At 75.1% G+C, this 49,164-nt stretch carries 37 protein-coding genes and 1 pseudogene (1 of these 38 only partly in view); 19 read left to right on the plus strand and 19 right to left on the minus strand.

The annotated features are described in order from the left end of the window. On the plus strand, positions 1 to 750 hold the 3' portion of the coding sequence (locus tag ACFTWP_RS29995; protein ID WP_380268065.1) for an acyl-CoA dehydrogenase family protein. 462 nt of this gene lie to the left of the window's left edge; the window shows 750 of its 1,212 coding nt (coding positions 463–1,212); its start codon lies beyond the left edge, outside the window; it ends in the stop codon at positions 748 to 750. Between the two features lie 76 nt (positions 751 to 826). On the opposite strand, the gene ACFTWP_RS30000 is transcribed toward ACFTWP_RS29995, so the two are convergent. Next, positions 827 to 2,032 carry a phosphotransferase gene (locus ACFTWP_RS30000; RefSeq protein WP_380268066.1) on the minus strand — a complete coding sequence of 402 codons (1,206 nt, stop codon included), beginning with the start codon at positions 2,030 to 2,032 and terminating at the stop codon, positions 827 to 829. 471 nt (positions 2,033 to 2,503) lie between these two features. On the opposite strand from ACFTWP_RS30000, the gene ACFTWP_RS30005 reads away from it, so the two are divergent. Further along, positions 2,504 to 3,985 (plus strand): hypothetical protein, encoded by a 1,482-nt coding sequence (locus ACFTWP_RS30005; RefSeq protein ID WP_380268067.1) that lies wholly within the window; start codon positions 2,504 to 2,506, stop codon positions 3,983 to 3,985. 688 nt (positions 3,986 to 4,673) lie between these two features. After that, a complete protein-coding gene (locus ACFTWP_RS30010; RefSeq protein WP_380268068.1) occupies positions 4,674 to 6,155 on the plus strand; it encodes a HEAT repeat domain-containing protein in 1,482 nt (493 codons plus the stop codon). Between the two features lie 175 nt (positions 6,156 to 6,330). On the opposite strand, the gene ACFTWP_RS30015 is transcribed toward ACFTWP_RS30010, so the two are convergent. Continuing rightward, positions 6,331 to 7,176, minus strand: coding sequence for an undecaprenyl-diphosphate phosphatase (locus ACFTWP_RS30015; RefSeq protein WP_380268099.1), 846 nt, complete (start codon positions 7,174 to 7,176; stop codon positions 6,331 to 6,333). Between the two features lie 622 nt (positions 7,177 to 7,798). On the opposite strand from ACFTWP_RS30015, the gene ACFTWP_RS30020 reads away from it, so the two are divergent. Next, on the plus strand, positions 7,799 to 8,266 hold the full coding sequence (locus tag ACFTWP_RS30020; protein ID WP_380268100.1) for a DUF4396 domain-containing protein: 468 nt from the start codon (positions 7,799 to 7,801) through the stop codon (positions 8,264 to 8,266). Positions 8,267 to 8,314: 48 nt separating this feature from the next. Here the strand turns inward: ACFTWP_RS30020 and ACFTWP_RS30025 are convergent, their stop codons facing one another. Further along, positions 8,315 to 8,851 (minus strand): PadR family transcriptional regulator, encoded by a 537-nt coding sequence (locus ACFTWP_RS30025; protein WP_380268069.1) that lies wholly within the window; start codon positions 8,849 to 8,851, stop codon positions 8,315 to 8,317. Between the two features lie 117 nt (positions 8,852 to 8,968). On the opposite strand from ACFTWP_RS30025, the gene ACFTWP_RS30030 reads away from it, so the two are divergent. Then, positions 8,969 to 9,733 carry an alpha/beta fold hydrolase gene (locus tag ACFTWP_RS30030; protein ID WP_380268070.1) on the plus strand — a complete coding sequence of 255 codons (765 nt, stop codon included), beginning with the start codon at positions 8,969 to 8,971 and terminating at the stop codon, positions 9,731 to 9,733. A gap of 107 nt (positions 9,734 to 9,840) precedes the next feature. Here ACFTWP_RS30030 and ACFTWP_RS30035 read toward each other — a convergent pair whose 3' ends face one another. From ACFTWP_RS30035 to ACFTWP_RS30055, 5 genes and pseudogenes are all read right to left on the minus strand, one after another. Next, entirely contained in the window at positions 9,841 to 10,701 is an 861-nt protein-coding gene (locus ACFTWP_RS30035) for a biotin-dependent carboxyltransferase family protein (protein ID WP_380268071.1), read from the minus strand. Continuing rightward, the gene (gene pxpB / locus ACFTWP_RS30040; RefSeq protein ID WP_380268102.1) at positions 10,698 to 11,354 is read right to left on the minus strand and encodes a 5-oxoprolinase subunit PxpB; all 657 of its coding nucleotides are present in this window, start codon (positions 11,352 to 11,354) and stop codon (positions 10,698 to 10,700) included. The genes ACFTWP_RS30035 and pxpB overlap by 4 nt, the downstream gene beginning before the upstream one ends. Next, on the minus strand, positions 11,351 to 12,115 hold the full coding sequence (locus ACFTWP_RS30045) for a LamB/YcsF family protein (RefSeq protein WP_380268073.1): 765 nt from the start codon (positions 12,113 to 12,115) through the stop codon (positions 11,351 to 11,353). Before ACFTWP_RS30045 ends, pxpB begins: the two co-directional genes overlap by 4 nt. A gap of 330 nt (positions 12,116 to 12,445) precedes the next feature. Continuing rightward, positions 12,446 to 12,949, minus strand: a pseudogene (locus ACFTWP_RS30050) (hypothetical protein); the annotation flags it as partial. Positions 12,950 to 13,120: 171 nt separating this feature from the next. Beyond that, entirely contained in the window at positions 13,121 to 14,152 is a 1,032-nt protein-coding gene (locus ACFTWP_RS30055) for an IPT/TIG domain-containing protein (RefSeq protein WP_380268074.1), read from the minus strand. Between the two features lie 125 nt (positions 14,153 to 14,277). Between ACFTWP_RS30055 and ACFTWP_RS30060 the strand changes: the two genes are divergently transcribed. Continuing rightward, a complete protein-coding gene (locus ACFTWP_RS30060) occupies positions 14,278 to 14,631 on the plus strand; it encodes a hypothetical protein (RefSeq protein ID WP_380268075.1) in 354 nt (117 codons plus the stop codon). Here the strand turns inward: ACFTWP_RS30060 and ACFTWP_RS30065 are convergent. Further along, on the minus strand, positions 14,606 to 16,147 hold the full coding sequence (locus ACFTWP_RS30065) for a pyridoxal-phosphate dependent enzyme (protein WP_380268076.1): 1,542 nt from the start codon (positions 16,145 to 16,147) through the stop codon (positions 14,606 to 14,608). The genes ACFTWP_RS30060 and ACFTWP_RS30065 overlap by 26 nt on opposite strands. Before the next feature lie 319 nt (positions 16,148 to 16,466). On the opposite strand from ACFTWP_RS30065, the gene ACFTWP_RS30070 reads away from it, so the two are divergent. The 4 genes from ACFTWP_RS30070 to ACFTWP_RS30085 all read left to right on the plus strand — a co-directional run bounded on the left by ACFTWP_RS30070 (position 16,467) and on the right by ACFTWP_RS30085 (position 24,503). Continuing rightward, positions 16,467 to 18,014, plus strand: coding sequence for a hypothetical protein (locus ACFTWP_RS30070; RefSeq protein ID WP_380268077.1), 1,548 nt, complete (start codon positions 16,467 to 16,469; stop codon positions 18,012 to 18,014). A gap of 43 nt (positions 18,015 to 18,057) precedes the next feature. Continuing rightward, positions 18,058 to 18,930, plus strand: coding sequence for a hypothetical protein (locus tag ACFTWP_RS30075; protein WP_380268078.1), 873 nt, complete (start codon positions 18,058 to 18,060; stop codon positions 18,928 to 18,930). 110 nt (positions 18,931 to 19,040) lie between these two features. After that, a complete protein-coding gene (locus ACFTWP_RS30080; RefSeq protein WP_380268079.1) occupies positions 19,041 to 23,624 on the plus strand; it encodes a hypothetical protein in 4,584 nt (1,527 codons plus the stop codon). Between the two features lie 84 nt (positions 23,625 to 23,708). After that, positions 23,709 to 24,503: a phosphodiesterase gene (locus ACFTWP_RS30085; RefSeq protein WP_380268080.1), complete on the plus strand. Its 795-nt coding sequence runs from the start codon at positions 23,709 to 23,711 to the stop codon at positions 24,501 to 24,503. Positions 24,504 to 24,527: 24 nt separating this feature from the next. Here ACFTWP_RS30085 and ACFTWP_RS30090 read toward each other — a convergent pair whose 3' ends face one another. After that, positions 24,528 to 24,965, minus strand: a complete 438-nt coding sequence (locus ACFTWP_RS30090) for an ArsR/SmtB family transcription factor (RefSeq protein WP_380268081.1) — start codon at positions 24,963 to 24,965, stop codon at positions 24,528 to 24,530. A 110-nt stretch (positions 24,966 to 25,075) separates the two neighbouring features. On the opposite strand from ACFTWP_RS30090, the gene ACFTWP_RS30095 reads away from it, so the two are divergent. Beyond that, positions 25,076 to 26,167 carry an NADH:flavin oxidoreductase/NADH oxidase gene (locus ACFTWP_RS30095; protein WP_380268082.1) on the plus strand — a complete coding sequence of 364 codons (1,092 nt, stop codon included), beginning with the start codon at positions 25,076 to 25,078 and terminating at the stop codon, positions 26,165 to 26,167. Here the strand turns inward: ACFTWP_RS30095 and ACFTWP_RS30100 are convergent. Together ACFTWP_RS30100 and ACFTWP_RS30105 are read right to left on the minus strand one after the other, a co-directional pair. Continuing rightward, entirely contained in the window at positions 26,143 to 26,547 is a 405-nt protein-coding gene (locus tag ACFTWP_RS30100; RefSeq protein ID WP_380268083.1) for a hypothetical protein, read from the minus strand. The two genes, ACFTWP_RS30095 and ACFTWP_RS30100, sit on opposite strands and share 25 nt — an antisense overlap. Positions 26,548 to 26,722: 175 nt before the next feature. Further along, positions 26,723 to 27,418 (minus strand): FadR/GntR family transcriptional regulator, encoded by a 696-nt coding sequence (locus ACFTWP_RS30105; RefSeq protein ID WP_380268084.1) that lies wholly within the window; start codon positions 27,416 to 27,418, stop codon positions 26,723 to 26,725. 326 nt (positions 27,419 to 27,744) lie between these two features. Here ACFTWP_RS30105 and ACFTWP_RS30110 point away from each other — a divergent pair, with 326 nt between their 5' ends. The 3 genes from ACFTWP_RS30110 (at position 27,745) to ACFTWP_RS30120 (ending at position 31,263) form a co-directional block, all read left to right on the plus strand. Continuing rightward, the gene (locus ACFTWP_RS30110) at positions 27,745 to 28,284 is read left to right on the plus strand and encodes a gluconokinase (protein WP_380268085.1); all 540 of its coding nucleotides are present in this window, start codon (positions 27,745 to 27,747) and stop codon (positions 28,282 to 28,284) included. Beyond that, positions 28,281 to 29,678 carry a GntP family permease gene (locus ACFTWP_RS30115; protein ID WP_380268086.1) on the plus strand — a complete coding sequence of 466 codons (1,398 nt, stop codon included), beginning with the start codon at positions 28,281 to 28,283 and terminating at the stop codon, positions 29,676 to 29,678. The genes ACFTWP_RS30110 and ACFTWP_RS30115 overlap by 4 nt, the downstream gene beginning before the upstream one ends. A 268-nt stretch (positions 29,679 to 29,946) precedes the next feature. Further along, positions 29,947 to 31,263, plus strand: coding sequence for an MFS transporter (locus ACFTWP_RS30120; protein ID WP_380268087.1), 1,317 nt, complete (start codon positions 29,947 to 29,949; stop codon positions 31,261 to 31,263). A gap of 197 nt (positions 31,264 to 31,460) precedes the next feature. On the opposite strand, the gene ACFTWP_RS30125 is transcribed toward ACFTWP_RS30120, so the two are convergent. From ACFTWP_RS30125 to mmuM, 5 genes are all read right to left on the minus strand, one after another. Then, on the minus strand, positions 31,461 to 33,056 hold the full coding sequence (locus ACFTWP_RS30125) for an FAD-dependent oxidoreductase (protein WP_380268088.1): 1,596 nt from the start codon (positions 33,054 to 33,056) through the stop codon (positions 31,461 to 31,463). 204 nt (positions 33,057 to 33,260) lie between these two features. Beyond that, positions 33,261 to 34,796, minus strand: coding sequence for a glycerol kinase GlpK (glpK, locus tag ACFTWP_RS30130; protein WP_380268089.1), 1,536 nt, complete (start codon positions 34,794 to 34,796; stop codon positions 33,261 to 33,263). Between the two features lie 107 nt (positions 34,797 to 34,903). Next, complete coding sequence (locus tag ACFTWP_RS30135; protein WP_380268090.1) at positions 34,904 to 35,623, minus strand: MIP/aquaporin family protein; 720 nt, start codon at positions 35,621 to 35,623, stop codon at positions 34,904 to 34,906. A 617-nt stretch (positions 35,624 to 36,240) separates the two neighbouring features. Further along, positions 36,241 to 37,005 carry an IclR family transcriptional regulator gene (locus ACFTWP_RS30140; RefSeq protein ID WP_380268091.1) on the minus strand — a complete coding sequence of 255 codons (765 nt, stop codon included), beginning with the start codon at positions 37,003 to 37,005 and terminating at the stop codon, positions 36,241 to 36,243. Between the two features lie 282 nt (positions 37,006 to 37,287). Next, a complete protein-coding gene (mmuM, locus tag ACFTWP_RS30145) occupies positions 37,288 to 38,427 on the minus strand; it encodes a homocysteine S-methyltransferase (protein WP_380268092.1) in 1,140 nt (379 codons plus the stop codon). A 344-nt stretch (positions 38,428 to 38,771) separates the two neighbouring features. On the opposite strand from mmuM, the gene ACFTWP_RS30150 reads away from it, so the two are divergent. The 5 genes from ACFTWP_RS30150 to ACFTWP_RS30170 all read left to right on the plus strand — a co-directional run bounded on the left by ACFTWP_RS30150 (position 38,772) and on the right by ACFTWP_RS30170 (position 46,195). Continuing rightward, positions 38,772 to 39,749, plus strand: a complete 978-nt coding sequence (locus tag ACFTWP_RS30150; RefSeq protein ID WP_380268093.1) for an NUDIX domain-containing protein — start codon at positions 38,772 to 38,774, stop codon at positions 39,747 to 39,749. After that, positions 39,746 to 40,837: a molecular chaperone DnaJ gene (locus ACFTWP_RS30155; protein WP_380268094.1), complete on the plus strand. Its 1,092-nt coding sequence runs from the start codon at positions 39,746 to 39,748 to the stop codon at positions 40,835 to 40,837. The genes ACFTWP_RS30150 and ACFTWP_RS30155 overlap by 4 nt, the downstream gene beginning before the upstream one ends. Positions 40,838 to 41,009: 172 nt before the next feature. Next, on the plus strand, positions 41,010 to 42,002 hold the full coding sequence (locus ACFTWP_RS30160; protein ID WP_380268095.1) for a hypothetical protein: 993 nt from the start codon (positions 41,010 to 41,012) through the stop codon (positions 42,000 to 42,002). A gap of 201 nt (positions 42,003 to 42,203) precedes the next feature. Beyond that, the gene (locus tag ACFTWP_RS30165; RefSeq protein WP_380268103.1) at positions 42,204 to 44,054 is read left to right on the plus strand and encodes an adenylosuccinate synthetase; all 1,851 of its coding nucleotides are present in this window, start codon (positions 42,204 to 42,206) and stop codon (positions 44,052 to 44,054) included. A gap of 122 nt (positions 44,055 to 44,176) precedes the next feature. Then, positions 44,177 to 46,195 (plus strand): acetoacetate--CoA ligase, encoded by a 2,019-nt coding sequence (locus tag ACFTWP_RS30170; protein ID WP_380268096.1) that lies wholly within the window; start codon positions 44,177 to 44,179, stop codon positions 46,193 to 46,195. A 97-nt stretch (positions 46,196 to 46,292) separates the two neighbouring features. On the opposite strand, the gene ptsP is transcribed toward ACFTWP_RS30170, so the two are convergent. Both ptsP and ACFTWP_RS30180 read right to left on the minus strand, forming a co-directional pair. Further along, on the minus strand, positions 46,293 to 47,963 hold the full coding sequence (gene ptsP / locus ACFTWP_RS30175; protein ID WP_380268097.1) for a phosphoenolpyruvate--protein phosphotransferase: 1,671 nt from the start codon (positions 47,961 to 47,963) through the stop codon (positions 46,293 to 46,295). Positions 47,964 to 48,144: 181 nt separating this feature from the next. After that, complete coding sequence (locus ACFTWP_RS30180) at positions 48,145 to 48,594, minus strand: PTS glucose transporter subunit IIA (RefSeq protein ID WP_380268098.1); 450 nt, start codon at positions 48,592 to 48,594, stop codon at positions 48,145 to 48,147. Positions 48,595 to 49,164: the final 570 nt, after the last annotated feature.

Raw genomic sequence — 49,164 nt, forward strand, 5'->3', positions numbered from 1 at the left:
CGCCGGGACGGCGACGGCTGGCTGCTCACCGGCCGCAAGACGTACTGCACCGGCGCCGAGGCGCTCGCCTGGATGGCCGTGACCGCCCGCACCGACGAACCGGCGCCGCGGGTCGGCACCTTCCTCGTCCGCGGCGACAGCGCCGGCATCGAGGTGGACCCGACCTGGGACCAGCTGGGGCTGCGCGCGAGCGCGGGCCACGACGTCGTCCTGGACGCCGTCCGGGTGCCCTCCGAGCTCGCCCTCGGCCTCGGCAACCGGGAGAATCCGGGCGCCAGGGAGGCCGCCGTGCTCACCCGGGCCTGGCACGACCTGGCGCTCGCCGCCGTGTACCTGGGGGTGGCGAGATCCGCGCAGGAGTGGCTGGTGCGCTTCCTCAACCAGCGCACCCCCGCCAACCTCACCGAGCCGCTGGGCATCCTGCCGCGCTACCGCACCGCGCTCGGCGAGATCGAGGCACTGCTGATCGGCGCGGAGGAGCTGGTGCACGGCCTCGCCCCGCGCGTGGACCGCGCCGAGCCGGACGCCGTGGCCCGCACCGGCCCGGCCCAGCTGCTCGCCTCCCGGGCGGCCGTCTCGGCCGTGCAGCAGGCCGTCGCGCTCACCGGGAACCCGGGACTGAGCCGGCGTCACCCGCTGGAGCGCTACCTGCGCGACGTGCTCAGCGGACGGGTGCACTTCGCGGCGGACGACGCCGTGCTCGAAGCGACCGGGCGCGCCGCCCTGGAGCGCATACCGGGCCGCGGCTGAGAGGTCCGGGCCCGGGCGGCCCCTGAACGGGACCGCCCGACGGAGCCGGCTGCCGGCTCGCCCCCCGGGCCTGCGGTCAGCGGGTGCCGACCGCGGCGCGGACGGCCCGGCGGGCCAGCGCGGCGTCGTCGTACAGCCGGCGGATCATGATCCGCTGCTCCTCGCCCGCACCGGGAACGTCGTACAGCCGGATCTCCCGCATCAGGACCAGGACCAGGTTGACCAGGAAGGCGTCCCTGGCCATGGTGCCGCCCGACTGCGCGAGCTGGCTGATCTGGCGGCGGGCCGCGGTGTCCCCGGACAGCACGCTCCAGAGCACCGCCAGGTCGTACCCGGGCAGGTACCAGCCGGCCTGCTCCCAGTCGACCAGCACCGGACCGGACGGCGCCAGCAGCATGTTGCTGAGCAGCGCGTCGCCGTGGCAGAGCTGCAGCGGGGTGTGGCTCAGGCCGTGCAGCAGCCCGCGCAGGTCGCCGGCGTCCCGGTCGGTGAGCTGGCCCACCGAGTGGAACCGGGCGATCTCCATCTGGTAGTCCAGCGGCGTGTGGAACACGTCGGTGGGCGGGCGCCACAGGTTGAGGGTGCGGATCGCGCCGAGGATCGCCCGCACCTCGCCCGGGGTCGGCGCGTTGACGGGGTGGCGCTCGCGGGCGGCGGGCCGCCCGGGCACCCGCTCGACCACCAGGACGCAGCGGTCGTGGTCGGCCGCCACCAGTCGGGGCAGCCGGACCGGCGGGCGGTGGCGCACGAACGCCCGGTAGACCGCGACCTCGTGGTGGAAGTCCGCCACCAGCTGGTCGAACTGGTCACCCCGGACGGCCTGCGGCGCCAGGCACTTGGCGACCACCGGAGCACGCCCGATGGTGCCCGCCACCAGGATGTGGCGGCTGCCCTCGCGCAGGACCTGGCGCGGGGTGAACGCGGGACATATCCGCGAGATGCCGGCCAGCGCGGCCCGTACCGCCGGGGTCTGCAGGGCCGCCGGGTCGATCCGCTCGGCGACCACGGGCTGACCCGGCCGGCCGCGCAGCATCCGCTCACCCGGCCGCACCGGGGCCTGCCGCGGGGCGCCGCCGTTCAGGGCGGCGTCGGGTGCGCGCAGTCCCAGCGCGGTGCGGCCGGCCTGGCCCCGGGCGTCCGTGGAGCGGGCGTCGGTGCCGCGGGGGGCCGCCGGGCGGCTCTGCGGCACCGGCTTGGGGCCGGGTCGGGTGCCGGCCGCGGTGGGGGGACGCAGCGCGGGGCGGGTGGCGGTCGGGGCGGGCGTGGTCGCTGAGGAGTACATGAGGGGTGGGTGATCCCTTCCTTGCCGTCGGCGGGCTGGCCCCCACTCTCGCGGGGGAGGGCGGGCGGACGCCTTCCTGGTGCGTCGCCTGCCCCGCTCGGTGCGGTCGACTGGAGTGCGGGCGCCGGGCGCGGAACGAGGGCCGGAGCCCTCCCGACGGCTGCCGGTGGCCCGTTCGCGTCCTGGGGAAACGCGTCGGTCCGACTGCCGCTGCCGTGCCCGGCGCCCCCGCGCCACCCGGCCGCGCCACCCCCTCGGACGAGCATCCGGGGGCGCCGCCGGCGTACCGGGGGAGTGCCCCGGCCCTGTCGGTGGCGCCCCCGACCCCGAGGGCGGGGTGGCGCACCTCTACATCACACCCGGAGACCACTGGCACACCATGTGGCGGACCCTGGCGAAGCCTGGCGAATGCTCGCTTGGCACATGACACCGCACTAGGGTCGAACCAGCCGAGGAACCTGGGGGCTTCACGTGAGCAGGGAACCCAACACCCGACTGGCCGACCTCTTCGCCCTGACCGGATGGTCCAAGGGCGAGCTGGCCCGGCTGGTCAACCGGCGCGGTGCGGCGATGGGGCAGCAGCAGTTGTCCACCGACACCTCGCGGGTGCGCCGCTGGATCGAGCAGGGGGAGATCCCCCGCGATCCGGTGCCGCGGGTGCTGGCGGCCGTGTTCACCGAGCGGCTCGGCCGTGTCGTCACCACTGAGGACCTCGGTCTGGAACGACACCGGCCCTCCAGGTCCACGACAGCGCAGTCGGCAGAACCCTGGGAGCCGGATCGGACGGCCGCGGTCCTCACCGAGTTCACGGGAATGGACCTCATGCTCAACCGACGCGGATTGGTGGGTGCGGGCGCCGCACTCACGGCGGGAGCGGTCGTCGCCGACTCCCTCCAGGGCTGGCTCACGGGCGATGCGGTCGCGTACGCGGCGGGCCGGCCGGGGCCCAGGCAGGTGATCACGCAGGCGGGCGCCAGGCCCGTCGTGGACGTCTACGAGTCCGGTCAGGTCGGCTTCGACGAGGTGGAGGCGCTGGAGCGCTCGGTGGAGGTGTTCCGGGCCTGGGACGCCTCGCGGGGCGGCGGCCTCCAGCGCAAGGCCGTGGTCGGCCAGCTCAACGAGGTCGGCGGACTGCTGACGCACCGCCACGCCCCCGCGCTGGACCGCCGGTTGTGGATCGTCGCGGCCAACCTCGCGGTGCTCGCCGGCTGGATGTCCCACGACGTCGGCCTGGAGCCGACCGCGCAGAAGTACTTCGTCATCGCCGCCCAGGCCGCCAAGGAGGCGGAGGACCGCCCGCGCGCGGGCGAGGCGATCTCCCGGGCCGCCCGGCAGATGCTGCACCTGGGCCGGGCCGACGACGCGCTCGACCTGATGAAGGCCGCCAACGCCAGCGGCGGCACCGACGCGCTGCCCCGGACGAGGGCGATGCTGCACACCGTGGAGGCCTGGGCGCAGGCCGCACTGGGCCGCTCGCAGGCGACCCGGCGGGTGCTGGGAGAGGCCGAGGAACTGTTCGTCCGGGACAACGGCGAGGCGATGCCGACCTGGATGCAGCTGTTCAACGAGGCGGAACTGCACGGCATGCAGGCCCTCGTCTACCGCACCCTGGCGGAGCACGACCCGAGCGCCGCCCCGCTGGCCGTCCGGCACGCCAAGCTGGCCATCGACCTGCGCTCGCCGGGCGGCCGGGAGCGTTCGGCCCTGCTGGACCGGATCACCCTGGCCTCCGTCCACTGGCTCTCCGGCGAGCCGGACGAGGCACACGTTCAGGCCAAGATGGCGATGGCCTCGATCGGCCAGACCTCCTCGCACCGCACCTGGGACCGGCTCCGCGAGATGTACCGGCTGACCGGTCGCTACCAGGGGCTGCCGGTGGTGGACGAGCTGCGCGAGGAGCTGCGGCAGGAGCTGCGGGTGGCGGACGCGAAGCAGCGGCCCAGGCTCGCCTGAGCGCAGGGGGCGGGGCGCACGAGGGGGGTGCCGCACGGGTCGCGGGTCGCGCCCGTCCGCGCTGCCGGCGCCGGCGAACACCTGAGTGAGGGGGCGTACGCCGCTGCGCGTGCTCCGGCGGTCCGTGCTGTCCGGGCGCCGTTCGTCCGCCCGCTCGATCACGGCCGTGGCCGGGTTCGGACGGGCGCGGTCGGCGTGTCCACCCGGGTGACGCCGGGCTCCCGACGAGCCCGAGTGACGGGTCTGTGAGACGACTGTCGCACAGCGGTATCGGGACTGTGAGGGATTCGGGCGAATCTCCGGGCATGCTCAGGGCATATGCCGAGCGGGATGCGACGGTGGGCCCGGCCTGGTCCCGGCCCGCCGGGGCGGGCCGGGACCACCGCGTGCCTCCCCCCTTTCTCCCCCTCCTCCGGTGTGCAGGGCGGCCCGAGGCGGCGCGGGCGCCCGCCCGGGCCGTCCGGGCCGCGGGGGCCGTCGCCGGGCGCCGTCCGGCCGGTTCCCGCCGGTGCGACGGCCGCCCCGCGCCGCCGGTGCCGCCGGCTCCCAGGTCCTATGTGCGCGGGGCCCGTACAAGGGGTAACCTTCGGTGATTCCGGCGCCCGGGCGCCCAGCGCAAAACCGACAAATGACCCCCGGCGACGGAAATCCCGTTGCCACTACGACCGCCGCAACGGATGCTGACCTCATGTTCGAGCCAGTGATAGCGCCCAGTGCCAGCCTCCTCGGCCTCCTCCAGCGAGGCCGCGGTGACGGGCAGCTCCATGCGCTGGCGGCCGACCGTACCGAGGCGATCGCCGCCCTGGAGGAGTGCGTCACCAGCGACCCCCGCGCCGACTGGCAGGTCGAGAACCGCTCCCTCTACTACGCACGCCTCTACATGGAGCTCGAAGCGCCGCTCGACGGCATCGAGGACCACCTGCACTCCCCGGACGACCTGCTCGACCACGAGGACAACCGCACCGGCCTCGCCCTCTCCGTGCTCGGCCACCTCGCCGCCTACGGTCGCCGCGACGCGCTGCTGATGCTGCGCGAGTACGCCGCCACCGGTACCAACTGGGCCTGGGCGCTGGACGAGCTGGCGATGCGCGACGACGACCTCGGCCTGCTGGTCATCGGTCCGGCGATCCTCGACCGCTTCCCCGAGGGCCCCGAGGGCGACGCCGACCTGCGGGCCGCCGTCCGGGGCGCGTACGAGCCCCGGCCCTGGCGGCTGTGGGCCGCGCACCACCCGAGAATCGCCGCCGCGAGCGAGCAGTCCCCCTTCGACCTGTGGCAGCGCCAGCTCAACCGGGGCGGGGTCACACCCGGCTGGAGCGTCGCCGACGTGCTCGCCTGGGCCGACATGGGCGATCCCTTCGACGGCGCGGCCGCCTTCCACCGCCACGACCCGTCCGAGCCCACCGAGCCGGACGCCGGCGCCCGCCGCGCCGCCGCGGCCGCCCGCTGCCTCAGCGCCGTCGTCCGCCCGGAGGATCGCGACACGTTGCTGGAGGCGGCCCGGGGCGGACTTCCCGGCGCCCGCCGGGCCGCCCTGCGGTACCTGGTGGACGTGCAGGACCCGGCGGTCCCCGCGCTGATCGAGGCCGCTGCCGCGGACGTCGACGAGCGCGTGGTGCGCTCCGCCTTGGAGGTCCTCGGCAGAATGCGCGGCCCGGAGGCGCTGGCGCACGCCCGCCGCTGGGCCGACCCCGCCACGGGCGGCGCCGACAGCGCCCTCGGAGAGGCCGCCGTCCAGCTGCTCGCGGACGCCGGCGAGCCCGTCGACGGCCCGATCGTGGTCGACGCGCTGCGCCGCTGGATCTCGGTCCGCGGTGTGCGCGGGCCCGGCCTCGGCACCCTGGTCGACGGCGCGGGGCGGCTGGCCGCCGCCGCAGCCGTCCCCGCCCTGCGCCACGTCTACGGCGAGGCCGCCTCCTCCGAACTGCGCGGCCGCGCCGCCCGCGCCCTGGCCGCCACCGACCGGCACTTCCCCGAGGGCCCGGCCGTCGAGTGCCTCTGGGACTGCGAGGAGGCCACCCGGGAGCTCGCCGCCAGGCACGTCGCCACCACCGGCGACGCCCGCGTGCTGGAGCGCCTGCGCCGCCTCGCCGCCGACCCGGCCGAGGAGGCCGAGGTCCACGCCGCCGTACGCGGTCGCCTCACCGCCCGCGAGCGCGGCCGGTCCTAGCCGGTGCCGGGCGGCCGGCCGAACCCGCCCCGCTGCGCGCCGGCCGCGCGGTTGCGGGCGTCCCTCACATCCGTCCGTCCCCGCGAGTGGCCGCGCCGGGGGAACACACACGCCGACGGCCCGGCCCCTCGTACGGACGAGGGGCCGGGCCGTCGGCGTCGGCGGTGCAGGGCGGCTACTTGGCGACCGCGCCCGCGTTGGGTTCGAGGACACCGAAGGTGACCAGGCCGATGATCAGGATGCCGAGCAGGATCCGGTACACCACGAACGGCGTGAAGCTGTGCGAGGAGATGTACTTCAGGAACCAGGCGACGGCCGCGTAACCGACCGCGAAGGCGATTACGGTGGCCAGGATGGTCGGGCCCCAGGCGGGCGCCGGGCCCTCGCCGATCTTGAAGACCTCCAGCAGGCCGGAGGCCAGCACGGCGGGGATGGCGAGCAGGAACGAGTACCTGGCCGCCGCCTCCCGGCTGTAGCCGAGCAGCAGGCCCGCGCTGATCGTGCCGCCGGAGCGCGAGACGCCGGGGATGAGGGCGAGGGACTGCGCGAAGCCGTACGTGATCGCGTGCGGCAGGGTCAGGTCCGAGATCGGCCGGGCGTGCCGGACGGCCCGGGTGCGGTCGGCGACGGCCAGGATCACGCCGAACAGGATCAGGGTGGTGCCGATCACCCGCAGGTCGCGCAGCGAACTCTCGATCTGGTCCTGGAAGGTGGCGCCGAGGATGCCGATCGGCAGGGTGCCGATGATCACGAACCAGCCCATCCGCGCGTCCTGGTGCGACCGCAGCGCGGGGCGGAAGAGCGAGAGCGTCCAGGTCTTCACGATCGAGACGATGTCCCGGCGGAAGTAGATCAGTACGGCGGACTCGGTGCCGAGCTGGGTCACCGCGGTGAACGCCGCCCCGGGGTCGTCCCAGCCCAGCAGGGCGGAGAAGACGCGGAGGTGGGCGCTGGAGGAGACCGGGAGGAACTCCGTCAGCCCCTGGATCAGGCCGAGTACGGCCCCGTGGAACCAGTTGATCACCGGTTACCCGCCCAGGGTATCTGTCGGTCGATGCGCATCAGCGGTCCGTTTCGTGTGCGGGAGGCGTGCGGTGGGCGCCGGCGTGCGGCGGCGCGTACGTCGACGTACGCCCGGTCGTGCCGGGGCCGGACCGGCCGCCCGGCGCACGGGCCGCGCGCAGCCCGGCGCGGCATGATGCTACGCGGTGAAGAAGTCGGGACGGCGCCCGCCCCCGGGGCGCTCTGCCGCCGCGCCCGTCCCCGTCCCGGCCGCCGACCGTCTTCGGCCCGGTCCGTCCCGGCGGCTCGGTACGGCGCGGCCGCCCGGGCCCGGACGCCGTTGCCCGTGGGCCCGGGCCGGGGCGGGGGTGGCCCGCGGTGGCGGGTGGATGCCGTCGTGGGAATACCCCTGGGGGGTATGGTGTTGATGTCGACGAACCGCGGAAACCGGCGGAGCATGAGACGAGCACCAGGCGGAGGACGACATGACAGATCCCGCGCACCACGTGCACAGCACCACTCGGCCTACCCACGGCGCCCGGACCGGGGTCGACGGCCACCCCGATCGCCCCGATCACCTTGACCACGCCGACCACGCCGATCACGCGGGTCACGCCGACCATGTAGGCCGGGGCGGGGCCGTGCACGGCTCGGCCGCCGCCGCACCCGCCGGCAGCTGCCGGACGGCTGTACGGGCCACCCTGCACTGCCTCACCGGCTGCGCCGTCGGCGAGGTGCTCGGCATGGTCCTCGGCATGGCCTTCGGCCTGCACAACGGCGCGACGGTGGCCCTGTCCGTCGTCCTGGCGTTCGCCTTCGGCTACGCGTTCACCATGCGCGGCGTCCTGCGGGCGGGCCTGCCCGTGCGGCAGGCCGTCAAGGTCGCCCTGGCGGCCGACAGCGTGTCGATCCTGGTCATGGAGCTGATCGACAACACCGTGATGGTCACCGTCCCCGGTGCGCTGGACGCCGGTCTCGACAGCGCCCTGTTCTACGCCTCACTGGCCGGCTCGCTGGCGCTCGCCTTCGTGCTCACCGTCCCGGTCAACCGCTGGATGATCTCCCGCGGTCGCGGCCATGCCGTGGTCCACGCCCACCACGGGCACTGATCCCGGCCGCGGCGGCCGCACCCGCGGCCGTCCGGGGCCGGCCGGTCCTCAGGCCGGGCCCGGCCCGTCCAGTGCGGCGACCGTCGACTCCAGCCAGGCGAGTTCGGCCTTCGTGGTGGCGCGGGCGATCAGCAGCAGGCCGCGCCGGAAGGGGTCCTCGAACTCCTCGGCGCTGATCGCGCGGTCGCCGTCGTAGAAGAAGCCGGCGGGCTCCCGGAGGAAGGCGAGCCGGCGGCGCAGCACGGCGGCCTGCTCGGCCGCCGAGTCCAGGTACCGCAGGAAGGCCAGCACGGTGAACCAGCGGTTCTCGTCGCTGATGTCGAGCTGCTCGGGCGTGCGCAGGCGGGCGAGCAGCGCGGCCCGGCCCTCATCGGTGAGGTGCAGGGTGTGGCGCGGCGCGGCGGTGGCCCCGGGTTCGGTCTCCCGGACGAGCAGGCCGTCGGCCTCCAGCCGCTTGATCGCGGGGTAGAGCGTGCCGTCGCTGATCGGCCGGACGTGGCCGGTGAGCGCCGCCAGGTGCCGCCGCAGCTCGTAGCCGTGCAGCGGCTGCTCGTGGAGGAATCCGAGGATCGCGAGCTTCAGCATGGCCCCACTCTTCCAGACTCCCCGGGCCCGTCCGTCCTGATATATCGCTTCCGAGATACCTCGACATCGATGTATCTTCCTTCGAGCGAACCCGGAACGACCCGAAGGAGAGACGTCATGCGAGACACCCAGGTGACCCCGAGCGGCGACCGGCTGCGCTGGGTCGAGATCCCGGGCGCCGAACCGGCCCGGGTCTACGTCCACGGCCTGGGTGCGAGCTCACCCGTGTACTACGCCGCCGCCGCGGCCCACCCGCTGCTGGTGGGCCGCCGCTCGCTCCTGGTCGACCTGCTCGGCTTCGGCATCAGCGACCGCCCCGCCGACTTCCCCTACACCCCGCAGGCGCACGCCGACGCCCTCGCGACCGCGCTGCGCGCCGCCGGCGTCCGCGGCGCCCAGGTCATCGGCCACAGCATGGGCGGCGCCGTCGTCACCGCACTGGCGGCCCGGCACCCCGAACTGGTCTCCGCCCTCGTCCTGGTGGACGCCAACCTGGACCCCGTCACCCCGGTCCGGCGCCCCGGGAGCAGCGGCATCGCCACCTTCACGGAGCGCGAGTTCCTGGACGGCGGCTGGCGCGAGGTGCGCGAGATGGCCGGCCCGTTCTGGTGGGCGACGATGCGGCTGGCCGGCCGGGAGGCCCTCTACCGCAGCGCGGCCCACCGGGCCGGGGGCGCCGAGCCGACCACGCGGGCCCGGCTGCTGGACCTTCCGATGGCCCGGACCTTCCTGTACCCGGAGGCCGACGGCGAGCCGGACGGCGCGGAGCGGCTGCGCGGGGCGGGCGTGCGGGTGGTCGCCGTACCGGACTGCGGTCACAACATCATGTTCGACAACCCGGACGGGTTCGCCCGAGCGGTCGCCGAGGTACCGGGCGGCTGAGCGCGGGGGCGTGGCCGCTCCACGGCGCCGGTCCCGTCCACGGCGCCGGTCCCGTCCATGGCGCCGGTCAGGCCGGTTCCGCCGGTCCGCCGGGTCGGCGGGCCCGGTCAGTCGCGCAGGGGCGCGAACCGCAGCGGGGTGCCGGGCCGGGCCTGGGCGGCCGCGGCGAGGTCGGCGGGGGGCACCACGCCGACCACGGGGTAGCCGCCGGTGGTGGGATGGTCGGCGAGGAAGATCACCGGCCGGCCGTCCGGCGGGATCTGCACCGCGCCCAGCACCATGCCCTCGCTGGGGAGTTCGCCGGGGCGGGAGCGACGGACGGCGGGGCCCTCGGTCCGCAGCGCGATCCGGTTGCTGGCGGCGGCGACCAGGTAGCCGTCGCCGGCCAGCCGGGCCACCGAGGCCGGTTCGAACCAGTCGGCGCGGGGGCCGGGGTGCAGGCGCAGCACGAGCGTCCGCGGGGGAGCGGGCAGCGGGACGAGCTCGGGGCGGGGCCGCGGCGGCGGGGGCGGGCCCACCCGCAGCCGCTGCCCGGCGGCGAGCGGGGGCGGCCCGAGGCCGGACAGCACGTCGGCCGACCGGCTGCCGAGCACGGCCGGCACGGCGATGCCGCCCGCCACCGCGAGGTAGCTGCGGACGCCGTGGGTGGCGGGTCCGACCTCGACCAGTGCGCCGTCCGGGACGGCGACGGCGGTGCCCCAGGGGGCGGGTCGCCCGTCGATCCGGACCGCCGCGGGCGCCCCGGTGACCGCGATCCTGACCGGGCCGAGGGCGCGCACGGCGACGCCGCCGAGGGTCGTCTCCAGCGCGGCCGCGCCCGGGTCGTTGCCGGCCAGCCGGTTGGCCGCCCGCAGGGCGGGCTCGTCCAGCGCGCCGGCCCGGGGCACGCCCAGGTGGGCCACCCCGCGGCGACCGAGATCCTGAACCGTCGTCAGCGGTCCGGGGCGGACCACCTCCAGCGCGCTCATCCGGCCCGCGCCGCGGTGAACCGCACCCGCACGCCCGGGGCCAGCAGGGCGGCCGGCTCCCGGGCGGCGTCCCACAGCGGCAGGCCGGTGTGCCCGAGCAGCTGCCAGCCGCCGGGGGAGGAGCGTGGGTACACGCCGGTGTAGGGGCCGGCCAGGGCCACCGATCCGGCGGCCACCGACGGGCGCGGGGTGGCCCGGCGGGGCACCCCGTACCGCTCCGGCAGGCCCGTCAGATATCCGAAGCCGGGGGCGAAACCGCAGAACGCGACCAGGTACTCGGGCTCGGTGTGGATCCGGACCGCGGCCTCGACGGAGACGTTCCACAGCGCCGCCACCTCCGCCAGGTCGGCGCCGTCGTAGACGGTCGGCACCTCCACCAGCGGCCCCGGGGGCCCGGTGCCCGCGGCGGGCTGCCAGGCCGTCAGCACGGCGCTCAGCGCGGCGAGGTCCTCGGCGCCGTCCAGCAGGACGGTCCGCGCGGCCGGCACGATCTCGGTGACGGCCGGCAGCTCCCCGGCGGCGCGCAGCGCGGCCAGTGCGCGGTAGAGGGCGGCGGCCTCGGCCGCGTCGGCGACCTCGGCGAGCAGCGCGTGCGGTCCGACCCGGTGGACGACGGCCCGGGCGGGGCCCGCGTCGCCCCGGTCGCCGCTCAGCTGAACGCCTCCACCCGGATGCCGGCGGAGGCGAGCGCTCCCCTGACCCGCCAGGCGAGTTGGGCGGCTCCCGGGGTGTCCCCGTGCACGCAGAGCGAGCGCGCCTCGACCGCGACCGGCTCGCCGCCGATGGCGGTCACCAGGCCGTCGCGGGCGATGCCGACCGCGCGGGAGATCACCGCCTCCGGGTCGTGCACCACCGCGTCCGGGTCCCGGCGGGGGACGAGCGTGCCGGCCCAGGTGTACGCGCGGTCGGCGAAGGCCTCGGCGACGACCGGCAGTCCGACGCCGTCCGCCACCGCGAGCAGTCGCGAGCCCGGCAGGCCGAGCACCGGCAGCGGGCCGTCGCAGACGGCCCCCGCGCGCAGGATGCCCGCCACCACCGCCTCGGCCTGCTCGGAGTCCGCGACCACCCGGTTGTAGAGCGCACCGTGCGGTTTGACGTACGAGACCCGGGAGCCGGCCGCCCGGGCGAAGACCTGCAACGCGCCGATCTGGTAGGCGATCTCGTCCGCCAGCTCCTCCGGCGGCACGTCCATCGCGCGCCGCCCGAAACCGGCCAGGTCGCGGTACGAGACCTGGGCGCCGATCCGGACGCCGCGTTCGGCGGCGAGCGCGCAGACCCGGCGCATGGTGGACGGGTCCCCGGCGTGGAAGCCGCAGGCGACGTTGGCGCTCGTCACCACCGACAGCAGTGCCTCGTCGTCGGTGAGGGTCCAGCGACCGAAGCCCTCACCGAGGTCCGCGTTGAGATCGATCACCGTATCGGCCACGCCTTTTCCGCCTCCCGTCAGCTCTTCAGGGCGATCGTAGGGCCTGTTCGTTACACCCGGCGCACGTGACCCGGATGCCGGGTGGCACTGGGGTACGCGCGACCGTGAACGCGCTCCCCCGGTTGGCTCAGCGGGGCGGCCTCCGGTGCCCGGTCAGGCGGTTGCGGCGGCGCCGGCGGTGTTCTGCCCGGCGCTTCGGCCGCTCTCGTGCCCGCTGTCCCGGCCGTCGTCCCGACCGCTGTTCCGCTCGCCGTTCTGCCCGTTGCTGCGCACGCCGTCCTGCCCGCTGTGCGGCTCGCCGCCCTGCTGTCCGGCCCGCTCGATCGAGCGGATCCCGCGCAGCACGATGAGCAGCGGGATCACGCCGACCACCCCGAACGACATGTCGATGAATCGCCAGTACAGCGGGATCCCGCGCAGCGGGCCGCAGATCAGGGCCAGCGGGATGATCGCGCCGCAGGCGATCACCGCCCACCTGATCACCCACACGTTGCGGACCGGGTCCTGGACGGGCCCCCAGAAGGCCACCGCGATCACCAGGTGGGCGAAGGCCAGCCAGTCGGTGCCGTAGGCGAGGAAGGGGTACCGGCGGTTGGTGTCGGCGATGCCGTCGCGGACCTGCAGCAGCTTCGCCAGGAGTCCGGGGAAGTGCTCGCTGACCGGCGCGGCCGGGCCGGTGGCGAGGTCGGCCAGCCAGCGGGTCTCGGTCTCCAGCGGGAAGGCGGTCAGTCCGCTGAGCACCAGGCAGACCACGAAGATCCAGAGCCAGCGGCGGACCGTGCGCAGCGCGGTCCGCTCGGTCTCGTTCGGCGTCCTGCTCATCTGCGTACCCCCAGGTGGAAGGACGGGTGACGATTCTCCTCACCCGTGCAGCGCCGACTCTAGACCTAGAATTGAACGTGTTCAACATTGGGGTCCGACGGGGCCCGGACAGGCCGGTGCCCGGTCGGCGGGCGGCCGACCGGGCACCGGGGAGCCGGGGGACGTGCGGGCTCAGGCCGTGTACGTGAACCGGTCGGCGGCGACAGCCGCGCTGGTGCCGCCGGGCGTCGTCACCGTCACGTCCACCGTGCCGGTCCCCGCGGGGGAGACGGCGGTGCAGGCGGTCGGGCCGCAGGAGACATGGGTCGCCGGCACGCCGCCGAACGCCACCGCGCCGTAGGTCAGGCCGGTGCCGAAGACGGTGAGGTTGGTGCCGCCGGCCGCCGGGCCGCCGGTCGCGGTACCGATCGAGGTCACCACCGGCGCGGCCGGGACGGGCGGCGTGCCGACGTACCCGAAGGGGGCGGGCGCGTCGGCGTGCCCGCCCGGCGTGACCACGGTGACCGGCAGGCTGCCGGAGCCGGCCGGCGCCGTCACGGTGCACGAGGTGCTGGTGCAGCCACCGGTGGCGGGGCGGTCGCCGAACAGGACGAAGCCGTTGTCGAGGGCCGTCCCGGTGACCGTCACGGCGGTGCCGCCGGCGGCCGGTCCGGTGGTGGTGTCGATCGCGGTCACGGCCGGCGCGACCGGGATCGCCGAGGCGATCGGGCCGACGCCGATCGCGTAGCTGGTGACGTTGTCGGACAGGTCGGCGTCGTCCCGGTTGGAGGCCGTCACCCGGATCGTCCCGGACGGGCGGACGGTGCCGTGGGTACCCAGCTGCAGCTTCATGAAGTCGCTGCGCCCGGGGCGGCGGGTGCCCTCGAAGGTGGCCTCCAGCCGGCGCCGGTCCGCAGAGACGGTCTGAGTGAAGGTGAAGTCCGGCGGTACGGAGTACATCAGCGCGCCGTCGGTGGTCACGCCGGGCGGGAGCTCGACCGTCAGGTGGGTGGCGCCGGTGACGTCGGTGGTGCCCGCCGACTTCCAGGTGACGCTCATGTTGGTGTTGTCGATCGGGAAGATCGGGTAGTTGCCGCTCTGGGAGACCGCCAGGTCGGGGCCCTGCACGGGGCCCGCCGCCGAGGCGGTGGTGGCGCCGGCGGCACTGAGGGAGGTGAGGGCCAGCGCCGCGGCGAGACCTGCCTTTGCCAGTTTGATGATCATATCGACATCATGGTGACGGCCGCAGTGGGAGGCTGCCGCTTCGTGCAAGCTGGCCGGGATCGGACCTACGCCCCCTGGGCGAAGCTCCCTAGGATGGCCGGAAGTCGTCGAGCGGGGGAGAACTGATGAGACGTCCGACCACGGCCGTGGCCGCGGCCGGCCTGCTGCTGGCCCTGACGGCCTGCCAGTCGGGGGCGGCGACCGGCACGGTCCAGGGCACCGACGCCGAGTTGGCCTGCGCGGCCGTGCACCGGCTGCCGGACCCGATGCCCGACAGCAAGGCGGGCGGCGATCAGGCCTTCGACATCGCGCTGGCCCGCCTCGTCGGGGCCGAGGAGCTGGCCAGGGCGGCCGCCCTGGCGGACGCCAAGTTCCAGCCGCTCGCCGACGCCCTGAAGGAGGCGCAGCAGCAGATCTCCGTGACCTTCGACGCCCACGCGGCCGAACCCGCCGTCAAGAAGGCCCAGGGGTACTGCTGACAGAGGCAGTGCCGACGGGCGGACCGCCCGCCTCCGGCGAGCCGGCGACGGTGACGGGCCCGCCGGCAACCGGCCCGGTGCCCGCGGGCGCGCCGCCCGCCGGCACTGCGGAGCCCCGCCCGGCCAGCTCCGAGCGGTGCACCAGGCCGACGGCCCGCCCGTCCAGCAGCACCACCGCGGCCTCGTGCCCGGTGCCCAGGGCCGCCGAGGCGGCCGGGACGGACTCCCCGACGCCCACCGTCGGCAGGGTCGGACCGAGCCGGTCGCCGGCGAGGTCCGCCGGGAGCGCCCGGCCGTCGGCGATCGCGCGCCCGACCGCCGTCGCCGAGAGCGAGCCCAGCACCTCGGTGGCGCTGATCCCGTACGGCCTGGCCGGCCGGGCCGTGACCACCGGCGCGACCCCGCCCGGGGCCCCGCGCAGCAGGACCAGCGCCTCGGCCAGCGAGACGTCGGACGGGACGGTGACCAGCCCGCGGCCCGACGGGTCCGGCGCGGTGCCCAGGGCGGCGCGGACGGTCGGCCCGTCGTCCTGCGGCTCCTCCAGGAAGCCCCACCGGCGCAGCCAGTCGTCGCTGAACACCTTGGACAGGTACGAGCGCCCGGAGTCGGGGAGCAGCACCACGACCAGGTCCTCCGGGCCGAGTCCGCGGGCCAGCCGAAGGGCGGCCGCCACCGCCGTGCCCGAGGAGGGGCCGGCCAGCAGCCCCTCCTCGCGGGCCAGCCGCCGGGCGGTGAGCAGCGACTCCCGGTCGGGGATCCGCTCGAAGCGGTCCACCACCTCGCGCCGGTAGGACTCCGGCCAGCGGTCCTCCGCCGTCCCGGGGTGGACGAAGTGGCCGATGCTCTCCACGAAGTACGGGCTGCCGTCCCCACCGCCGTAGACCGAGGCCTCCGGGTCCGCCCCGACCACCGTGACGGCCCCGCCGGAGACCTGCTTCAGGAAGGCCCCGGTGCCGCTGATCGTGCCGCCGGTGCCGACGCCGGCCACGAAGTGCGTCACCCGGCCGCCGGTCTGCTCCCAGATCTCCGGGCCGGTGGTCCGCACATGGGCCTCAGGATTGGCCGGATTGTCGTACTGGTTGGCCAGCCAGGCGCCCGGAATCTCCTCGGTGAGCCGCCGCACCACGTTGAACAGGTGGTCCGGGTGCTCGATCGGCAGCGCCGTCGGGGCGGTCACCACCTCCGCCCCGTACGCCCGCAGGATGTCGGACTTCTCCCGCGCGGACCGGTCGGACACCCCGGCGATCACCCGGTAGCCGCGCCCGCGGCCCACGATCGCCAGCCCGATCCCGGTGTTGCCGGAGGTCGCCTCGACGATCGTCCCCCCGGGCCGCAGCAGGCCGTCCCGCTCGGCCGCCTCGATCATCGACAGGGCGGCGCGGTCCTTCACGCTCCCGCCGATGTTCAGGAACTCGGCCTTGGCGTACACCGGTGCGGCGATCCCGGCCCCCAGCCTGGCCAGCCGGAACAGCGGCGTCCCGCCGATCGCGTCGACGACCGACTCGTAGACCGCCATGGCGGCCTCCTTCCCTGCGGAGCGGGCGGAGTCGGCCCGGAGCCGGACGGGCAGCACCGGCCGGGCCGTCGGCCGAGCACCGGCCGGTGGGCCCACCGTAAGCGCAGCACGGCCCGCCGCGGGGGCGAACGGGCCCGCCCGCGGTCGACGGCGGCGAGCGGCGGTGAACCGACCCGGCGCCGCGGCCCTCGCGCGGCCCGCCGGCACCGGCCCCACCCCGTGCCGCGCCCCGTCGCGGGCGCCCCGACACCCGCCGTCCGACTCATCCCGGAAGGCCCGTTTCGGTCGTTGTCGGTGCGAACCCCTAATCTTGTCCACCGTGACCGCCATCGCAGACCAGCCCACCGACTACGGGCTCCGGCCGCCCGCCGGAGCTTCCCGGCCCGCGCCCGGCCCCGCCGCCGACGAGGGCCTCGCCCGCCGGCTCAAGGCGCTGGCCTGCACCGCGCCGCTGCACGACCTCGACAACCGCAAGGTGAACCTGGCGGGCGAGTACGGCGGCTACGCGATGGCGGAGGTCGGGCTCGCCGCCATCGACCTGGTCACCCTCCACATGGACTTCGACACCGGCGCCGACCGGGACATAGTGCTGGGCCGGATGCTGCCCCGGGTGGCCGCGCAGAACCCGCCCCGCCCCGCCGCCGAGCACGAGCGGGTGGCCCGCTGGGTGCTGGAGTCGCTGATCAACGTCGGCAGCGTCGACCGCGGCTTCCGGGCCGTGTACGGCACCTTCGGCCCGGACGGCGAGTACGTCCGGCGCGACTACGACTTCAAGCTCATCGAGGAGGTGCCCGGCCCCGACGGCGGCGTCTACCTGCGGACCACCGACGAGGCGGTCAACGTCCTGGTCGGCGCGCTGGACACCGACGTCACCTCGGCGCAGATCGCCGCCGAGGTGAAGCTGGAGGTGCTGATCCGCCGCGGCCGCCTCGCGGACGCCCAGCTCGCCGCCGAACAGGCCCGCTACCGCACCGTGCAGTACGCCGAGACGCTGCGCCGCGCGCTGGACGCCACCCGCCGCAACGTCCGGGCCGTCGACTGGATGCAGGCCGTCCCCGACCTGATCGACGAGGCGCTCGACCACATCGCCGACCGCTACCGGCACGAGAACGCGATCCTCACCAACATCCGCAGGGTCCGCGACGAGAGCGAGCCGCACACCCCCGAGGGCGCCGAGCACAAGCGCCGGGCGGCCGAGCTGGTCGACATCGTCAAGGACTGCATCCGCCGCCACACCCAGCTGCAGACCCGGCTGCTGGAGGCCGGCCCGCTGTTCCGGGCCGAGCAGGACCGCCAGGCCTTCGCCACCCCGGGCGTCCGCACCGGCATCGACCTGTACGGGCAGCTGCTCGCGCCGCTGCTGCGGCTGCCCGTCGAGCAGGCCGTGCGGCCCACCGACGCCTTCTTCGCCCGGGGCGCCGGCCTGCGCACCCCCACCTCGGTCCGGGTCACCGACCTGGTCGACCTGCTGCTCACCCCGCCCGTCGAGCGCGAGCACCTCGGCGCCGAGCTCCCCGACCCCGACCTCGTCGCCACCCCCGACGACAGCCGGTTCTCGGAGGCCCAGCTGGAGGCCGCGCTGGAGCTGCTCGACCTGCCCAGCGACGCCCCCCGCCGGCTCTCCGGCCTGCTCGCCGACGCCCGCCGGCAGGACCCGGAACTCCCCTACCTGGTCGCCCTGCTCGCCGTGCACGCGGCCAGCCCGCCGGTCGGTACCGCCTACCGGCAGGGCGAGGAGCGCCTGCTCTTCGCGGTCGACGACGGCACCCCGCTGCGCGACGTCGAGTTCGGCGGCGCCGACCTGATCGTCGGCAACGCCCTGCTCGACGCCGCCGGCATGGCGGCCGACCGCAAGGACGCCGGCTGATGACGGACCGCCAGACGCAGAACCACCCCGAGGAGCACCGCCCGTGACGACCCACCACGACGCACCCTGGGCGCCCGAGGCCGAACCCGCCCCCGCCGCCCTCACCCCGGCCGACGTCGCCGACGCGGCCCGGCTGGTCTCCTTCGGGCTGCAGGCGAAACTGCTCCCGGCGCGCGACGCCGAGTACGCCGAGCTGGTCCGCCGCCACCGCGAGGACCCGCCCTTCGCCCGGCTCGCCGACGCGGTGGCCACCGGCATGGGCCTGATCGTGCTGGAGGTCTCCCCGCGCGCGGGCATGGCCGTCGCCGCCGCGGAGGACTCCGTGTTCGCCGTCCGGATGGGCGACTACTCGCGCCGGGCCGCCTCCGAGTCCGCCGACCGCTTCCTGCACGGGCTGGCCCACCTCGCCGTGGCCGCGATGGCCTTCCCCCGCCCGGAGGACCTCGCCGACGACGGCTACCTCGGGCGGATCACCGTCAACGGCGTCGACGCCTTCGTCCGCCAGGCCTGCCGCCGGCTGGAGGAGCAGGCCGACGCCGTGGGCGACAACACCGACCCGCAGAGCGACGCCCCCGGCCTGGAGGCCGCCTGGCGGGTCTGGGCCCGGCGCACCGCCACCGGCGCGACCAAGGACGCCCGCCGGCTCTCCGGCTCGACCATCGGCATCACCGGCAAGGCGGTGCTCTTCCTGGTCGACTCCGGCTTCCTGCAGAAGACCGCCGACGACGCCGGCGGCACCTACCGCACCACCGCCCGCTACCAGCTCCAGGTGCGGGACCTCGCGGCCAGCGGCGCGATGGCCGAACTGCTCGACCTCGGGGTCGTCCCGGTCAGCGACGGCAGCGCCACCCTGCTGCCCGCCGACCACAGCGAGGACCTGGTGGCCGACGCCGGCCTGCCCTTCCACGCGCTCTGACCCCGCCGCCCGGCACCCGCCGGGCGCCCGCCCCCAGCACCCCGCGAACCGCCAGCACCCCGCGAACCGCCCGCACCTCCCGAACCGCCCGCACTGGAGAACCGCCGCACATGTACGAGCTCAACCGGGTCCGCCTGTACTCCATCGGACCGGCCGGCGCCCGCTACGCCGACACGGTGCTCGACCTGCGCGGCGTCGGCGAGCCGGTCTCCGACCCCGCCCCCCAGCAGCCCGGCCTGTTCGGCGAGGAGCCGGAGGGCCCGCAGCGCCGCCCCGCCCCGGCCGGCGTGCTCTTCCTGGAGAACGGCGGCGGCAAGTCCGTCCTGCTCAAGCTGATCTTCTCGGTGATGCTCCCCGGCCACCGCAACACCCTCGGCGGCGCCAGCTCCGGCGTGCTGCGCAAGTTCCTGCTCGCCGACGACTGCGGGCACGTCGCCCTGGAGTGGCAGCACACCGTCACCGGCGAACTGATCGTGGTCGGCAAGGTCAGCGAGTGGCGCGGCCGCCAGGTCTCCTCCGACCCGCGGAAGTTCGCCGAGACCTGGTACTCCTTCCGCCCCGGCCCCGGGCTGACCCTCGACTCCCTCCCGGTGGCCGAGCGGATCAGCCTGGCCGGCGACCAGCGCGCCCGCGGCCGACGCCGCACCATGAAGGGGTTCCGGGACGCCCTCACCGAGGCCGGCAAGGCCCACCCCCACCTCGACCTGACCTTCGAGGACGGCCACGACCGCTGGACCGAGCACCTCGGCGAGCTCGGCCTCGACCCCGAGCTCTTCCGCTACCAGCGGGAGATGAACGCCGACGAGGGCGAGGCGGCCGGCCTCTTCGCGGTCAAGCACGACTCCGACTTCACGGACCTGCTGCTGCGCGCCGTGACCGACACCCGCGACACCGACGGCCTCGCCGACCTCGTCCACGGGTTCGCCGCCAAGCTCGGCCGCCGCTCCGAACTCACCGCCGAACGCGACTTCACCGGCGGCTCGCTCGACCTGCTCCAGCGCATCGTCGACGCCACCGCCGCCCGCGAGTCCGTCCGCGAGACCCACCGCACCGCCGAGCGCCGCACCCGCCGCCTCGCGCACGCCCTCAGCTCCCGCGGCGCCGCCGAACGCGACCGCGCGCACGACCTCGCCATCGAGGTCGCCGCCGCCGCGAGCGCCGTCACCGCCGCCGAGGGCGACCGCACCCGGCACTCCCTGATCACCGCCGAACTCACCCACCGGCACGCCACCCTGGGCCTCGCCGCCGCCACCACCGAGGCCGCCGCACTGCGCCGCGAACTCATCGAGGCCCGCACCCTGCACTCCGCCTGGCAGGCCGCCGAAGCCGTCCTGCGCCACCGCGCCGCCGCCGACCGCGCCGCCCGGGTCGCCGCCGCCATCCGCGAGGCCGAGCTCGACGCCGCCCCCGCGCTGGCCGCCCGGGCCCGCGCCGCCGGCGCCCTCGCGCACGCCCTGGAGAGCGCCGCCACCGCCGCCGAGACCCGCGCCGACCAGGAGGAACTGCGGGCCGGCGAGCTGCAGGAGGACGGCGCCCGGGCCCAGGCCGACGCGACCGCCGCGGCCACCGCCGCCCAGAAGGCCCGCAGCGAGGCCGACCACCTGCGCCAGCGCCTGGCCGAGGTCGAACAGGAGACCCAGGCCGCCGTCGCCTCCGGCTGGATCGACGCGGACGCCGACACCATGGCCAACGGCGAGGCCGACCCGGCCCGCGCCGCACTGAACGCCGCCGACGCCGAGAAGGCCGCCACCGCCGCCCTGGAGCAGGCCAGGACCGTCGCCGAGCGCGCCGCCGCCAGGGTCCGCGAGGCCGCCGCCGCCGAGGCCCGGGCCGACCTCGCCGCCTCCCGCGCCGGCGACGCCCGCAAGGCCGCCACCGCCGCGCTCGCCACCGAGCGGCGCACCGCCGCCCTGCTCGCCGCCGAACCGCGGCTGGCCGAGCTGCTCTCCCTCCAGCCCTACCGGGAGGGCGCCGAGGAGGCCGACGGTCACCTCACCCCCGCCGTCCTGGACCGCTCCGCCGAGAGCCTGCGCGAACTGCTCGACCAGTCCGTCGCCACCGCCGAGCGCACCCTCTTCGACCTGCGCACCGCCGCCGCCGACGACTCCCGGATCCTCGCCGCCCTCGGTGACGGCGGCCTGCTGCCGCCCGGCCCGGACGTGCTGGCCACCGTCGAGTACCTGGCCGAGCACGGCGTCCCCGCGCTGCCCGGCTGGCGCTACCTCGCCCAGTCCGTCGACCCGGCCGACCACGACGCCATCCTGGCCGCCCGCCCCGAGCTCGTCGACGGCGTCGTCGTCACCGACCCCGGCGCACTCGACCGGGCCCGCGAAGCCCTGCAGGCCGCCGCCCTGCTGCCGCGCTCCACCGTCGCGGTCGGCACCGCCGCCGCCCTGATCGCCCCGATCACGGACGAGCCGGCCTTCTTCCTCGTACCGCCGAACCCCGCCATGCACGACGAGAGCGCCGCCGACGGCGAGCGCCGCCAGCTGCGCGCCCGCGCCACCGCCCGCGAGGAGCACATCCGCGAACTCGCCGCCCGGCTCGGCGGCGACCGCGCACTGGCCGCCCGCCTCGCCTCCTGGCACGCCCAGTGCCCGCCCGGCACCCTGGCCGAGCTCGCCGACGCGGCCGAGGCCGCCGCCCTCAACGCCGAGGCCGCCGCCGCCGAACTCGCCACCCTGCGGGCCGAGCACGACGAGGCCGAGAGCGACCACGCCGCCGCCGCCGGCGCCCACGAGGAGCACCGCGAGGCGGCCCAGCAGACCCGCCGCCGCGCCGACGCCCTGGCCGGCCTCGCCTTCCGGCTGCGCGAACGCGCCAACTGGACGCGGTCCCTGCGCGAGCTCGCCGAGGACGCCACCGAGTGCGACCGCCGCCAGGCCGTCTGCGCCGAACGCGCCCGCACCTGCGACGAGGACCGCCGCGCCGCCCAGCGCGCCGCCGACGACGCCCGCCGCACCAGCCGCACCCTGCGCGCGGAGCGGGCCGAACTCTCCACCACCGACGGTGCCGAGGCGGCCGAGACCGCCGACCGCGCCCCCGCCGCACTGCCCGCCCTGCGCGAGGCCTACCGCGCCGCCTCCCAGCTGTACGAGAAGGTCGGCGTCGGCGCCGACCTGCGCGCCGAGCAGGCCCGGGCGGAGAGCGACGAGGCCGCCTCCGCCACCGAGCTCGACCGGCTCACCAACAAGGTCCGCACCCGCGCGGAGGAGCTGCTCGCCAGCCCCGACGGCGCCGACGGCCCGGCCCGGCAGGCCGCCGCCGCCCGCGCCGAGGAGCTGGTCGCCACCATCGAGGCCCGCTCCGCCACCGCGAGCGAGCAGCTCGGCCGGCTGCGCGGCGAGGTCGAACGCTCCGCCCCGGCCACCGGCGAGGCCCACACCGAACTCCCCGAGGACCTCGTCCCCACCGACCCCGAGCACGCCCAGGTGCTGCTGCGCACCGCCACCACCCGGCTCGCGGAGCGCCGCGAGCGGCTGGAGGGCGCCCGCACCGAGCACGCCGACCTGCAGCGCACCCACCAGGCCTCGCAGAGCGCCGCCGCCGACTTCGAGGAGGCCTCCGGCCAGCTCCGGGACGGCCTGCGCGAGCACCCCGAGGAGCCCGAGCAGCCCGCCGAGCCCTACCTCGGCAGCCTCACCGACGCCCGCGCCGCCGCCACCGACACCCGCCGGACGCTGCGCGCCGCCGCCACCGAGCTCTCCGCCGCCGAACTCGCCGTCCGGGACGCCTCCGACGCCCTGATCCGGCATGCCAACGCGGCCCGCTACGAAGCGGTTCGCACGCCCGCCCGCCAGCAGATCCGCGAACTGCCCGCCGCCGCGCTGCCCGACCACGCCGCCGCCTGGGCCACCGCCTTCGCCCCCCGTCTGCGGGTCCTCACCGACGAGCTGGAGCAGCTGGAGCGCAACCGAGGCAGCATCGTCGACCGCCTGCGCGGGCTGGTCGAGAGCGCCCTCGCCACCCTGCGCGCCGCCCAGCGGCTCTCCCGCCTGCCCGAGGGCCTGGGGGAGTGGTCCGGCCAGGAGTTCCTCCGGATCCGCTTCGAGGACCCGGACCAGAGCGTCCTGATCGAGCGGCTCGGCGAGGTCATCGACGAGGCCACCAGCGCCGCCGTCCGCAAGAACAGCGACCTGCGCCGGGACGGCATGTCCCTGCTGCTGCGCGGCGTGGCCGCCGCGATCGGCCCGCGGGGCGTCAGCGTCGAGATCCTCAAGCCGGACGCGGTGCTGCGCGCCGAGCGGGTCAGCGTCGGTCAGATGTCCGACGTGTTCTCGGGCGGCCAGCTGCTCACCGCCGCGATCGCGCTCTACTGCACGATGGCCGCGCTGCGCGCCAACGACCGGGGCCAGTCCCAGCTGAGGCACGCGGGGACGCTCTTCCTGGACAACCCGATCGGCCGTGCCAACGCCACCTACCTGCTGGAGCTCCAGCGGGCGGTCGCCGACGCGCTCGGCGTCCAGCTGATCTACACCACCGGGCTCTTCGACACCACCGCGCTCGCCGAGTTCCCGCTGGTCATCCGGCTGCGCAACGACGCGGACCTGAGGGCGGGACTGAAGTACATCTCGGTGGAGGAGCACCTGCGGCCCGGCCTGCCGGCCCCGCAGGACCCGGACGGCCCGGCCATCCACGGGGAGATCACCGCCACCCGGATGTTCAAGCGCCCGGCGGAGGCGCCCTCGGCCTGACCCGCCGCCGGTGGGGCGGTGCCCGGCGCCGCGCGTCGCCCGCCGGCCTTCCCGCTCGGCCGGGGCCGTCCTAGGGTGGCGGCCATGCTGACCATCGCTCACCTCAGCGACATCCACATCGGCCAGGAGCGGACGGGCCGGCTCGGCCGCCGGGACGGCGGAGCCATGGCGCTCGTCCGCGCCGAGCGCGTGATGGAGTACCTCAACGGCCTGCCGGGGCCGCTGGACGCCGTCCTGGTCTCCGGCGACATCGCCGACCACGGCACCCCGGCCGAGTACGAGAAGGCGGCGAAGCTGCTGGTCTCGCCGCACCCGGTGCTGACCTGCCCGGGCAACCACGACCGGCGGGCCGCGTTCCGGCTGGGGCTGCTGGGCCCGCCGTCCGGTGCGGACGCCGGCCCGGACCCCGACCGGCCGGTCAACCAGGTCCGCCGGCTGCCCGGGGTGACCTTCCTGCTCTGCGACTCCTCGATCCCCGGCCGGGACGACGGCCTGCTGGACGACGAGACCCTCGGCTGGCTCGACCGGACGCTGGCCGAGGGGCCGCCGGACGAGCCGGCGATCGTGGCCTTCCACCACCCGCCGGTGCCGCTGCACCTGCCGTGGGTGGACCGGATCCGCCAGCACGGCGAGGAGCGGCTGGCCGAGGTGCTGTCCCGCCACCCCCGGGTCGCCGCGCTGCTCTGCGGGCACGCCCACACCGCGGCCGCGTCCACCTTCGCGGGCCTGCCGCTGCTGGTGGCACCGGGTGTGGTCTCCACGGTGACGCTGCCCTGCGAGGGCGGCGACGGGATCGCGTTCGACCAGCCGCCGATGGTCGCCTTCCACGTGCTGGACGACGCCAACCGGCTCACCACCCACTACCGGGTGGTGGTCTGACGCCGTTGCGGCGACCGGGCGCGGTCAGGCCGGTGGCGCGCCCACCGGCTGCCGGCCGACCGCGGCCAGCACGCTCTCCAGCAGCCCGGGGAAGAGCGCGGCGAGGTCCTCCCGCCGCAGGGTGCTCATCCGTGAGGTTCCGCGCCGGTGCTGGCGGATCACCCCGGCCTCGCGCAGCACCCGGAAGTGGTGCGTGCTGGTGGACTTGGTGACCGGCAGGCTGAAGGCGATGCAGGACATCTCGCTGTGGCCGGCGGCGAGTTCGCCGACGATCCGCAGCCGTACCGGGTCGGCGAGGGCGTGCAGGACGGCCTCCAGCCGGATCGCGTCGAGCGCCGGCTCGGGCAGGGCCGCCGGCTGGGCGGCGACAGCGGTACCCGCTGTCGGTACGGGAGCGGTGGTCTCCGTCGTCGGTGCGGGGGCGGGCCGTTCTTCGGTCGGCAGCTCGGTTCCTCCGGTCATGCGGCCATCGTACGACGACTTTCGTAGTTCGACATTTCTCGTAGTACGGTGAACCTCGTACAACGATGTCCGGTGCCCCGAGGCCGGCCGTTACGTCGAAGGAGTCGCCCGTGTCCGCCCTGTTCGAGCCGATCACCCTGCGTTCGGTCACCGTGCCCAACCGGGTCTGGATGGCCCCGATGTGCACCTACTCGGCCCAGCCGCAGGGCCCCGAGGCGGGTGTGGCCACCGACTTCCACCTCGCCCACCTCGCCGCCCGGGCCGCCGGCGGCGCCGGCCTGGTCATGGTCGAGGCGACGGCCGTCAGCCCCGAGGGGCGGATCTCCCCCTACGACCTCGGTCTGTGGAACGAGCGCCAGCAGGAGAGTCTGGCGCGGATCGCCGCACTGGTCGAGCAGCTCGGCGCCGTCCCGGCCATCCAGCTCGGCCACGCCGGGCGCAAGGCGTCCACCGACCGGCCGTGGCTCGGCGGCGCCCCCGTCCCGGCGGGCGAGCTCGGCTGGCAGCCGAGCGGCCCGTCCACCGTGCCGTTCGGCGACAACCCGCAGCCGCTGGAGCTGACGGTCGACGAGATCAAGGGCATCGTCCGCTCCTTCGCCGCCGCCGCCGAGCGCGCCCTGGCCGCGGGGTTCAAGGCGGTCGAGGTCCACGGCGCCCACGGCTACCTGGTGCACGCCTTCCTGTCCCCGGTCGCCAACCACCGCACCGACGAGTACGGCGGCTCCTTCGCCAACCGCACCCGGTTCGCACTGGAGGTGGTCGCCGCCGTCCGCGCGGTCTGGCCCGAGGACCTCCCGCTGCTCTTCCGGGTCTCGGCCACCGACTGGCTGGACGGCCAGGAGAGCTGGACCCCCGAGGAGACCGTCCTGCTGGCCAAGCTGCTGAAGGACGCCGGCGTCGACCTGGTCGACGTCTCCACCGGCGGCACCGCGAAGGACGCCGTCATCCCGGTCGCCCCCGGCTTCCAGGTGCCCTTCGCCGAGCAGGTCCGGGCGGCCACCGGCCTGCCCACGGCCGCGGTCGGCCTGATCACCGAGCCCGCCCAGGCCGAGCGGATCGTCGCGGACGGCAGCGCGGACGCCGTCCTGCTCGGCCGCGAGCTGCTCCGCAACCCGCACTGGCCGCAGCAGGCCGCCCGCGAGCTCGGCGCCGACCGCCGCTGGCCCGTGCAGTACGGCTACGCGGTCGGCAGCCGCGGCTGACGGCCCGTCGGCGCGGCCGGCCCGGGGACGGTGCCGGGTGCGCCGCGCCTCGGCTGCCCGCCGGGGTCGGACCCGACCGGTCCGGCCCCGGCGGCGTCGCGGCCGCGGGGCGTGCGGCTTCCGGACATCGGCGAGTTCGCGTGCGGGCCGCGGGCCCGCTGGGCCGCGATCTGACGGTTGACCAGGATCTCCAGCAGGCACCAGGCCGTTCCGAACACTCCGAGCCCCATCGCCATCAGGGCGGGTGTCAGCGCACCGCTGCCGGCGTAGGAGGCGAGCACCGCGACGATCACGCCGACCAGCGTGCAGGCCAGGCAGACGACCGCCCGTACGGCGGCGGAGCGCACCTCGTCGGGCAGGCGGCGGCGGGTGGCTGGCATCGGCGACCCCCGGAAGGGAAACAGGACGGCGTGCGCCGGGGCGCACCTTGCGCCCGTACGCTCCACCCTGCCCCGGGTAACCGGAAGTATGCGTCCAATTCCCCCGGTCTGCCGGGGATTCGGACGATCTGCCCGCCGATGTGCGGGGATGCTCCGCCCCGCGGAGGCGGCCGACTCAGGTCAGCTGCTTGTCGAGCTCCGCGAGCGCCCCGGTGACGATCGTCCGCATGGCCTGCTCGGCCCGCTCGGGATCGCCCGCGCAGATCGCCTCCGCCACCTCGCGGTGCAGCCGGATCGCGTACGACTCGGGCTGATGCGGCATCAGATGGTACTCCGTCCGCCCGGTCAGCACCGCGCCGACGGTGTCGCCGAGGTGGGCGAACATCTCGTTCCCGGACGCCTTCAGGACGGTCGCGTGGAAGGCGATGTCGTGCTGCAGGAAGGTCTCCAGGTCGGCGGCCCGGGCGGTGACGGTGAGTTCGACGGCGAGGGCGCTCAGCGCGCGGCGGTCGTCGTCGGTCGCGTGGGTGGCCGCCAGCGCCGCCGCGGCGGGTTCGACCGCCACCCGCAGCGAGCCCAGCGAGCGCAGCTGCGCCGGGCGGTCCGCGCCGGCCAGCCGCCAGCGGATCACCAGCGGATCGAAGACGTCCCAGTCGGACCTGGGCTGGACGGTGATGCCCACCCGTCGGCGGGACTCCACCATCCGCATCGACTCCAGGATGCGGACGGCCTCCCGGACCACCGTCCTGGACACCCCGAAGCGATCCTCCAGCTCCTCGCCCCGCAGTACCGCACCCTCGGGGATCTCCCCGGAGGCGATGGCCGGTCCGAGCTCAGCGAGAAGTCGGCCGGGCAGGCCCTGGATGTCCATCCGCCCAGCCTAGACGCCGCACCCGGTCCGGCCCCGTCCCGCCCCACCCGTGGAACCCGGCCCGCGGCCGTGCGGCGGGCAGCGGCGCCCTGTCGCGGTGTCCGGTCGGTGCGCCCGGTCGCTGTGCCCGGTCGCTGTGCCCGGTCGGTGTGCCCGGTCGGTGTGCCCGGCCGCCGGTCCGCGTCGACGAGCCCCGGCATAAAAGTATGACGATTTGGTTTCGCCGCCTTGAATAAGTCATACCTTTGGGGAGATAGTTGCCAGCGACCGCAGGCCCTGGCATCGCCCGCAGGCATCCGTGGCCTGGCAGAGAAGGAGCACCACCCATGGCTCTCAGTGTCGAGAACCAGCCGCCCACCATCGTGGTGATGGGCGTCTCCGGCGTCGGCAAGACCACCGTCGCCCGCCTGCTCGCGGAGCGCCTGGCGCTGCCGTACGCGGAGGCGGACGACTTCCACCCGCCCGCGAACATCGCCAAGATGTCGGCCGGCACCCCCCTGGACGACTCGGACCGGGCCCCCTGGCTCCGCGCCCTGGGCGGCTGGCTCGGCGAGCGCGCCGCGGCCGGGACGGGGGGAGTGGTGACCTGCTCGGCACTGAAGCGGCGCTACCGCGACACCCTGCGCGCGAGCTGCCCGGGTGCCTTCTTCCTGCACCTCAGCGGCGGCCACGAGCTGGTCGGGGACCGACTCGCCCACCGCACCGGCCACTTCATGCCGGCCTCCCTGCTCGGATCCCAGTACGCCGCCCTGGAACCCCTCCGGAGTGACGAGCGCGGCGCCGTCCTGGACGTCGGTCCTGCCCCCGAAGAACTCGTCGAGATGGCCGTGGAGCTCCTGCGGCCCGTCAATGGAGACCTCGCGTGACCCCCACCCTGCTCGCGGCCGCGCCGACGGCGCTCCCGCACACCGCCAGCGACTCCAGACTGCTGCTGGCGGTACTGCTCAGCATCGGCGCCATCGTGGTGCTGATCACCAGGCTGAAGCTGCACCCCTTCCTCGCCCTCACGCTCGGCTCCGCCCTGCTCGCCGTGGTCGCGGGCGCCCCGTTCGACAAGCTGCTGACCAGCTTCGTCACCGGGTTCGGCGCCACCGTCGCCGGCGTCGGCCTGCTGATCGGCCTCGGCGCGATGCTCGGCAAGCTGCTCGCGGACTCCGGCGGGGCGAACATCATCGCCGACACCGTGCTGGCGCGCACCGGCCGCCGGGCCCTGCCGTGGGCGATGGCGCTGATCGCCGCCGTCCTCGGCCTGCCGCTGTTCTTCGAGGTCGGGGTGGTGCTGCTGATCCCGATCGTGCTGCTGGTCGCCCGGCGCGGGAACCTGCCCCTGATGCGGGTCGGCATCCCTGCGCTGGCCGGTCTGTCGGTGCTGCACGGCCTGGTGCCGCCGCACCCGGGCCCGCTGGTCGCCGTCGACGCCCTGAAGGCGGACCTCGGCGTGACCCTCGCCCTCGGCCTGCTGATCGCCGTCCCGACCCTGATCGTGGCCGGCCCCCTGTTCGCCCGGGTCGCCGAGCGCTGGGTGGGCCCGCTGAGCATCCCCGAGACGGTCGCCCCGACCGCGACCGAGGAGAGCGAGAAGCGGGAGCACACCCCGAGCTTCGGCGCCGTGCTGGTGACGATCCTGCTCCCGGTCATCCTGATGCTCGGCAAGGCGCTGGTCGACGTGGTGGTCGACGACCCCAAGGCGATGCCGCAGCGGGTCTTCGACTTCATCGGTTCGCCGCTGATCGCCCTGCTCGCCGCCGTGCTGCTCGGCATGCTGACGCTCGGCCGGGCGGCCGGCTTCAGCAAGGCCCGGATCTCGACCACGGTCGAGAAGTCGCTCGGCCCGATCGCCGGCATCGTCTTCATCGTCGGCGCGGGCGGCGGCTTCAAGCAGACCCTGATCGACGTCGGCGTCGGCAACGCGGTCAGCGAGTGGTCCGGCAAGTGGCACATCTCGGCCCTCCTGCTCGGCTGGCTGATCGCCGTCCTGATCCGGCTGGCCACCGGGTCCGCCACCGTCGCCACCATCACCGCGGCCGGCATCGTGGCCCCGCTGGCCGCCGAGATGTCGACCACCCACGCCTCGCTGCTCGTGCTGGCGATCGGCGCCGGCTCGCTGTTCTTCTCGCACGTCAACGACGCCGGGTTCTGGCTGGTCAAGGAGTACTTCGGGATGAGCGTCGGCCAGACGCTGAAGTCCTGGTCGGTGATGGAGACCGTGATCTCGGTCGTCGCCATCGCGCTGATCCTGCCGCTCAGCCTGGTGATCTAGCCGTCTTGGCGGTCCGGGGCCGGCGGGCCGTACGGCGCACGGCGTGAGGAGGGGCGGTACCCGGTGCCCGGGTGCCGCCCCTCCGCCGTTCCCGGCCGGGCGGCGCCCGGTGGACGGTCGGGCGGTATCCGGGGACGGCCGGGGACGGCCGGGTGGTGCCCGGGGACGGCCTGCGGGGCGGCGCGGGCCCGGGCAAACTCGGGCGACAGCAGGCGGCGGGCTGTCTAGCATCGGGCTGCCTCCAGTCCACCCTGCCGATCGGTTCACCATGAAGGCCCTGATCCCCGCGGTCCTGCGCGAGGAACCGCAGTTCGCCCGTCTGTTCGCCGGCCAGTCCCTCTCCGTGCTGGGGGACCGGGTGTCCTTCGTCGCGGTGCCCTTCGCGGTGCTCCACGTCGGCGGCTCCGCCTCCGACGTCGGTCTGGTGGCGGCGGCTGCGCTCGTCCCCATGCTGGTCTTCACCCTGGTGGGCGGGGTGTGGGCGGACCGCCTCCCGCGCCACCGGATCATGCTCGCCTCCGACCTCGCGCGGTTCGCGGTGCAGGGTACGGCGGCCGCGCTGCTGCTGGCCGGTGTCGCGGGGGTTCCGGAACTGGCCCTGTTGATGCTGCTGTTCGGCACGGCCGACGCGTTCTTCATGCCGGCCTCCACCGGGCTGCTCCCACTGGTCGTGGCGCCCGAGCGGCTGCGCGAGGCCAACGCGCTGCGCGGTCTCCTGCAGTCCGCGGGCCTGGTGGTCGGGCCGGCCCTGGCCGGCGTCCTGGTGGCGCTGGCGGGCCCTGGCGGTGCGCTGGCCTTCGACGCCCTGACCTTCGCGGCCAGTGCGGCCTTCCTGCTCCGGCTGCGTCCGCGGGAGAAGGCGGCTCCGGGCGGCGCGGGCGACACCTTCCTCGGCGAACTGCGGGCCGGCTGGGCGCAGGTGCGGTCGCGGACCTGGATCTGGTCCGGGATGGCGGCGATGGCGGTGTACCACGTGGTGGTGCTGCCGTCGGTGTTCGTCCTCGGGCCCGTCATCGCGGACCGCGAGTGGGACGGCGCCGCGAGCTGGTCGGTGGTGACGGCGGCCTTCGGCGCCGGCGCCGTCCTCGGCGACGTCTGCGCGTACCGCCTGCGACCGGCCCGCCCGATGGCGCTGGCGGCGGTCGCGCTGGCGGTGGCCTCCTGTCAGGCGTTGATCATCGGCTCCGGCGGCCCGGTCGTCCTGATCGCCGCCCTCGAAGCGGTCACCGGGGTGGGCGTGTCGCTCTTCTTCGTCCTCTGGGAGACCTCGCTGCAGACGCACGTCCCGGAGGACTCCCTCTCCCGGGTGAGCTCCTACGACCACCTGCTCTCGGCCGGTCTCATGCCGCTCGGGCTCGTGCTGGCCGGCCCGGTCTCCGCCGCCCTCGGCCTCCGGCCCACCCTGTACGCGATGACGGTGCTCGGCGTCCCCGCCGCCCTCGCGCTGCTCTGCGTCCCGTCCGTCCGACACCTGCCGGCCGACCGCCCGGACGCCGGTGGGCCCGGACGTCCCCCCGCCGACGCCCACCTGCCCGGCCTCGCCGACGGCCCGGTCCGCGATCGGGGTCGGGACGTGCCCGCCTGACGGGTCGGCCGGCAGGTGATCGGCGCCCACCGGAGCCTCACCGCTCGGGCGGGCCGGGGCCGGGAGCACGAAGGGCGGGCACCCCCTTCCCCGGGGTGCCCGCCCTGCTCGGCGCCGTACCTGCCGCCGCCGGCCTCTCGCTACGGCTTGCGGCTACGGCTTGCGGCTACGGCTTCGCGCTACGCGCGGCCGCGCTGCTACTTCTCGCCGCGCTTCGCGAGGAAGGCCTCGACCTCCTGCTTGATCTCCGGCGTGTCGAGCCCGCGCACGGTCATCGTGGTGCGGCGGCGCAGCACGTCGTCCGTGGTGTACGCCCACTCGTTGTCCGCGGCGTACGCGACCTGGGCCCAGACGTCCGGGCCGTCCGGGTGGATCGGCCGGCCCAGCTCGGGGTTCTCGTCGATCATGCGGGCGATGTCGAAGGAGAGCGTGCCGTAGTGGCTGGCCAGGTGCCTGGCGACCAGCGGCTCCATCCGGGAGCCGGGCTCACGGTCGATCAGCAGGCGGTGCGCGACGGCGTTCGGGGCGCCGACGCCGGGCAGCGGGACGGTGGGGGCGATCGGCGACATGTCCTCGCCGAGCGTGGTGCCGGGGACGTGCGCGAGCTTCTCCAGCACGGTGCGGCCGATGTGCCGGTAGGTGGTCCACTTGCCGCCGGCGACGGAGAGCATGCCGCCCCGGCCCTCGGTGACCACGGTCTCGCGCTTGGCGGCGGAGGTGTCACCCGGGCCGCCGGGCAGCACCCGCAGGCCGGCGAAGGCGTAGGTGATCAGGCTGCGGTCGAGGTGCTCGTCGCGGATCGCGTGGCCGGCCTCGCCCATGATCTGGTCGATGTCGGCCTCGGTGGCGCGGACGTCCTGCGGGTCGCCGGTGTACTCCTCGTCCGTGGTGCCGAGCAGGACGTGGTCCTCCCACGGGATGGCGAAGGAGACGCGGTACTTGTCGATCGGGATGGTGAGCGCGGCGCGCCACGGCGAGCGGCGCTTGACGACGACGTGCGCGCCCTTGGAGAGCCGGATGCTGGGGGCGGAACCGGCGTCCTCCATCTTGCGCAGGTGGTCGACCCACGGACCGGTGGCGTTGAGCACCAGCCGGGCGCTGACGCCGAACTCGGTGCCGTCCAGGCGGTCCTTCAGCTCGGCGCCGGTGACCCGGCCGCCGGTGAAGCGCAGGCCGGTGACCTCGGCGTGGTTGAGCACCACGGCGCCGGCGTCGACGGCGGCCCGGACGGTCATCACGGCGACCCGCGAGTCGTTCATCTGGTGGTCGCCGTAGACGGCGACCGAGCGCAGGCCCTCGGTGCGCAGCGCGGGCACCTGCTGGGCGGCGTGCGCGGCGGTGGAGACCCGGCCCATGCCGTCGCGGAACGCGGACAGCGCGGAGTAGAGGAAGACGCCGGCGCCGAGCTTGGTGGCGCCGTGCGGGCCGCCCTTGTAGACCGGGACGAAGAAGGTCAGCGGGTTGACCAGGTGCGGGGCCACGTCGGTGGCGAGGACCCGGCGCTCCTTGTGGTTCTCGGCGACGAGCTTGACCGCGCCGGTCTGCAGGTAGCGCAGGCCGCCGTGGACGAGCTTGGAGGAGGCACTGGAGGTGGCGCCGGCGAAGTCGCCGGCGTCGACCATGGCGACCTTCAGACCGGCCTGGGAGGCGGTCCACGCGACCGCGGTGCCGAGGATGCCGCCCCCGATCACCAGCAGGTCGTAGGTGGCCTTGCCCAGCAGCTCGCGGGTCTCGGCGCGGGAGGCGGTGTGGCCGGCGGTGCGCTCGGCACCCAGGGTCGGGATGGTAGCCATGGTGTTTGTTACGGCGTCCGGTGCGGGCGGCGCGCCGTTTCTCCTCTCGGTGTGCGGTCCGGCCTCGCGGGGAGGTCGGGCGGGCCCTGGTCGTGGCCCGGGAACAGCAGGGGCCTGTGACGGCCCGGGAACAGCAGGGGCCGGTGACGGCCCGGGAACAGCAGGGGCCGGTCGGGGCCTGGGCGGCCCCGACCGGCTCGGCGGTCAGCTCTCGTCGTCCTCCTCCACCCAGCCCATGGTGCGCTCCACGGCCTTGAGCCACTTCTTGTACTCACGCTCCCGGGTGGCCTCGTCCATCCGGGGAGTCCACTCGGCGGCGCGGTGCCAGTTGGCCCGCAGGGTGTCCAGGTCGGGCCAGAACCCGACGGCGAGGCCGGCCGCGTAGGCGGCGCCGAGCGCGGTGGTCTCGGCCACGTAGGGGCGCTCGACCGGGGCGTCCAGGACGTCGGCGATGTTCTGCATCAGCAGGTTGTTGGAGGTCATCCCGCCGTCGACCTTGAGCGCCGTCAGCTCGACGCCGGAGTCCTTCTGCATGGCGTCGACGACCTCGCGGGTCTGCCAGGCGGTGGCCTCCAGCACGGCGCGGGCCAGGTGGCCCTTGGTCACGTACCGGGTGAGGCCGGCGATCACACCGCGGGCGTCGGAGCGCCAGTACGGGGCGAACAGGCCGGAGAAGGCGGGCACGAAGTAGGCGCCGCCGTTGTCATCGACGGTGTTGGCGAGGGTCTCGATCTCGGCAGCCGTCGAGATGATGCCGAGCTGGTCGCGCAGCCACTGCACCAGCGAGCCGGTGACGGCGATCGAGCCTTCCAGGGCGTAGACCGGGGCCTGGTCGCCGATCCGGTAGCCGACGGTGGTCAGCAGGCCGTGGTAGGAGTTGACGATCTTCTCGCCGGTGTTCAGCAGCAGGAAGGTGCCGGTGCCGTAGGTGCTCTTCGCCTCGCCCTCGTCGAAGCAGGTCTGGCCGAACAGCGCCGCCTGCTGGTCGCCGAGCGCGGAGGCGACGGGCACGCCCTCCAGGTCGCCGACCGCGGTGCCGTACACCTCGGCGGAGGAGCGGATCTCCGGCAGGACGGTGAGCGGCACGCCCATCGACTCGGCGATCTTCTCGTCCCACGCCAGGGTGGCGAGGTTCATCAGCATGGTGCGCGAGGCGTTGGTGACGTCGGTGATGTGGTGGCCGCCGTCGACGCCGCCGGTGAGGTTCCAGATCACCCAGGTGTCCATGGTGCCGAACAGGATGTCGCCGGCCTCGGCGCGCTCGCGCAGGCCCTCGACGTTGTCCAGCAGCCAGCGGATCTTCGGGCCGGCGAAGTAGCTGGCCAGCGGGAGGCCGGTCTCGCGCCGGAAGCGGTCCTGGCCGACGTTGCGGCCGAGCTCGCGGCAGAGCGCCTCGGTGCGGGTGTCCTGCCAGACCAGCGCGTTGTGGACGGGCTCGCCGGTGTTCTTGTCCCACAGGACGGTGGTCTCGCGCTGGTTGGTGATGCCGATCGCGCGGATGTCGTCCTTGGTCAGGCCGGCCTTCTCCAGAGCGCCGCGGACCACGGACTGGACGCGGGTCCAGATCTCGGCGGCGTCGTGCTCGACCCAGCCCGGCTGGGGGAAGATCTGCCGGTGCTCCTGCTGGTCGACGGCGACGATGCGGCCGTCCGCGCCGAAGATGATGCACCGGCTGGAGGTGGTGCCCTGGTCGATCGCGGCGATGTAGCTGCCGGTCTTGGAGACGGGAGCTGTGGTCATGTCTGGGGCCTCGGCTCTGAGGAGGGGGATTGGGGGTCGGGACTACCGGTTTGCCTGACGCTGTCTCAGTCCCCGGGGGGACGCGGCAGGCAAACCAGGTGGGTGGATCAGAACGCGACGTTGAAGAGCACGCCGGCCAGCAGACCGCCGATGACGGGACCGGCGACCGGGATCCAGGCGTAGCTCCAGTCGGAGCCGCCCTTGTTCGGGATCGGCAGCAGCGAGTGCACGATGCGCGGACCGAGGTCGCGGACCGGATTGATGGCGTAGCCGGTCGGGCCGCCGAGCGAGAGCCCGATGCCGACGACCGTGAAGGCGACGATGAGGATTCCGGTGCCGGACAGGCCGAGGCCCTTGGTGAGGCCCTGGGTGAGGATCGCCAGGCAGAGCACCATGGTGGCGATGATCTCGGTGAGCAGGTTCTGGATCGGGTTCCGGATCTCGGGACCGGTCGAGAAGATGCCCAGGGTCGGCTCCTCGTTGGCCTGGAACTGGCCGAGGTAGGTGGCCCAGACCAGGACGGCGCCGATCATCGCGCCGAGCAGCTGGGAGCCGAGGTAGAGCGGCACCTTGCTCCACTCGCCGGTGTCGACGGCGATGGCCAGGGTGACGGCCGGGTTCAGGTGGGCACCGGACTTCGGGGCGGACATGTAGGCGGCGATCATCACCGCGAAGCCCCAGCCGAAGGTGATCGCGAGCCAGCCGGCGTTGATGGCCTTCGACTTCTTGAGCGTGACGGCGGCGCAGACGCCACCGCCGAGGAGTATCAGGGCGGCGGTGCCGAGGGTTTCGCCGACGAAGATGTCGCCGTTGGAGAACGCGGACACAAAGACTCCTTTGTCCGTAAGGCCCGGAGCAGGTGGGGGAGAGGCACGGTGGTGGGTCACCGTGTGTGGCCGCTTCCCGTCCCAGGGTCGCGGCCTGATGGTGGTGGTCGCGTTGCTGCGGCCACCGTTCGACAATGTCGACCGTCATGCGGAAGCTTCCCTCCCTGTTCGGGTTCGCGTCAAGGCCAGGTGACACACCTGTGACCCAGGACTCTCGGCGATCAGGAACCTTCGGCGAAGCTAACACTCGTATGGCCCCAAAAGCTGACAAAACGCCAGGGTGCGGGTGGGTCCGGGCCGGCCCGTACGGCGATCGTGTTTCCGCTGGAAGGGGCCCTGTGGCGGGTGTGGCTCAGGAGCACTGCGGCGCGCGGCGGCGGCGGGCCCGGGCCGGCCGCCCGGCGCGCAACCGGGCGTCGCGGGGCAGTGCGGGGCGGCTCCGGTGCTGCGGGCGGCTGAGATCAGCGCCAGGGCAGGGCAGCGCAGGGCAGGGCAGCGCCAGGGCAGGGCGGCGCAGGCCGTGGCGGCGGAGATCGGCGCAGCGCAGGGCGCGGCGAGGCGCCGCGGGGAAGGCCGGGTGACGAGGCGGTCCGGCGGTCCCGCGCGGGCGGTCCGGCTCAGAACCGCCCGGCGCCGAGGTCCCGCGAGATCGCCCGGGCGGCGCTGCGCACCGAGGCCACCAGCGAGGGCCGGACGAAGCCGTCCTCGCAGACCCGCTCCACCGCGCCGCTGATGCACACCGCGCCGACCGGGTTGCGGCGGCGGTCCTGGATCAGCGCGCCGATCGAGGCGACGCCCTCCCAGGTCTCCTCGACCGCGTCCGCCCAGCCGCGCTCACGGGTCAGCGCCGCCTCGGTGTCCACGTCCGCGAGGTGGGTGAGGGTGCGCGCGGTGTACGACTCCAGCGGCTCCTCGCCCAGTTCGCCGCGCGCCACCGGGTCGTACGCCAACAGCACCTTGCCCAGTGCGGTGCTGTGCAGCGGCTGCATCGAGCCCACCTCCAGCACCTGGCGGGTGTCGTCGGGGCGGAAGACGTGATGCACGATCAGTACGCCCCGCTGGTGGAGGACGCCGAGGTAGACCGTCTCGCCGGCCGCTCTGGCGAGGTCGTCCGCCCAGACCAGGGCGCGGGCCCGCAGCTCGTGGACGTCCAGGTAGCTCTGGCCCAGCCGCAGCAGTTCGGCGCCCAGTTGGTACTTGCCGCTCTCCGGGTCCTGCTCGACGAAACCCTCCTGCTGGAGCGTGCGCAGGATGCCGTGCGCCGTGCCCTTGGCGAGGTCCAGGGCCGTCGCGACCTCGGAGAGCCCCAGGCGGCGCTCGCCGCCGGCCAGCAGGCGCATGATCGCGGCGGCCCGGGAGAGCGACTGGATCGGGCCGGGCATTCAGTACCTCCACGGACAGGCGGTCGACATTGTCGACCGCAGTGGTAACGGCAAGAGTCTGCCAGGCCGGAGCGGTGATGTGCACCTTCCCCGTCGTCGGACGGTCCGCCCGGCGCCTCCCCGGGGGTGCGCGCACCCCCGGCGTCGCGGGTGCGGGACGGGGCCGGCGGGGCCGCGGTCGGACGTGCGCGATCCCGGTCGGTCGGGATCGGGCGCGCGATCCCGGGCCGTCCGTGCGGTGGGCGGGTCCGGCCGCGGGCCTCCGCCGGTTCCCCCGTGCTCCTACTCCGGCCCGCGCCGGTCCCGTCGGGCGGCCGGGCCGTCGGTCTCGCGGCCGGCGATCAGGGCGACCTCGTCGGCCAGCTCGGCGATCTCGCGCGGCCCGACCCGGCAGCAGCCGCCGACCAGCCGCGCGCCGTCGGCGAGCCACCCGGCCACCCGGCCCCGCGCGTCGGCCCGGCTCCCGCCCCGCCCCCGGGAGGCCGCGCCGGACCCGCCGAAGGTGGGCTCGCCGCGCCAGTTCCGGGCCGTCGGATCCCACCGCTCGCCGCTGTTGGGGTAGACCACCACGGGCTTGCCGGTGATCCGGGCCGCGAGGGCCACCGCGGCGTCGGCGTCCGCCGGCGAGCAGCAGTTCACGCCGACCGCGACCACCTCCGGCGCGTCGGCCGCGAGCGCGAAGGCCTCCGCCAGCGGCTGCCCGGCCCTGGTCCGGTCGCCCGCGACGCTGTACGAGAGCCAGGCGGGCACGCCCAGCCCCCGGACGGCCCGCAGCAGCGCCCGGGCCTCGTCGGTGTCCGGGATCGTCTCCAGCGCCAGCACGTCCGGGCCGGCCTCGGCCAGCACCTCCAGCCGGGGGCGGTGGAAGGCCTCCAGTGCGGCGGCGTCGAGGCCGTACCGGCCCCGGTACTCGGAGCCGTCGGCGAGCACCGCCCCGTACGGGCCGACCGAGGCGGCCACCCAGAGCGGCCCGGTGGCCCTCGCCCGCGGGGGCGCCCCCACCCGGTGGGCCGCCGTGGGCTCCCCCGCCGCCCCGGCACGCCGCGCCCTCTCGGTGCGCCGTGCCGTCTCGGTCCGGCGGGCGGCCTCCCGCGCCAGCTCGACGCTCAGCCGCAGCAGCCGCTCCGTCCCCGCCCGGTCGATGCCGCGCCGGGCGAACCCCTCGAAGCTCGCCTGGTACCCGGCGGTGATCGCGACGACCGCGCCGGCCTCGAAGTACGCCTGGTGCGCCCGGACGATCGCCTCGGGGTCGTCCGCGAGCAGCCGGGCCGACCAGAGCGCGTCCGCGAGGTCGTGACCGGCGTCGGCGAGCTGGTTGGACATGCCGCCGTCGAGAACCAGCGGGCCGGCCGTCAGCGCTTCGGCGAAGCCGGAAGGGCGGCCGGGGGGATCGGCGGCCGGCACGGGTTCCTCCTCGGACACGGGTTCCTCCTCGAAGGGGCGGTACGCGATCGGGTGGTGCGCGATCGGGTGGTGCGTGGCGCCGGTGCCGGCCTCGCGGCCCGTCCCGTCGTGGCCGGCCCTGTTCCGTCCCGCCCTGCCGGACCCGGTACGGCGCGGGTCCCGTGCCGGGCGCCGCGCGGGGCCCGTTCCGGCACTCTACGACGCCGCCCGGCGTGCACCGCGGTGCCCGCGGCCGGGGGCGGCGGAAAACCACTGGCCCGATGTCGGAGGCGTGCGCTACGTTGTTCTCAGTCCGAGAATGACTCGGGTCGAGGCGTGCCGGGCGGAGCCGAGAGGCCCACCCCTGAGGAGAGGAGCGGGCCGTGCCGGAGCAGCAGCCGTACGACCGGGCGACCGAGCAGGAGTGGCTCGCCTCCTACGATCCGCACGCCTACACGCCGGTCGCGGTCACGGTGGACGTGGTCGCGCTCACCATGCGCCGGGGCAGCCTGCACGTCCTGCTGGTCGAGCGCGCCGCTCCGCCGTACCAGGGGTACTGGGCACTGCCGGGCGGGTTCCTGCGAGCCGGGCAGGAGGGGCTCGCACAGGCCGCCGCCCGTGAGCTGGCCGAGGAGACGGGCCTGCTGGGCACCGCCGACGCGGAGGCCGCACTCTCCCGGGTGCACCTGGAGCAGCTCGGCAGCTACGGCGCCCCGGACCGCGACCCGAGGATGCACGTGGTCTCGGTCGCCTACCTGGCCTTCGCGCCCGACCTGCCCGACCCGCAGGCCGGTACGGACGCGGCGGCCGCCGCCTGGCACCCGGTCGCCTCCCTCGACCTCCGGCCCCGCGCCGGACACCGGACGGCCGGCGCGCCCGACGAGGCCCACGGGGGTGGATTCGTCGGGCGTGCCGGCAACCGAGGCACGACCGATCCCGCCGACGGCACCACTGCCGCCGCGAGCGCTGCTGCCACCGAGCCCGCCGACGCCGGCCCGTGGCCCGAGCAGCCGAGCGCCGGCACGCCGCTCGCCTTCGATCACGCCACCATCCTCGCGGACGGCCTGGACCGCGCCCGGGCCAAGATCGAGTACAGCCCGCTCGCCACCGCCTTCCTCCGGCACGACTTCACCATCCCCGAGCTGCGCGCCGTCTACGAGGCGGTCTGGGACGAGAAGCTCCACCCCGGGAACTTCCACCGCAAGGTGCTCTCGGTCCCCGGGTTCGTCGAGAGCACCGGCACCACCGCCGAGCGCGGCGGCACCCGTGGTGGTCCGCGCGCCCGCAACTACCGATCGGGGGACGCGGCGCTCCTGCACCCCGCACTGCTCCGCCCCGCCCACGAGGACGAGATCCGGTGAGCGGCCCGGGCACGGCCCGTCCGGGCACCTTCGCCGAGGCGCTGGTCGCGGTCACGGCGGCCCGCGGTCCGGACGACCTCTTCCCCGCCGACCAGACGGCGGCTGCCCGCCGCTACCGCCGCCTGGCACGCCTGCTGCACCCGGACACCGCGCCCGCGGCACACCGTGACGAGGCGGGAGCCGCCTTCGCCGCCCTCGCCCTGCTCTGGCAGCTGCACCAGGGGGGCGGCCCGCCCACCACCGAGCCGGTCCTCAGCACCGGCCGCCACCTCTACCGGCTCGGCGCCGCCGTGGCCGCGGGTGACATCGCCGTCCTGCGCGCGGCCCGCTGCGAGCCCCGGCCGGCCTACCGCGGCCCTGCGGTGGACGCCGTCCTCAAGATCCCCAGAGCCGCCGCCGACAACGACCTGATGGAGCGTGAGGCCGCCGCCCTCACCCGCCTCACCACCCACGGCGACCGCCGCCACCACGCCTACGCCCCCGTCCTGCTGGAGAGCTTCCGACACCATGACGAGGCCGATCCCGCGGCCGAGCCCCGCCGGGTCAACGCCCTGCTGCGGCTGGACGGCTTCCACCCGCTCACCGACGTCCACCACGCCTACCCCGACGGGCTCGACCCGCGCGACGTCGCCTGGATCTGGCGCCGCCTGCTGGTCGCCCTCGGGTACGCCCACCGGGCCGGGGTCCGGCACGGCGCCGTCCTGCCCGAGCACGTCCTGATCCATCCGGCCCAGCACGGCCTGGTGCTGGTCGACTGGTGCTACGCGGGCACCGGCGAGCACGCCCCCGCTCCGGCCCTGGTCGAGCGTCACCGCGCCTGGTACCCGCCCGAGGTGCCGGCCCGCCGCCCGGTCACCGAGGCCACCGACATCCACCTCGCCAGCCGCTGCGTCGAGCACCTGATGGGGGAGCGGGCCCCGAAGGCCCTGCGCGCCTTCGTCGCCGGCTGCACCCTCCCCGCCGAGGCCCGCAGCCCGCACGACGCCTGGAAGCTCCTCGCCGAACTCGACGAGCTGCTGGAGCGGCTGTACGGCCCGCGGACCTTCCGCCCCTTCCACCTGCCACCGCGCCCGACCGCGGCGCCCTGACTCCAGCGGCCCGGCTCGCCGGGCTCCGACGGCGGGGCCGTCCGCCCCGCCGTTCCATCCTGCCCGTCCGGCCTACCCGGCCGTCCCGTCGATCCCGCCCGTCCTACGCGTCCGTCCCGTCCGTCCCGTCCGTCCCGTCCGTCCGTTCCACCGCGATCCGAGGAGCACCGCCATGGGCAGTGGAAACTGGTCCACCAACGTCTACGACGCCGCCGCGAACTACCGCGCGGCCACCGGCGCCGGAGCCTTCGACTACAGCGACCGCGCGACCCGGGGTGCCCGCGACACCTGGAAGGCCCACCCCTCCCTCGACCCCAAGGGCCTCACGGTCAGGGAGAGCCGGGACTCCACCGAGCACCCCGCCTCGCTCCCCATCGCCGTCCTCTTCGACGTCACGGGCTCCATGCAGTCCGTCCCGCGGGTCCTGCAGACCAAGCTGCCCGAGCTCTTCGGCCTGCTGCTGCGCAAGGGCTACACCGAGCACCCGCAGATACTCTTCGGCGCCGTCGGCGACGCCACCTGCGACCGGGTGCCGCTCCAGCTCGGCCAGTTCGAGTCCGACAACCGGATGGACGACGACCTCGGCAACATCCTGCTGGAGGGCGGCGGTGGCGGCCAGATGACCGAGTCCTACGAGCTCGCCATGTACGCCATGGCCCGGCACACCGCCCTCGACAGCGTCGAGCGCCGCGGCCGGCGCGGCTACCTCTTCCTGATCGGCGACGAGAAGCCCTACGGCAAGGTCAAGGCCCGCGAGGTACGGGAGGTGCTGGGCGACGAGGTCACCGAGGACATTCCGATCACCGCGATCCTCGCCGAGCTCCGCCGCCTCTACGACGTCTACTTCATCCTCCCCGCCGGCACCGCCCACGCGGGGAGCACCGACGTCCTGGGCACCTGGCGCAAGCTCCTCGGCCAGAACGTCATCGAGCTGGACGACCTCGACGCCGTCTGCGAGACCATCGCCCTCACCGTCGGCCTCGGCGAGGAGGCCATCGACCTGGAGGAGGGACTGGACGACCTCGCCGACATCGGCTCCGCCTCCGCGGCCAGCGTCGGGCGGGCCCTCGGCGGACTGGCCCGCCGCAGCACCGAGGCGGCCGTACCCGGCGCCCCGCTGCTCGACGCGGGCGACCGCGCCGCCACCGGCACCACCCGCCTCTGACCGCGCCCACCAGCCTCCGACCACCCCCGGCGTACGGCCGGCAAGCCACCGCCGGCCGTACGCCGGTCCGCCACCCGACCACCCGTCGCCGGCCGCCGCCCCGACCGCCGGCCCCTCACCACGGGAGACCCGATCAGCGACCTCCTGCCCGGCGGCCTCCGCCCCACCGGACACCCCGGGGACCACCCGCCCGAGCACGTCATCGTCTGCGACCTCGGCTTCGGGGACGCGGGCAAGGGCACCGTCGTCGACCGCCTCTGCCGGGGCCCGCTCCACCCCGGCAGCCGGCCCGTGCACGCCGTCGTCCGCCACAACGGCGGCGCCCAGGCCGCCCACAACGTGGTCACCCGGGGCGGCCGCCACCACACCTTCGCCCAGTTCGGCTCCGGCACCCTGGCCGGCGTCCCCACCCACCTCTCGCGCTTCATGCTGGTGGACCCGCTCGCCCTCGCCGCCGAGGCCCGCCACCTCGCCGCGATCGGCGTCCCCGACCCGCTCGCCCTGCTCACCGTCGACCGCCGGGCCCTGCTCACCACCCCGTACCACGCGGCCGCCAACCGGCTCCGCGAGGAGCGCCGCGGCCCGGACCGGCACGGCTCCTGCGGGCTCGGCATCGGCGAGACCGCCCGCTACGCCCTGCTGCACCCCGAGGACGCCCCGACCGCCGCCGACTGCACCAGCCCGGCCCGGCTGCTCGGCAAACTCACCCGTCTGCGTGAACACCTCGCCGCCGAGCTCGGCGTCACCCCCACCGACCTCCCGGCCCCGCCGCCGGCCGACTGCGTCCCGGCCTTCCGGGCCTTCGCCGCACACGTCCGTCTCACCGACGACGCCCACCTCACCCGGCTGCTGCGCACCGGCCCGGTGGTCTTCGAAGGAGCCCAGGGAGTCCTGCTCGACCAGTGGCACGGCTTCCACCCCCACACCACCTGGTCCACCACCACCTTCGCCAACGCCGAGACCCTGCTCGCCGAATCCGGCGCGCCCGGCGCGGCCCTGCGCCTCGGCGTCCTGCGCAGCTACACCACCCGGCACGGCCCGGGCCCGCTCCCCACCGAGGACGCCGCCCTCGACGTCCCCGAGCCCCACAACACCACCGGCACCTGGCAGGGCGCGTTCCGCCTCGGCCACTTCGACGCGGTCGCCCACCGGTACGCCCTCGCGGCCGCCGGGGGCGCGGACGCCCTCGCCCTCACCCACCTCGACGCCCCGGCCCGCCACCCGGCGCTGCGCCTGTGCGAGTCGTACGACCTCGACGGCGTCCCGCTGACCCACCTCACCCCCGGCCGGGCCGGCGACCTCGCCGGCCAGGCCCGGCTCACCGAAGCCCTGTTCCGTGCCCGCCCGGGCCGGCTCACCGATCCGGGCCCCGACCCCGACTCCTGGGTCGAGGCCATCGCCCAGGCCCTGCGCACCCCCGTCCTCCTGGAGTCCTACGGCCCGACGGCCGACCACAAACTCCTCCGGGCGCTGCCCACCCCGGCCGCTACCATCCACTCCATGACCACTCACGAGGCGGCGGCCAAGGCCGCGTACGGGCCCCACTCCCACTGCCACTGGTGCGGAACCGCCTACCCGCCCGGCACCGTGGACTGGCCCCGCACCTGCCCGGGCTGCGCCGAGATCAGCTACCGCAACCCGCTGCCCGTCGTGGTCACCCTGCTCCCGGTCGACCTCCCGGACGGCGACCGCAAACTGGTCGTCATCCGTCGCACCATCGAGCCCGGCTACGGCGAGCTCGCCTTCCCCGGCGGCTACATCGACTTCGGCGAGAGCTGGCAGCAGGCCTGCGTCCGAGAGCTGCGCGAGGAGACCGGCATCGAGGCGGAGGCCTCCGACATCACCCTGGTCTCCACCGACTCGGACGCAACCGGGGGCTTCCTCTGCCTCTTCGGCCTGCTGCCCGCGCGCGACCTCGCGGACCTCCCGCCCTCCGCACCCACCGACGAGACCGAGGGCTGGGAGCTCGCCACCGCCGCCACCCCGCTCGCCTTCCCCTTCCACACCCGGGTCTCGAACTCCTGGTTCACCGGCGAGTACGCCCACCTCTGACCCGCCGGTCCGGCCCTGGCGCCGGGGACGATCACGTGGCAGGGTCTGCACCGTCAGTGCCACCCGGACGGGCCCTGCCACCAGCACTCCCGTCCCCATCCTTCGGCCGGGAGACCACCACCGTGAGCACCCCACCCCAGGACCAGCCGCTCTGGCGGCCCACCCCCGCAAGCGCCGCCGCCACCCGGATCGTCGCCTTCCAGGCCTGGGCCGCCGAACACCACGGCGCCCCCGCCGCCCCGCTCGCCCCCACCACGGGCGACGAGCAGGCCGCCACCCGCTACGCCGACCTGCACGCCTGGTCGACCGCCGACCTCGACCGCTTCTGGACCGCCGTCACCCAGTGGTTCGACGTCCGCTTCTCCACCGCACCGGAGGCCGTCCTCGCCGACCCGGCGATGCCCGGCGCGCGCTGGTTCCCCGGCGCCCGCCTCAACTACGCCGAGCACGCCCTGCGCTTCGGCGAGGACGAGGCCAACGCCGACAAGCCGGCGATCCTCCATCTGGACGAGACCACCGACCAGCCGCTCACCCTCACCTGGTCGGACCTGCGCGCCCAGGTCGGCGCGCTCGGCAAGGCGCTGCGCGCCCAGGGCGTCGGCCCCGGCGACCGCGTCGGCGCCTACCTGCCCAACATCCCGCAGGCCGTGGTCGCCCTGCTCGCCACCGCCTCGGTCGGCGCCGTCTGGACGTCCTGCGCCCCCGACTTCGGGGCCCGCAGCGTTCTCGACCGCCTCCAGCAGATCGAGCCGACCGTCCTGTTCGCCGTCGACGGCTACCACTACGGCGGCAAGGACCACGACCGCACCGACGTGGTCGCCGAGCTGCGCCGCGAGCTCCCGACCCTGCGCGCCGTGGTCCACGTCCCGCTGCTCGGCGGCCCGGCCCCCGAGGGCGCCCTGCACTGGGACGACCTGGTCGCGGCCCCCGCCGAGCCGGTCTTCGAGCAGGTCCCGTTCGACCATCCGCTCTGGGTCCTCTACTCCTCCGGCACCACCGGGCTGCCCAAGGCCATCGTCCAGAGCCAGGGCGGCATCCTGGTCGAGCACCTCAAGCAGGCCGCGCTGCACCTCGACCTCGGCCCGGAGGACCGGTTCCTCTGGTACACCTCCACCGGCTGGATGATGTGGAACTTCCTCGTCGCCGGCCTGCTCGTCGGGTCCACGGTCGTCACCTACGACGGCAGTCCCGGCCACCCGGACACCGGCGCCTTCTGGTCCATCGCGGCCCGCACCCGGGCCACCGTCCTCGGCACCTCCGCCGCCTACGTGATGGCCGGCCGCAAGGCCGGGCTGCACCCCGGCCGCGAGCTCGACCTGTCCGCCGTCCGCTGCCTCGGCACCACCGGCTCCCCGCTGCCCCCGGACGGCTTCCGGTGGATCTACGAGGAGGTGAAGGAGGACGTCTGGCTGGCCTCGGTCAGCGGCGGCACCGACGTCTGCAGCTGCTTCGTCGGCGGCGTCCCCACCCTCCCGGTCCACCTCGGCGAGATCCAGGCCCCCTGCCTGGGCGCGGCCGTCGAGTCCTGGGACGTCCGGGGCCGCCCGCAGACCGACGAGGTGGGCGAGCTGGTCGTGACCAAGCCGCTCCCCTCGATGCCCACCGGCTTCTGGAACGACCCGGACGGCGAGCGCTACCGCGACAGCTACTTCGACATGTACCCGGGCGTCTGGCGCCACGGCGACTGGATCACCGCGACCTCGCGCGGCACGGTGGTCATCCACGGGCGCTCCGACTCCACCCTGAACCGCCAGGGCGTCCGGATGGGCTCCTCCGACATCTACGAGGTCGTCGAGCGACTCCCCGAGATCGCCGAGTCCCTGGTCATCGGCCTGGAGGAGGCGGACGGCGGCTACTGGATGCCGCTCTTCGTGGTCCTCGCCCCCGGCGCCGCCCTGGACGACGACCTGCGCGGCCGGATCCGGACCTCGCTGCGCGAACAGCTCTCCCCGCGGCACGTCCCGGACGAGGTCATCGCCGTCGACGGCCTGCCGCACACCCTCACCGGCAAGCGGATCGAGGTCCCGGTGAAGCGCCTGCTCTCCGGCACCCCCCTGGAGCGCGCCGTCAACCCCGGATCGGTGGACAACCTCGACCACCTGCGCTTCTTCGAGCAGCTCGGTCGGGACCGCCGCTCCTGAACCGCCGACACGTGAGGAGGGGCGCCGCCACCGTTGCCGGTGACGGCGCCCCTCCTCACGATCACAGCCCGTCGGCCACAGCCCGTCGGCCCGAGGGCTACTCGCCCGACAGCACCTGGTGCGCGGCGGCGCGCGCCTCCTCGGCGGTGTCGGTGGCCCGGGCCGCCGCGGCCGCGCGCTCGCACTGGGCCAGGGTGTACCGGGCCAGCGCCGTGCGGACGTAGGGGATGGACGCCGCACCCATGGACAGGCTGGTGACCCCGAGGCCGGTGAGCACGCACGCGAGCATCGGATCCGCGGCGGCCTCACCGCAGACGCCGCAGCTCTTGCCGGCGGCCCGGGCCGCCTCGGCGGCGAACGCGACCAGGTCGAGCAGCGCCGGCTGCCACGGATCCTGCAGTCGGGCCAGCGCGCCGACCTGCCGGTCCGCCGCGAAGGTGTACTGCGCGAGGTCGTTGGTCCCCAGCGAGAGGAACTCCACCTCCTGGAGGATCGACCGTGCCCGCAGCGCGGCCGACGGGATCTCCACCATCGCACCGAACTTCGCCTGCAGCCCGGCCTCCCGACAGGCGTCCGCGAAGGCCTTGGCGTCCACCCGGTCGGCCACCATCGGGGCCATCACCTCCAGGTGCACCGGCAGGCCCTCGGCCGCCTTCGCCAGCGCCCGCAGCTGCGTCTGCATCACCTCGGGGTGCTCCAGCAGCGTCCGCAGACCCCGGACGCCCAGCGCGGGGTTGGGCTCGTCGGCCGGCGTCAGGAAGTCCAGCGGCTTGTCGGCGCCGGCGTCCAGCGCCCGGACGACGACCCGGCCCTCGGGGAACGCCTCCAGCACCTTGCGGTACGCCTCGACCTGCTTCTCCTCGCTCGGAGCCTTCGCCGAGTCGTCGAGGAACAGGAACTCGGTACGGAACAGGCCCACGCCCTCCGCACCCGCCTCCAGCGCGGCGGGCAGGTCCGCCGGGCCGCCCACGTTCGCCAGCAGCGGCACCTTGTGCCCGTCCGAGGTCTGCCCCGGCCCGGAGGACGCGGAGAGCGCGGCCTTGCGCTCGGCCGCCACCCGGCGCAGCCCGTCCTGCTTCTCCTGCGTCGGCTCCACCAGCACGTCACCCGTGCTGCCGTCGACGGCGACCACGACGCCCTCGGCCACATCGCTCGCGCCGGGCAGGGCCACCACCGCGGGCACTCCCATGGCCCGGGCGAGGATCGCGCTGTGGCTGGTCGGCCCGCCCTCCTCGGTCACGAAGCCGAGCACCAGCGTGGGGTCGAGCAGCGCGGTGTCCGCCGGCGCCAGGTCCCGCGCGAACAGCACGTAGGGCTCGTCACTGTCCGGCACACCGGGCATCGGCACTCCGAGCAGCCGCGCCACGATCCGGTTCCGTACGTCGTCCAGGTCCGCGACCCGCCCCGCCAGGTACTCACCGGCGGCGGCCAGCAGCGCCCGGTAGGAGGCGAAGGCGTCGTAGACGCCGCGCTCGGCACTGCTGCCCACGGCGATCCTGCGCTGGACGTCGGCCATCAGCTCCGGGTCCTGGGCCATCAGCGCCTGCGCCTCCAGCACCGCCTGCGCCTCGCCGCCCGCCAGGTTGCCCCGGGCGATCAGGTCGGCGGCCACCGCGTCCACGGCGGCCTGCGCCCGGGCCTGCTCCCGCGGCGCGTCCTCGGTCGGGATCTGGGTCGCGGGGGGTTCGAGGACGGCCGTTCCCATGTGCCGCACCTGGCCGATGGCGACTCCGTGGCTGACGCCCACGCCGCGCAGGGTCTGCTCCATGTCCAAATTCCTTTCACCCGGTCCGTACGGACGGTCGTGCTCGGCCGGCCTTCACCGCCGGGCGGGGCGTGTCGTTCTCGAGTCGGTTCGGCTCCCGGGTCACCCCCGGCGCCCGGCAGCGCCGCTCCGTTCCCTCACCCGAGGGGACGGGGCAGCGCTGCCGCTGTCGTGTCGGTCGTGCTCAGTTCCAGACGAAGAGGTCGGCACCCATGGCGACCTCGCCGCTCTCGGCCACCGTGCTGAGCGCGTCGGCCGAGGCCTCCAGTGCCACGATCGGCGAGATCGGCGACTTGCCGGCCGCCTCGACGGCGGCCGGGTTCCACTTGATGACCGGCTGTCCGCGGCGCACCTGGTCGCCCTTGCTGACCAGGAGTTCGAACCCCTCGCCGTTGAGCTGGACGGTGTCGATCCCGAGGTGCGTCAGCACGCCGTGTCCGTCCGCGTCCATCACGACGAACGCGTGCGGGTGCATGGAGACGACCAGGCCGTCCACCGGAGCCACCGCCTCGGTGGGCTCACGCACCGGGTCGATGGCGGTCCCGGGGCCGACCATCGCGCCGGAGAAGACAGGGTCGGGCACGGCGGCGAGCCCGACGGCGCGGCCGGCCAGCGGCGACGTCACAGTGGTCATGGTGGAGCCTCCCAAGTGCGCAGTACGCGTGCGGCCGCGGCAGCGGCAGGACATCGACTGAAGCCTAAATCATGTCAACTTCGGGCATCTCGTGACATACCAGGGCGCGATCGACTGACCCTGACTCCCGGCCTCCTCGTGACCGCCACCACGGAGGGTGAGGTTCGGAGGGCGGCGGGAGAGGCGCTCTGCGACCGCAAGTGGTCTAGTCCTCTTGCCCGACGCGCCGCACTCTACGGCATCCGGGTGAGCGCGGACCATCGCTCTGAGCAGGGGCGAGTACCTGAATACTGACCCGTACGGGTGACACTCGGTGCGGCTCGATTAGGTGCTGGGCGCGGGACGGGCTATCGTTGCCCAGGTCGCCGCGAGGTGATGGTGAACTTCAGGTTTCAGGCACGAAACACTCCGGTTAAAACCGAGTAAACGAGTCTGCTAAGCTGAGAACACGAAAGAACGAAACACCCGGAGAGTCCACGAGAGTGGCTCGAAGGAAGTGTCCGTTCCTTGAGAACTCAACAGCGTGCCAAAAGTCAACGCCAGATATGTTGACATCCCCGGCCTCGATCG

It is taken from the genome of Kitasatospora sp. NPDC057015 (assembly GCF_042673745.1).
Lineage (GTDB): Bacteria > Actinomycetota > Actinomycetes > Streptomycetales > Streptomycetaceae > Kitasatospora.

What these genes read in the sequence shown, in the direction of transcription:
- ACFTWP_RS30025 (WP_380268069.1), bottom strand. Translation starts at nt 8,851, where the DNA reads ATGCTGAAGCTCGCGATCCTCGGATTCCTCCACGAGCAGCCGCTGCAC.
- ACFTWP_RS30055 (WP_380268074.1), bottom strand. Translation starts at nt 14,152, where the DNA reads ATGATCATCAAACTGGCAAAGGCAGGTCTCGCCGCGGCGCTGGCCCTC.
- ACFTWP_RS30065 (WP_380268076.1), bottom strand. Translation starts at nt 16,147, where the DNA reads ATGGCGGTCTACGAGTCGGTCGTCGACGCGATCGGCGGGACGCCGCTG.
- ACFTWP_RS30035 (WP_380268071.1), bottom strand. Translation starts at nt 10,701, where the DNA reads ATGAGCGCGCTGGAGGTGGTCCGCCCCGGACCGCTGACGACGGTTCAG.
- ACFTWP_RS30000 (WP_380268066.1), bottom strand. Translation starts at nt 2,032, where the DNA reads ATGTACTCCTCAGCGACCACGCCCGCCCCGACCGCCACCCGCCCCGCG.
- glpK (WP_380268089.1), bottom strand. Translation starts at nt 34,796, where the DNA reads ATGACCACAGCTCCCGTCTCCAAGACCGGCAGCTACATCGCCGCGATC.
- ACFTWP_RS30180 (WP_380268098.1), bottom strand. Translation starts at nt 48,594, where the DNA reads ATGACCACTGTGACGTCGCCGCTGGCCGGCCGCGCCGTCGGGCTCGCC.
- ptsP (WP_380268097.1), bottom strand. Translation starts at nt 47,963, where the DNA reads ATGGAGCAGACCCTGCGCGGCGTGGGCGTCAGCCACGGAGTCGCCATC.
- ACFTWP_RS30110 (WP_380268085.1), top strand. Translation starts at nt 27,745, where the DNA reads ATGGCTCTCAGTGTCGAGAACCAGCCGCCCACCATCGTGGTGATGGGC.
- ACFTWP_RS30085 (WP_380268080.1), top strand. Translation starts at nt 23,709, where the DNA reads ATGCTGACCATCGCTCACCTCAGCGACATCCACATCGGCCAGGAGCGG.
- ACFTWP_RS30160 (WP_380268095.1), top strand. Translation starts at nt 41,010, where the DNA reads ATGGGCAGTGGAAACTGGTCCACCAACGTCTACGACGCCGCCGCGAAC.
- ACFTWP_RS30120 (WP_380268087.1), top strand. Translation starts at nt 29,947, where the DNA reads ATGAAGGCCCTGATCCCCGCGGTCCTGCGCGAGGAACCGCAGTTCGCC.
- ACFTWP_RS30010 (WP_380268068.1), top strand. Translation starts at nt 4,674, where the DNA reads ATGTTCGAGCCAGTGATAGCGCCCAGTGCCAGCCTCCTCGGCCTCCTC.
- ACFTWP_RS30100 (WP_380268083.1), bottom strand. Translation starts at nt 26,547, where the DNA reads ATGCCAGCCACCCGCCGCCGCCTGCCCGACGAGGTGCGCTCCGCCGCC.
- ACFTWP_RS30080 (WP_380268079.1), top strand. Translation starts at nt 19,041, where the DNA reads ATGTACGAGCTCAACCGGGTCCGCCTGTACTCCATCGGACCGGCCGGC.
- ACFTWP_RS30105 (WP_380268084.1), bottom strand. Translation starts at nt 27,418, where the DNA reads ATGGACATCCAGGGCCTGCCCGGCCGACTTCTCGCTGAGCTCGGACCG.
- ACFTWP_RS30125 (WP_380268088.1), bottom strand. Translation starts at nt 33,056, where the DNA reads ATGGCTACCATCCCGACCCTGGGTGCCGAGCGCACCGCCGGCCACACC.
- ACFTWP_RS30090 (WP_380268081.1), bottom strand. Translation starts at nt 24,965, where the DNA reads ATGACCGGAGGAACCGAGCTGCCGACCGAAGAACGGCCCGCCCCCGCA.
- ACFTWP_RS30030 (WP_380268070.1), top strand. Translation starts at nt 8,969, where the DNA reads ATGCGAGACACCCAGGTGACCCCGAGCGGCGACCGGCTGCGCTGGGTC.
- ACFTWP_RS30140 (WP_380268091.1), bottom strand. Translation starts at nt 37,005, where the DNA reads ATGCCCGGCCCGATCCAGTCGCTCTCCCGGGCCGCCGCGATCATGCGC.
- ACFTWP_RS30060 (WP_380268075.1), top strand. Translation starts at nt 14,278, where the DNA reads ATGAGACGTCCGACCACGGCCGTGGCCGCGGCCGGCCTGCTGCTGGCC.